The 57,671-nt window shown below is 40.5% G+C and carries 52 protein-coding genes (2 of these 52 cut by a window edge); 10 read left to right on the top strand and 42 right to left on the bottom strand.

Annotated elements, in window-relative coordinates; translation table 11 throughout:
* The 5 genes from N693_RS0116555 to N693_RS0116535 all read right to left on the bottom strand — a co-directional run.
* A protein-coding gene (locus N693_RS0116555; protein WP_025785946.1) for a lamin tail domain-containing protein crosses the window boundary here: on the bottom strand, window positions 1–230 show its 5' end (the start). It extends 3,361 nt beyond the left edge of the window; 230 of the gene's 3,591 nt are visible here — the first part of the coding sequence; it begins with the start codon at window positions 228–230; its stop codon lies beyond the left edge, outside the window.
* Between the two features lie 378 nt (window positions 231–608).
* Window positions 609–1,073 (bottom strand): NUDIX hydrolase, encoded by a 465-nt coding sequence (locus N693_RS0116550; protein WP_025785945.1) that lies wholly within the window; start codon window positions 1,071–1,073, stop codon window positions 609–611.
* Window positions 1,074–1,127: 54 nt separating this feature from the next.
* Window positions 1,128–1,667, bottom strand: coding sequence for a GNAT family N-acetyltransferase (locus tag N693_RS0116545; protein WP_025785944.1), 540 nt, complete (start codon window positions 1,665–1,667; stop codon window positions 1,128–1,130).
* A gap of 43 nt (window positions 1,668–1,710) precedes the next feature.
* Window positions 1,711–2,094 (bottom strand): hypothetical protein, encoded by a 384-nt coding sequence (locus tag N693_RS0116540; protein ID WP_051508765.1) that lies wholly within the window; start codon window positions 2,092–2,094, stop codon window positions 1,711–1,713.
* Between the two features lie 93 nt (window positions 2,095–2,187).
* The gene (locus N693_RS0116535) at window positions 2,188–3,099 is read right to left on the bottom strand and encodes an NERD domain-containing protein (RefSeq protein WP_025785942.1); all 912 of its coding nucleotides are present in this window, start codon (window positions 3,097–3,099) and stop codon (window positions 2,188–2,190) included.
* A 346-nt stretch (window positions 3,100–3,445) separates the two neighbouring features.
* On the opposite strand from N693_RS0116535, the gene N693_RS0116530 reads away from it, so the two are divergent.
* Window positions 3,446–4,816: a PepSY domain-containing protein gene (locus N693_RS0116530; RefSeq protein ID WP_025785941.1), complete on the top strand. Its 1,371-nt coding sequence runs from the start codon at window positions 3,446–3,448 to the stop codon at window positions 4,814–4,816.
* An 80-nt stretch (window positions 4,817–4,896) separates the two neighbouring features.
* Here N693_RS0116530 and N693_RS0116525 read toward each other — a convergent pair whose 3' ends face one another.
* The 12 genes from N693_RS0116525 to N693_RS0116470 all read right to left on the bottom strand — a co-directional run bounded on the left by N693_RS0116525 (window position 4,897) and on the right by N693_RS0116470 (window position 16,088).
* Window positions 4,897–5,598 carry a gamma-glutamyl-gamma-aminobutyrate hydrolase family protein gene (locus tag N693_RS0116525; protein WP_025785940.1) on the bottom strand — a complete coding sequence of 234 codons (702 nt, stop codon included), beginning with the start codon at window positions 5,596–5,598 and terminating at the stop codon, window positions 4,897–4,899.
* Between the two features lie 29 nt (window positions 5,599–5,627).
* Window positions 5,628–6,446: a M55 family metallopeptidase gene (locus tag N693_RS0116520; RefSeq protein WP_025785939.1), complete on the bottom strand. Its 819-nt coding sequence runs from the start codon at window positions 6,444–6,446 to the stop codon at window positions 5,628–5,630.
* 10 nt (window positions 6,447–6,456) lie between these two features.
* Window positions 6,457–7,434 (bottom strand): winged-helix domain-containing protein, encoded by a 978-nt coding sequence (locus tag N693_RS0116515; RefSeq protein ID WP_025785938.1) that lies wholly within the window; start codon window positions 7,432–7,434, stop codon window positions 6,457–6,459.
* Window position 7,435: 1 nt separating this feature from the next.
* Complete coding sequence (locus N693_RS0116510) at window positions 7,436–8,416, bottom strand: ABC transporter ATP-binding protein (protein ID WP_025785937.1); 981 nt, start codon at window positions 8,414–8,416, stop codon at window positions 7,436–7,438.
* Complete coding sequence (locus N693_RS0116505) at window positions 8,382–9,395, bottom strand: ABC transporter ATP-binding protein (protein WP_025785936.1); 1,014 nt, start codon at window positions 9,393–9,395, stop codon at window positions 8,382–8,384. The genes N693_RS0116510 and N693_RS0116505 overlap by 35 nt, the downstream gene beginning before the upstream one ends.
* A gap of 26 nt (window positions 9,396–9,421) precedes the next feature.
* Window positions 9,422–10,270 carry an ABC transporter permease subunit gene (locus N693_RS0116500; RefSeq protein ID WP_051508770.1) on the bottom strand — a complete coding sequence of 283 codons (849 nt, stop codon included), beginning with the start codon at window positions 10,268–10,270 and terminating at the stop codon, window positions 9,422–9,424.
* Between the two features lie 68 nt (window positions 10,271–10,338).
* Window positions 10,339–11,259, bottom strand: a complete 921-nt coding sequence (gsiC, locus tag N693_RS0116495) for a glutathione ABC transporter permease GsiC (protein WP_025785934.1) — start codon at window positions 11,257–11,259, stop codon at window positions 10,339–10,341.
* Between the two features lie 62 nt (window positions 11,260–11,321).
* Window positions 11,322–12,917, bottom strand: coding sequence for a glutathione ABC transporter substrate-binding protein (locus tag N693_RS0116490; RefSeq protein ID WP_025785933.1), 1,596 nt, complete (start codon window positions 12,915–12,917; stop codon window positions 11,322–11,324).
* A gap of 28 nt (window positions 12,918–12,945) precedes the next feature.
* A complete protein-coding gene (locus N693_RS0116485; RefSeq protein ID WP_156028953.1) occupies window positions 12,946–13,971 on the bottom strand; it encodes an asparaginase in 1,026 nt (341 codons plus the stop codon).
* Between the two features lie 228 nt (window positions 13,972–14,199).
* Entirely contained in the window at window positions 14,200–14,457 is a 258-nt protein-coding gene (locus tag N693_RS0116480) for a PepSY domain-containing protein (protein WP_216593582.1), read from the bottom strand.
* A 70-nt stretch (window positions 14,458–14,527) separates the two neighbouring features.
* On the bottom strand, window positions 14,528–14,761 hold the full coding sequence (locus N693_RS0116475; RefSeq protein ID WP_025785930.1) for a hypothetical protein: 234 nt from the start codon (window positions 14,759–14,761) through the stop codon (window positions 14,528–14,530).
* A gap of 28 nt (window positions 14,762–14,789) precedes the next feature.
* A complete protein-coding gene (locus N693_RS0116470; RefSeq protein ID WP_025785929.1) occupies window positions 14,790–16,088 on the bottom strand; it encodes a Zn-dependent hydrolase in 1,299 nt (432 codons plus the stop codon).
* 505 nt (window positions 16,089–16,593) lie between these two features.
* Between N693_RS0116470 and N693_RS0116465 the strand changes: the two genes are divergently transcribed.
* The 3 genes from N693_RS0116465 to N693_RS0116455 are packed head-to-tail and all read left to right on the top strand — an operon-like array spanning window position 16,594 to window position 20,862.
* A complete protein-coding gene (locus tag N693_RS0116465) occupies window positions 16,594–18,810 on the top strand; it encodes an EAL domain-containing protein (RefSeq protein ID WP_037593555.1) in 2,217 nt (738 codons plus the stop codon).
* 23 nt (window positions 18,811–18,833) lie between these two features.
* On the top strand, window positions 18,834–20,468 hold the full coding sequence (locus tag N693_RS0116460) for a thiamine pyrophosphate-binding protein (RefSeq protein ID WP_025785927.1): 1,635 nt from the start codon (window positions 18,834–18,836) through the stop codon (window positions 20,466–20,468).
* A 1-nt stretch (window position 20,469) separates the two neighbouring features.
* The gene (locus N693_RS0116455; RefSeq protein ID WP_025785926.1) at window positions 20,470–20,862 is read left to right on the top strand and encodes a carboxymuconolactone decarboxylase family protein; all 393 of its coding nucleotides are present in this window, start codon (window positions 20,470–20,472) and stop codon (window positions 20,860–20,862) included.
* A 240-nt stretch (window positions 20,863–21,102) separates the two neighbouring features.
* Here the strand turns inward: N693_RS0116455 and N693_RS0116450 are convergent, their stop codons facing one another.
* From N693_RS0116450 to N693_RS0116385, 14 genes are all read right to left on the bottom strand, one after another.
* Window positions 21,103–21,555, bottom strand: a complete 453-nt coding sequence (locus N693_RS0116450) for a hypothetical protein (RefSeq protein WP_025785925.1) — start codon at window positions 21,553–21,555, stop codon at window positions 21,103–21,105.
* A complete protein-coding gene (locus N693_RS0116445) occupies window positions 21,555–22,355 on the bottom strand; it encodes a DUF3100 domain-containing protein (RefSeq protein ID WP_025785924.1) in 801 nt (266 codons plus the stop codon). Before N693_RS0116445 ends, N693_RS0116450 begins: the two co-directional genes overlap by 1 nt.
* Before the next feature lie 40 nt (window positions 22,356–22,395).
* Window positions 22,396–23,277, bottom strand: coding sequence for an NAD(P)-dependent oxidoreductase (locus N693_RS0116440; RefSeq protein WP_025785923.1), 882 nt, complete (start codon window positions 23,275–23,277; stop codon window positions 22,396–22,398).
* A gap of 46 nt (window positions 23,278–23,323) precedes the next feature.
* Entirely contained in the window at window positions 23,324–24,772 is a 1,449-nt protein-coding gene (locus tag N693_RS0116435) for an aldehyde dehydrogenase family protein (protein ID WP_025785922.1), read from the bottom strand.
* Between the two features lie 85 nt (window positions 24,773–24,857).
* Window positions 24,858–26,483 carry a helix-turn-helix domain-containing protein gene (locus tag N693_RS0116430; RefSeq protein WP_025785921.1) on the bottom strand — a complete coding sequence of 542 codons (1,626 nt, stop codon included), beginning with the start codon at window positions 26,481–26,483 and terminating at the stop codon, window positions 24,858–24,860.
* Window positions 26,484–26,631: 148 nt separating this feature from the next.
* On the bottom strand, window positions 26,632–28,029 hold the full coding sequence (locus N693_RS0116425; RefSeq protein WP_025785920.1) for a YfcC family protein: 1,398 nt from the start codon (window positions 28,027–28,029) through the stop codon (window positions 26,632–26,634).
* A 262-nt stretch (window positions 28,030–28,291) separates the two neighbouring features.
* Complete coding sequence (locus tag N693_RS0116420; RefSeq protein WP_025785919.1) at window positions 28,292–30,097, bottom strand: S9 family peptidase; 1,806 nt, start codon at window positions 30,095–30,097, stop codon at window positions 28,292–28,294.
* Between the two features lie 400 nt (window positions 30,098–30,497).
* Window positions 30,498–31,562, bottom strand: a complete 1,065-nt coding sequence (locus N693_RS0116415; RefSeq protein WP_025785918.1) for a Xaa-Pro peptidase family protein — start codon at window positions 31,560–31,562, stop codon at window positions 30,498–30,500.
* Window positions 31,563–31,878: 316 nt separating this feature from the next.
* Window positions 31,879–32,955, bottom strand: coding sequence for a Xaa-Pro peptidase family protein (locus tag N693_RS0116410; RefSeq protein ID WP_025785917.1), 1,077 nt, complete (start codon window positions 32,953–32,955; stop codon window positions 31,879–31,881).
* A gap of 51 nt (window positions 32,956–33,006) precedes the next feature.
* Window positions 33,007–33,360: a DUF3899 domain-containing protein gene (locus N693_RS0116405; RefSeq protein ID WP_025785916.1), complete on the bottom strand. Its 354-nt coding sequence runs from the start codon at window positions 33,358–33,360 to the stop codon at window positions 33,007–33,009.
* Window positions 33,361–33,386: 26 nt separating this feature from the next.
* Window positions 33,387–35,366, bottom strand: coding sequence for an ABC transporter ATP-binding protein (locus tag N693_RS20760; RefSeq protein ID WP_025785915.1), 1,980 nt, complete (start codon window positions 35,364–35,366; stop codon window positions 33,387–33,389).
* Between the two features lie 12 nt (window positions 35,367–35,378).
* Complete coding sequence (gene opp3C / locus N693_RS0116395; protein ID WP_081760262.1) at window positions 35,379–36,440, bottom strand: oligopeptide ABC transporter permease; 1,062 nt, start codon at window positions 36,438–36,440, stop codon at window positions 35,379–35,381.
* Window positions 36,382–37,320 (bottom strand): oligopeptide ABC transporter permease, encoded by a 939-nt coding sequence (opp3b, locus tag N693_RS0116390; protein ID WP_025785913.1) that lies wholly within the window; start codon window positions 37,318–37,320, stop codon window positions 36,382–36,384. Before opp3b ends, opp3C begins: the two co-directional genes overlap by 59 nt.
* A 97-nt stretch (window positions 37,321–37,417) precedes the next feature.
* Window positions 37,418–39,082, bottom strand: a complete 1,665-nt coding sequence (locus N693_RS0116385; RefSeq protein ID WP_025785912.1) for a peptide ABC transporter substrate-binding protein — start codon at window positions 39,080–39,082, stop codon at window positions 37,418–37,420.
* Between the two features lie 640 nt (window positions 39,083–39,722).
* On the opposite strand from N693_RS0116385, the gene rpoN reads away from it, so the two are divergent.
* Window positions 39,723–41,036: an RNA polymerase factor sigma-54 gene (rpoN, locus tag N693_RS0116380; protein WP_025785911.1), complete on the top strand. Its 1,314-nt coding sequence runs from the start codon at window positions 39,723–39,725 to the stop codon at window positions 41,034–41,036.
* Between the two features lie 60 nt (window positions 41,037–41,096).
* Here the strand turns inward: rpoN and N693_RS0116375 are convergent, their stop codons facing one another.
* From N693_RS0116375 to N693_RS0116345, 7 genes are all read right to left on the bottom strand, one after another.
* Complete coding sequence (locus tag N693_RS0116375) at window positions 41,097–41,375, bottom strand: hypothetical protein (RefSeq protein WP_025785910.1); 279 nt, start codon at window positions 41,373–41,375, stop codon at window positions 41,097–41,099.
* Between the two features lie 152 nt (window positions 41,376–41,527).
* Window positions 41,528–43,018 (bottom strand): aldehyde dehydrogenase family protein, encoded by a 1,491-nt coding sequence (locus N693_RS0116370; RefSeq protein WP_025785909.1) that lies wholly within the window; start codon window positions 43,016–43,018, stop codon window positions 41,528–41,530.
* A 20-nt stretch (window positions 43,019–43,038) separates the two neighbouring features.
* Window positions 43,039–43,932: a 4-hydroxy-tetrahydrodipicolinate synthase gene (gene dapA / locus N693_RS0116365; RefSeq protein WP_025785908.1), complete on the bottom strand. Its 894-nt coding sequence runs from the start codon at window positions 43,930–43,932 to the stop codon at window positions 43,039–43,041.
* A gap of 29 nt (window positions 43,933–43,961) precedes the next feature.
* Window positions 43,962–45,416: a Na+/H+ antiporter NhaC gene (gene nhaC, locus N693_RS0116360; protein ID WP_025785907.1), complete on the bottom strand. Its 1,455-nt coding sequence runs from the start codon at window positions 45,414–45,416 to the stop codon at window positions 43,962–43,964.
* Between the two features lie 81 nt (window positions 45,417–45,497).
* The gene (locus N693_RS0116355) at window positions 45,498–46,418 is read right to left on the bottom strand and encodes a proline racemase family protein (RefSeq protein ID WP_025785906.1); all 921 of its coding nucleotides are present in this window, start codon (window positions 46,416–46,418) and stop codon (window positions 45,498–45,500) included.
* A complete protein-coding gene (locus N693_RS0116350) occupies window positions 46,419–47,459 on the bottom strand; it encodes a proline racemase family protein (protein WP_025785905.1) in 1,041 nt (346 codons plus the stop codon). It abuts the gene before it with no gap.
* Window positions 47,459–48,631, bottom strand: a complete 1,173-nt coding sequence (locus N693_RS0116345) for an FAD-binding oxidoreductase (RefSeq protein ID WP_025785904.1) — start codon at window positions 48,629–48,631, stop codon at window positions 47,459–47,461. Before N693_RS0116345 ends, N693_RS0116350 begins: the two co-directional genes overlap by 1 nt.
* A gap of 165 nt (window positions 48,632–48,796) precedes the next feature.
* Between N693_RS0116345 and N693_RS0116340 the strand changes: the two genes are divergently transcribed.
* The 4 genes from N693_RS0116340 (at window position 48,797) to N693_RS0116325 (ending at window position 52,433) form a co-directional block, all read left to right on the top strand.
* Window positions 48,797–50,533 carry a sigma-54 interaction domain-containing protein gene (locus N693_RS0116340; protein ID WP_371257572.1) on the top strand — a complete coding sequence of 579 codons (1,737 nt, stop codon included), beginning with the start codon at window positions 48,797–48,799 and terminating at the stop codon, window positions 50,531–50,533.
* A 91-nt stretch (window positions 50,534–50,624) separates the two neighbouring features.
* The gene (locus N693_RS0116335) at window positions 50,625–50,879 is read left to right on the top strand and encodes a (2Fe-2S)-binding protein (RefSeq protein ID WP_253271214.1); all 255 of its coding nucleotides are present in this window, start codon (window positions 50,625–50,627) and stop codon (window positions 50,877–50,879) included.
* On the top strand, window positions 50,876–51,214 hold the full coding sequence (locus tag N693_RS0116330; protein ID WP_025785901.1) for a (2Fe-2S)-binding protein: 339 nt from the start codon (window positions 50,876–50,878) through the stop codon (window positions 51,212–51,214). The genes N693_RS0116335 and N693_RS0116330 overlap by 4 nt, the downstream gene beginning before the upstream one ends.
* Window positions 51,207–52,433 (top strand): NAD(P)/FAD-dependent oxidoreductase, encoded by a 1,227-nt coding sequence (locus N693_RS0116325; protein WP_025785900.1) that lies wholly within the window; start codon window positions 51,207–51,209, stop codon window positions 52,431–52,433. The genes N693_RS0116330 and N693_RS0116325 overlap by 8 nt, the downstream gene beginning before the upstream one ends.
* Before the next feature lie 353 nt (window positions 52,434–52,786).
* On the opposite strand, the gene N693_RS0116320 is transcribed toward N693_RS0116325, so the two are convergent.
* The gene (locus N693_RS0116320) at window positions 52,787–53,782 is read right to left on the bottom strand and encodes an ornithine cyclodeaminase family protein (protein ID WP_025785899.1); all 996 of its coding nucleotides are present in this window, start codon (window positions 53,780–53,782) and stop codon (window positions 52,787–52,789) included.
* Between the two features lie 82 nt (window positions 53,783–53,864).
* Here N693_RS0116320 and N693_RS0116315 point away from each other — a divergent pair, with 82 nt between their 5' ends.
* Window positions 53,865–54,401, top strand: a complete 537-nt coding sequence (locus tag N693_RS0116315; RefSeq protein ID WP_025785898.1) for a helix-turn-helix domain-containing protein — start codon at window positions 53,865–53,867, stop codon at window positions 54,399–54,401.
* Window positions 54,402–54,438: 37 nt separating this feature from the next.
* Here N693_RS0116315 and N693_RS0116310 read toward each other — a convergent pair whose 3' ends face one another.
* The 3 genes from N693_RS0116310 to N693_RS0116300 form a co-directional block, all read right to left on the bottom strand.
* Window positions 54,439–55,647: a dicarboxylate/amino acid:cation symporter gene (locus tag N693_RS0116310; RefSeq protein ID WP_025785897.1), complete on the bottom strand. Its 1,209-nt coding sequence runs from the start codon at window positions 55,645–55,647 to the stop codon at window positions 54,439–54,441.
* Window positions 55,648–55,670: 23 nt separating this feature from the next.
* On the bottom strand, window positions 55,671–56,681 hold the full coding sequence (locus tag N693_RS0116305) for a proline racemase family protein (protein WP_025785896.1): 1,011 nt from the start codon (window positions 56,679–56,681) through the stop codon (window positions 55,671–55,673).
* Window positions 56,682–57,424: 743 nt separating this feature from the next.
* Window positions 57,425–57,671, bottom strand: the 3' portion of a protein-coding gene (locus tag N693_RS0116300) for a YfmQ family protein (RefSeq protein WP_025785895.1). The gene runs 179 nt beyond the window's last position; 247 of the gene's 426 nt are visible here — the last part of the coding sequence; its start codon lies off the right edge, out of view; the stop codon is at window positions 57,425–57,427.

Here is a 57,671-nt window from a genome sequence, read left to right as displayed (position 1 = left end):
TAGAGCTCAATAGAATAGCCGCTCAAGTCAAGTGCAGCACCTGTCCCGTTGAACAGTTCAATCGCCTTATTGAACCCAGACCCTTCCACATACTCAGAAATCAGTAAATCGGATGCTTTTACAGCCGGTGATTCTACTGCATACACTGGAACAGCTGGTGCGACCAATCCCGCCACAAGCGTTGTTGCCATCAATGAGTTCAACCATTTCTTCCCCGTTCGACCGTGCATTGCCTCACACTCCTCGTTGGAATGAATTCGTTCAATAGATAAACTATCTATTGTAAGAATCCTAGTTTCAATTCAAGAGTACCACTCCCATGGAATAGCGACTATGCGTCTTTATGGGAATATTCATGGTTTTCCAGTATGTCATACGCTCTATATTTCTGATTATTTAAAATGGGTATTCAGTCACAAAAAAACAGTCTCGTAGTAAGAGACTGTTTGGAATGAGTTATGAAACGATTTTCGGATACTTGATGGTTCCACCATCCTCAATAATCCACATCTGTTCACTTCATCAGTTCACGAGGAACATACTACTCCCATTTTATTAAATTGCCTTGAATTACAAAGTTAAAGGAAGTTTCATTCAACAACATATAGTCAGCGTATAACTGGTAACTGTGCCCCATTAGCCCAGTCTAAGATAAAAGATTGCTGTCTCAAGTTTAGATTATCAGGTAAGTTACTTGAAGCAAAGAAACGATGCTCCCTGCTTTCCTCTCCTTTTTGAAGCAATTCCCCGGAAATTGAATGTGCAGTGAAAATCACCTGGACACTATAGACATGATCTCCATTACTGTATTCGACATAGCAATCTTCACCCGAATATATACCAAACAACTCCAGCCGTTCGACAGATAATCCAGTTTCTTCAAGCGCTTCACGTTTCGCAGTTTCTTCAAACGTTTCTCCCAGCTCCATAACTCCCCCTGGAATACACCAGCTGTCTTCATCAGTTCGATGCTGCAATAAGAGCTGGTCATTCTGAACAATCATCACTCCGCATCCGACAGTAAAGAGTGTTTCATGACCAATCAACTTGCGCATATTTTGTATGTAATTCAATGATACTCCTCCTTAGAAGACTGCTATGACTTCTTGATAATCTTGCTGACGACATCATTGAATGTCTACAACATACTCCATCAGCCAGCAATCCCTATATTCCCCTTCGTGCCACTCGTGTTCAGGAAGCAATTTCACTTTTTGAAAACCACACTTTTCATAGCAACGAATCGCCCGTTCATTCCACGTTTGAGGATCCAACACAATACGACTTGCTTGTTTTTCTATAATTATCCTCTCAATCGTTAAGTTAACAAGATCAGTTCCGATTCCTTTGTCCCAGTACTCAGGCTCGCCAATAAACTGATCCATACCAAAAATGACATCCTGCGAATCACTATACTCATAGATTTTCCTTTCGTCCTCCCCAATCGGGTAATACTGAATGTAACCAATCGGGGTATCCTCGCGAATGACAATATATCTCGTTTCCTCCAGATTTCCATCAAAGAAGGACGCCTCCACTTTGAACAGAGTAAATGGGTTATCACGCCCTTCATAAAATTGAAGAACTTGTGGATCCGTCAGCCATTTCAATAGTCTATATTTGTCTTCTTCTATTAATTTGCGAAGCTCAATTGAATGTGTTTTCATCACGTTCCTTCTTTCCTATATAATGACGCTTTAAAACGTAAACCTAGCCCTCTGCTAGCAGCAAATACTTCCGCAATTCACCATCCACTTCGACGAGTATATACAATCCACCTTCATTCGTTGAATAAATCATAGAACCAATAGGCAACTTTGTAGCCGTTCCATTTTGAAAGTCTTTCGGGTTTTGGGCATTATTAACGATTTCACCAAGTAGTTCATTCTTAGTGAGCTCCAACTCTTGGACCCACTCCACGTCTGCCTGGTAGACAGAACCGTCCCATTGAAAGATGTCTGCGTCCGGTTCTTGTCTTAACACCTCGTCTGCGTCTGGAGGTTTGCTAGAGGATTCAGTGATCGTACCTGATCGCGAGGTACAGCTCGTCAAAACTAGCACACTAAGTACGATTCCAACTACAAGAAGTCTCATCGTCATCTCTCCCTTTGTGTAAGTAGACTCGGATAAACAATAAATGTTACAGATACTATGATTGAAAATCTAAAGCAGAAGAACTCTCCTCGATCATGCTTTAGTTTTCAACGTATAACGACACTTAGGATAAGCACTACAGCCCGTGAATTCTCCAAACTTCCCCTTGCGCTGAACGAGTTCACTCGCACAACGAGGACAGTTGCCAACCGATTCTATTGGTTTCGTCACATCCACTCGTTTTTTTAACTCTACCTGATTTAGTTCTTTGCTAGCGTTCTTCTGCTGTTTTGACTTTGTATTTACCGATTGTCTTGGCTTCTGTTCCTTCTGTTTGCTTTTTACAGAATGGAGATGTTCCTTCTTCACTTTCCGTTTTTCTTGTTTCTCTGTAATCAACAACTTTTCAAGCGACTGGTTCATGTGACTGAGTTCTATTTCCGTAAACACGGTTTCGTGATAGTTTTTAATGACACGATTCAGCTCATTGACATGAATAACATATGCAGTTTCAAATGGCTCCTTAAACTTGAAAGTTGCATCACTTGAAAACGAAATTATCGAATGCACGTCCAATTCTTCCTTATGTAAATAACCTTTGAGTGACTGGATATGTCCGTAGTTTTGCCAAATCGGATTGTACAAACGTTCCTTGCGCTTGTAAATCACTTGCGTCCAATTTTTCTGTCGTTCACTTCCGTATATCCAACCGCTGTAATGCTTCGTCTCAATGACAAACACTCCGTAAGGCGATAGCACGATATGATCGACTTGTGTGTATCCGCCCTCCCCATTCGGTACATATACGTCTGCAAAAATATGATATTCAGCACCAAGCTTCGTAAGTTTTCGATTCACCATCCACTCACCTATCGCCCCTCGGATAGCAGGACGTTTGATCCGATACACTCCACGCAAAAGCAGAAGACCAATTAACACATAAAATAGCGGTGACTTGGTATACATCCATACACCAGTTAAAATTCCTTCAAAAAACCCAGACATAATAAGCCCCTCTTTCTATTGCCTAAACGATTTTGTTCACGACTCTAGTTATTGTGATATTTTTCCATTAATTCAATCATAATGCTTTAAAAAATAAAGTCCACACAAAAATCGGACTATTGCTAAAGATTTTGTGAAGAGAAAAAATTAGCTAAAGTTTTGCATCTATTCTTTTTTAGTTCACAATTGAATGTTATAAACGTCTAGGTGTCTATCGTAGAAGCAATCACACGTTTTCTCTCGCTCTTTTTTGGACAACCTATTATTATGCTGAAAATAGTGATCCAAATTGTGAATGAATACGTTAGCTTCTAAATAATAACTAACTGAACAAGGAGGGAACGAGATGAAAAAGGGGATGTATAATCGATTTTGGCGATGGCATTTTTTTGGTGCGTTGTTCATGGCTCCACTACTGATTACGCTGACGCTGAGCGGTATCGGATACTTGTTTTATAACAATGTAGAAAACGTCGCATATAAAGATCTCTTTTTTGGCAACAGCGAAGAAACGTATCAACTAACAATCGACGAAGGAATTTCTCTTGTAAAGCATGAGAATGAAGGATTTGAAGTAGCCAAGATTATGATCATGGATGAACCTTATAATACGAGGATAACGTTGTCATCTGAATCTGGCGAAGAGAAGTATGTATTTTTAGATGAACATAATGAAATCGTGGGATCACAAAATCCAAAGTATACGTACGCTAACATTATGAGAAACATCCATAGTTCACTCTTTGTTGGTGGAACCGTCTTGAATTACTTAGTTGAATTGGCTGCATGCTGGGCAATCTTTTTATTATTTTCCGGACTTTATATGACATTTAAAAGTCGTGCGCTAAAAAAACCTAAGAAATCGACACCCCGCTTAAGACTTAAAAGGATCCATGCACTCATCGGGACAATCATTACGATTCCAATGATCTTCCTCATTTTTACAGGTCTTCCTTGGTCTGCGTTTATGGGGAACTTCATCTACACAGCATCACAGGAACACCCTTCCATCGGAACGCCGTTGCTTCAGCAGCAACCACCGACTTCCGATATGAGCGAAATTCCATGGGCAACTCGGAAAGAGGAAGCGCCTGAATCAGAAAAGCCTGATCCACACGCAAATCATGGAGGTCACGGTAAGATGCCTGGAATGGATATGGGGAATGATGGCATTCTAGTTGAAAAACTCTTGTGGAAAGCAAGAGACGCTGGAATCTCGAAACCGTATTCAATTGTTTATCCTTTTTCTGAAGATGGAGTATTCACTGTGTCTAAAGGAAGTAATACCGGCGTCACTGGATTAGACGTCAGCCCTGCAGAGGAAATGACTTCTTATTTTGACCAATACAGTGGAGATTTAATTTCCAAAGTCGGTTATGACGATTATGGGATTTTGGCAAAATGGTTTACATGGGGAATTCCATTACATGAAGGCCATTTGTTCGGATGGCCCAATAAAATCATTAACTTAGTTGTCTGTATTGCATTCTTGTTCTTGATTTTCTATGGTTTTAAAATGTGGCTGTCGAGGAAGAGAAAAGGGAATCTTTCGTCTCCTCCTAAAACAACGAGCGGCATTTCCATCGGGTTTATTGTGTTAATGGTAATTTTAGGAATCATCATGCCTCTATTTGGAATTTCGTTGATAGTTGTACTGGCAATTGAAGGGGTCTTGTACTTGGTCAATCATAAGAAAGATCCTTACAACATGAACTGATCACATTAGAATTTAAATTAAAAAGAGGAAGCCTCTTCACTTGGAGTCGGCTTCCTCTTTTTGCGTATTGACTTTCTAACCTAATTGCACGCTTTTACAAACGCCTCAAACAGCTTCTTCGACGGACCGTCTCCTGCACATGCTGTGTTTTCAGGATGCCATTGAACGCCTATAACAAACTTGTGCCTCTCACTCATGATTGCTTCAATAACACCGTCGCTTGACGTACCGCATACTATAAAGGAATCACCGACTTCTTTAACTGCTTGGTGATGAAAGGAATTCACAAGAATACTAGATGTTTCGAAGATATTTGAAAGCTTGGTATCATCCACTAATTTAACACGATGGGACAAGTGTTCCCTTCTCGCCTTCTGCACATGTTGAAGGACATCCCCCTCGATTTGTGCGTGAATATCTTGATACAAGGTGCCTCCTTGAGCGACATTCAAAACTTGATGACCACGGCATATCCCTAAGACGGGTTTATCAGCTTGAAGAAAGGCACGAACTAATTCCATTTCGTTGTCATCCCGCCCCGGTGAGATTTCTCCAAGGTCTTTGATTGGTTCCTCGCCATAGAATAATGGATTAATGTCGAATCCACCTGACAGTAAAAGACCATCTAAGCGCTCTACCAACTTCCCCACATTATTCTTCATCCCCGTTGCAAGCAACAGCGGAATACCTCCCGCTTCAGTAATGGATTGAACATAAGAATGATTGAGCATGTATTGATACTCCAAATCATGATGACATGTAATTCCAATCAAAGGGTTCATTTACAACCTCTCCTTCACCTTGGGCTTTGTCATTGAACTGAATTAGCGATCATTATTGCACCACGAATGAGACGATAGCAATGCAACCAATCCTGATTCGTAAAACGAACCGTCAACGGATTGCTGCGTTCATAGATTGGCACGATTTCAGCCGCATCGGCATATCCTGTATTCAAAAATTCGATTTCCACCGTAAAAGGTCCTTCCATCCTAAATGGTGTTTTACTGCGGACATCCTTCAATGACCGCTTTGTACCTTGCCGTATCAGCAACCGAGATTCCGCTGGGCTTAGATTTAAAGCTGCCGTTCGGGAAATCGATTCTTTTACGATTGCCGACTCAATTTCCGGAATGACTGCTCGGGCTTCATCCGCCAGTAAATTACAGCCAGAAACAAATACAGTGGGAACTTTATAATATCCTGCGACTAATGCATTTAGTCCAAATTCACCCATATCGATGGAATTGACTCTAATCGTTTTAATAACTCTGCCACTAAACGTATGATTGAGAATGCCATTAGATCCCGCCCTGGTATGATAGCCAACGAATAGAACCGCATCATATTCAGATGTGAGTCCCTCCACCATAGCAAGCTTTTTAGGAGATCCCATTAACAACCTTGCTCTACTATGTAACTGATCTGGTAAAATGTTGCGCATCGTTCCGTGTGAATCATTGACTACAATTTCATCTGCACCTGCTTCCAGCGCCCCTTCGATACACGCATTTACTTCTTCGGTCATGAGCTTACGTGCATAATCGTGCTCTTTCCCGTCGCGCAACGTATGCTCACCATGAACGACACCGGACACGCCTTCAATATCTGCGGAAATATAGATCCTCATGATCCACCTCTTATTCTTTCATGCCCATGAAATACTCAAGAAACGCTTCCCCTTTTTCAGAAATCCGTGTTCCTCCCCGCCCAATTCGAGCATGAATTAGTTGTTCATCCTGCATAATTTCAAGTCGTAACCGCAATTGTTGGTCAGATAATTTTATTCCTCTCTGAACCAATCGCTCCTTCACTTTTGTTCTACCTAATAGCTCATACGATTCTTTTCCTTCCTTATATATAGACAAAATAACAAGACTTTCATCTAGGAATCCATGAGTTTCTATTTTATCCTTAATCCCGTCAATCTCACTCAAGCTAAGTGTGAAGTGACTTTCTTTCCGATTTTCAACTGCTACTATATCTACTTGTGTAGTTCCTGTTTCGTTCTCCATAGTAGTCAATTTTCGTTTCAACTCAACCGAAACTTGTGATTTGAAAAAGCGGTTCATCAGGACGATTTCAGATATAGTTGTTTTAAGTTCTGCCTCAACCTGTACGATTGTTAAAAAGTCCAGAGTTCGTGGACCGATGTCTATTACATTTTTAAACGCCGCTGGGACCAATTCCATCTCTCCAGGTGTAACAATCCAGTCGATATCCGAAGGAACTGCATTCATCGGATCATAGGTTTTATAGTGGTGCTCATAATAAATCTTTTTTAAAGAAGTAGCCGTTTCAACTGCATGTTCTACCGTATCATTGATAATCAGGATACGCTGACCCAATGGTAGCTCTGATAGTTTTTCTGTTGCAGCAATGTTCACTTCCCGATTTGCTACAATGACGGGACATGAAGCAGGGATGAATGAAGCTGTTATTCCCCTCAGGATTTCCTTCGATAACAGCACCAAATCGCCCTCAGCTACCGTCTCCATTGTCAATTGCTGTAGTGTAATAGGGTATAACTCCACTTGATCACCAAAAATATCAAATAGTTGATAGGCGACGATGGTTAAATATTCTTTTTGAATCGAGATGATATGAAGTTTTTTCATGTTAATTAATCTCAAGCTCCTCAGCATAGTGGCATGCCACATAATGTCCGGATTCCAATTCCCGGAATTCCGGCACTTGAATTTTACACGTTTCTTGCGCAAATGGACAGCGCGTGTGGAATGTGCAGCCGGATGGCGGGTTCGCAGGACTTGGAATATCTCCTTTTAAAATGATTCGTTCTCGCTTGACCGTAGGGTCGGGTATCGGAACCGCACTCAATAAGGCTTTCGTATAGGGATGTAATGGTTTACCAAAAAGTTCATCACGCGTAGCCAGTTCAACTAGTCGGCCTAAATACATCACACCAACCCGATCGGAAATGTGCTCAACGACACTTAAATCGTGGGCGATGAAGACATATGTCAAACCGAATTCCTCTTGAAGGTCTTTCATCAGATTCAGTACTTGAGATTGAATCGACACATCTAACGCAGAAACAGGCTCGTCAGCAATAATGAGTTTCGGATTCACTGCTAAGGCTCGTGCAATCCCAATGCGTTGACGCTGTCCTCCACTGAATTCATGAGGATATCGATCTGCATGGTATTTGTTAAGCCCAACCACTTCTAGTAACTCCGTAACACGCTGATTACGGTTTCCCTTGTTAAAATTGTGCACAATGAGGGGTTCTTCAAGAATTTCTTTGATCGTTAGTCTAGGATTCAAGGATGCGTATGGGTCTTGAAAGACCATTTGGAATTCTTTACGTAAGGGACGAATCTGGTCATCAGTCATATCAGTGATATCTTGCCCTTCGAATATCACTTTCCCCTCCGTGATATCAAGTAATTTCATAATCATTCGACCCGTCGTAGACTTCCCACATCCGCTCTCACCGACGATACTCAGTGTCTCACCTTTATTCACGGTAAATGAAACACCGTCTACCGCTTTGACGAATTCTTTCTTTCGACTGAATAGTTTTGAAGGTATTGGAAAATATTTTTTAACGTTCTGAACTTCCAACAAGGTTTGGTTCATCTGTCGGCACCTCCTTGTGTAACCAGCAGCGTACAGAATGGTTATCCGTCAACTTATCAAATGACGGTTCTTTGTCCCAACAGACGTCCATTGCATGTGGACATCGCGGAGCAAATTTACATCCCATTGGCATATGTGCAGGAATTGGAACATTTCCTGGAATGGAAGAAAGGCGTTCGACACGGTCCCCGATTTTAGGGATGGATTCCAGCAGCCCTTGTGTGTAAGGATGTTTCGGATTGGTGAAAATAGATACGACATCGCTTTCTTCGACCGCTCTGCCACCATACATGACTACGACACGATCACACATTTCAGCAACCACACCCAAGTCATGGGTAATGAGTAATATTGCTGTATCCGTCGTTGTTGTCAAACTCTTCATCAACTCCAGTATTTGCGCTTGAATGGTTACATCCAAAGCAGTCGTTGGTTCATCCGCAATGAGTACTTTTGGATTGCACGCCATCGCCATGGCGATCATCACGCGCTGCCTCATCCCGCCTGAAAGCTGGTGTGGAAATTCAAATACGATCTTTTCTGGCCTTGAAATTCCTACTGCTTTCAACATTTGAATGGAACGCTCTCGTGCCGCTTTTTTCGATAGTTTCATATGCAGAATAATCGATTCTTCTAATTGACGCCCGATTTTATAAACAGGGTTCAATGAAGTCATCGGCTCTTGAAAGATCATTGCGATTTCATTGCCTCGGATTCTCCTCATTTCACGTTCGCTGATTTTAGTCAAATCCCGACCTTCATAAAGAATTTCACCGCCTGCAATTTTCCCCGGGGTGTCTTTCAACAGTCTCATGATAGAAAGTGATGTGACGCTCTTTCCGCTTCCTGATTCTCCTACAATCCCTAACGTCTCACCTTTGCCCACTTCAAACGATACACCATCGACAGCTTTAACAACCCCAGCATCGCTTGTGAAGTGTGTCTGCAGATTTCTCACCTGGAGAACCTTCTTTTCCATTCTATGCTCCTCCTTCCATACTATTATTACTCTTTAATCTTTGGATCAAGTGCGTCTCTAAGGCCATCACCTAGCAAGTTGAATGCAAGGACAGTTACGAAAATTGCAAGTCCTGGAAATATTGTTACGTGAGGTGCCATGTTCAGATAATCACGACCACCACTTAACATCGCCCCCCACTCTGGTGAAGGTGGCTGTGCGCCAAGTCCGAGGAAGCTTAAACTTGCAGCAGTCAAAATTGCTGAACCGATCCGCATTGTGAAGTAGACAATGATACTTGAAACGGTTCCTGGGAAAATGTGTTTCCAAATAATTCGTTTTGGTCTTGTACCGATGGATTTCGTAGCTTCAATATACAGCGTGGATTTCACAGCGAGCGTAGAACTTCGTACAATGCGTGCAAACATCGGTACACTGAAAATCGCAACGGCAATAATGACATTGCCAAGACCCGGACCGAGAATGGCGATAATACCAATCGCCAGCAAAATTCCAGGAAACGCTAGCAGAACATCGCAAATCCGCATGATAATCGAGTCAATTCGTTTGCCATAATATCCGGCAACAATCCCGAGAAAAGTTCCGCCGATTGCACCGAGCAATACCGATGTCAGTCCAACATAGAGGGAAATCTGAGTGCCAGCGAGCACCCGGCTAAAAATATCTCTACCATACGCATCTGTTCCTGCCCAATGCTCGGCAGAAGGGCCAGATAACACATTTTCATAATCCGGTTCCGTAATGTCATATGGAGTTATGAATGGCCCTATAAATGCGAGCAAAATGAGTGCGATAACAAAGAAAAATGCAACAAACGCTAGTTTTTGCTTCTTGAACTTTCTCCAGAACTCAGAAAATGGTGTTTTAGATGGAATATTTTCTAAGGTCTGTTGATAGTAGGCTTCTTTATTCGATAACTTGAGTTCTACCACAAAATCCCCTCCTATTCATAACGAATTTGCGGATTCAAAATTCCATAGAGCAAGTCAACAACTAAGTTAATGAGGATGAATTCCAGCGCAAAAATCAGCATTTCAGCTTGAATAACCGGATAATCCCGATACGCGACTGAATCGATTAATAGCTTGCCTAGTCCCGGCCAACTAAAAACAGATTCAATAACAACTGATCCACCAAGTAGGAATCCAAACTGTAGACCCGTCATTGTGACGACCGGAATCATTGCATTCCGTAATCCATGTCCCCATGTAATTCTTCGTTCATTCAATCCCTTAGAACGACCTGTTCGAATATAATCCTCTTTCAATACGTCCATTAGAGAGGATCTTGTGAAACGTGCAACAACTGCCGCTACTCCTGTCCCTAGTGTGAACGCAGGCAAAATATAGCTTTTCCATGAGTCCATACCACCGCTCGGCAACCAGCCCAATGTAACCGCAAACAATTGGATGAGCATGAGTCCTAGCCAGAAGGATGGTAAAGACAATCCTGATACCGCTCCAAACATCCCTAAATAATCTTGCCACTTATTTCGCTTTGTTGCAGATATCACCCCGATGATTAGTCCTGCAACTACCGCCCATGACATACTCCATACTGTCAGCCAGAACGTTGGCATGAAGCGTTCTCCTATTTCGTAGCTGACATCACGATTGGTCTTCAACGATTTACCGAAATCTCCTTGAAACAAGTTTTTCATGTACGTGATGTATTGTTCCGTTATCGGTTTATCGAGACCTAATTCTTTACGGACGAGTTCTACATCTTCAATGGTAGCATCCTCTCCGGCCACAAGCCTGGCAGGATCTCCAGGAATCATATGTACAAAAAGGAAGATAAAGATGGACACCAATATGAGAATGGGTATGATCTGCAGCAATCGTTTTCCGAGAAATCGTAACATTCGTAAGCCCCCTTTAGATAAAGAAGGAGCGCTTAAAAATCTAGCGCTCCTGTATCCATCTCTTACTCAATTTCAGCTTCAGAAACACTTAACGAGCCATCAGGCAACAGATAAACACCCTTTAGATAGTTTTTCTTTCCAGCCAACGTGTTATCAGCTGATAAGAATACCCACGGTGCATCTTCCCAAAGTAGCTTTTGGACGTCCGCATACGCTTCTGCACGCTTGTTTTCGTCCGCAGTCTGTAATCCTGCGCTGATCAATTTGTTAGCTTCTTCATTGTCATAATAAGATACGTTATAAGATTTTGGTGGGAATGCATCTGCTCCGCCTAACAATGGGCGAATCCCCCAGTCTGCATCTCCCGTGGATGGCGACCAACCGCCATAGTACAACTCAAGTTCAGCGTCATCTGCGTTTTGAACAGACCAGATTTTGTCCGACAATGTACCTGATTCCATTGGTACCACTTCAACTTCAATACCTACCGCTGCGAGTTGCTGTTGCAGGAATTCCATTGCTTTCACTGTGCTAGAGCTATTACCACCCCATAGTTTCGCTTTCAGTCCTTCTTTAACACCTGCTTCCTTCAAAAGTTCTTTTGCTTTTTCAAGGTTGAACTCATAAAGCTCTTGCTGTGAATAGAACTGTACGTCCGGTGCGATAACGGAGTCTAGTTTTTCTCCTTGACCGTTCATGACAACTTTGATGAATGCATCTTTGTTAATTGCGTAATTCAAAGCTTGGCGCACTTTCACATCGTCGTAAGGCTTTTTCATTGTATTCATTGCCATATAACGGACAACAATGGATGGTTTACTATCGACTTCAATACCGTTCTTGCCATTTACTCCTTCCACTTGTTCGGTCGGCACTGGGTAGATGAAGTCCGCTTCACCTGTTTGAAGCATCGCGATACGTGATCCGTTTTCTGAAACCGGTTTAAATGTAATGGAATCGACTTTCGGGAACTCTTCATTCCAATAATCATCATTCTTCACGATTTTCAATCCTTCACTCGGCTTCCACTCAACAAATTTGAATGGCCCTGTGCCGACAGGATTTTTACCGACCTCATCTCCAAACTCTTCAAGTGCTTTCGGACTGTGGATTAGAGCTGCTGGGTGCGCGAACGTATTGATCATTGCACCGAATGGTTCAGACAAAGTGAATTTCACTTCATAGTCACTCAGAACTTCTGTCGATTTGATCAAAGCAAAAAGGCTGTGACGCTTTAAGCCACTATTCGGATCAGCCAGTCGGTCAAAATTCACTTTAACTGCCTCTGCATTGAACGGAGTACCATCATGGAATTTCACATTTTCACGAAGCTTAAACGTGAACTCTGTTGCTTCATCATTCGCCTTATATTCTTCAGCAAGTAGTGGAACAACTGTCATTTTCTCATCAAACCCAAGAAGACCTTCCATCATTGTTTTTTCAGCAGAGTTTGAAAGCGTATCATTCGTGTCATGTGGATCAAGTGTTGTAAAGTTATCCGCAACCGCGATTACTAGGTCCTTGCCTTCTTTAGTTGCTTTTTTTCCATCGCCTTCTTTTTCTGTAGCCCCTTCTTTAGATCCGGAGTCGCTGCATCCCACTAACACAAGCAACAAGACTAATACAAATGCCGATAGCCAACCGTAGGTCTTCTTCATCTTCTTCTCCCCTTTTTGTTAGACTCGTTTATGATAAAATGCATGAAGCACTTTTCATCGTAAACACTGGTTTCAAGTGGCCGATTATTTCATTGCGTGCATTTTTTAATGCAGGCTCGTGGTAGGAAGCTAACTTTTTTAATTGTTCATCCGTCAGCAATTTCAATTGCTTAAGAACTTCTACAGCCGCTGGATAGACCGCTCTACCATTCCCGTCTTCGATCTTAATCGCTATCCCTAATCCCGTTTCAAGATCCCCGATACAATAGACGCCTTCTGCTCCGGCTTTCCCAAACATTCGCCCATCCATGACTTTCATAAAGTCAGTACAAAAGCGATCCGTACCACCAACCATTTCAGGCGCAGCCATCATGGAGGAAGTCACCCTTTCTATCGCTTGCTTCCGTTTTTCAGGGAAGTTTTCTGGGTTCGCCATTTTTGCAAAGCTAAGTGCCAATCGATCAAGTGGAATCCCGTGTACAGGAACCCCACATCCATCGATGCCAATTTCAATCTCTTCAACTGGGACTTCTGATAAGTCACTGATCACTTCAAGAATACGTTGCTGTACCGGATGTTCTAATTGGTAATAATCATCTGTCGTTTCATTCATATACTTAGCGGTTGTGAGCATCCCACTGTGTTTACCTGAGCAGTTATTGTAAACAGGTGTAATCGGAGTATTTGTTTTAATGACGTTTTCATAGGTTTCAGTCCATCTCGGTGGATGTATGCCACATTTCAGATCGTCTACTTCTAGTTCCAGACGATTCAGAATGTCTTTCACTCTGAGTGTATGTTGGTCTTCACCGTTATGAGAAGCACATGCAAGTGAAATATCAGCAGCTTGCATTCCATAGTGGTTTGCAGCTCCTGTTTCAATAATCGGTATAGCCTGAAGCGGTTTCATCGAGGACCGTGCAAATGTGTTGCGATTAGGATCGCCACAACTGTAGACTAGTTTCCCCTTAGAATCGACCACTGCAATGTGTCCTGTATGTCCGCTTTCTATATATCCCCCCCGCACTGCATCTACTAATCGTTCAGCTATCACACAACCACTCTCCCACTATTCAATATTTTCTAATACTTTACATCATGTTAAATCACAATACAACACTATTTACAAATTTCATCTGTTTTTTTAAAAAATGCGTTTCAATACGTTCTTTTGAGTTGTTTAATTTAGTGTTATTACGAGACTACGAGTGGAGCTTGTTGGAAACAAAAATAGCTGACTACAGGTTTACCTTCCTGTAGCCAGCTATTCCCATGCTTCAAATTAATCGAGCTTCACATTCAACACTTTACCTGAATTCGCATCCACTTTCACTTCATACTTCTGACCATCGCGTGTGCGGATTTCGATCTCATAGATTACAGATCCGTGATCGTATTCCAATTCTGCTTTCACTACCTGCCCGGGTACTTGTTGCAAGGCGATCATCATTGCCTCCTCGATAGAAATCACACGATATCGAGGATTTTGCCAATGGTTTTCCCAATGTGGGTTTGGTGGCATCCAATTCTGATTTGTCAATCCATCTCCTCCAGTTCCCGTTCTCTATGACAGTGTATTCATAGTTGGGCAATGTGTGAGGAAATTGAGATCACATATTCATTTTCGAATACACATAGACACCATAGAATGCTGGAATGAGTAGGGCGATTGCAAGGCAAACGACAGCCGCAATTTTCGATTGCTGTGCGAGCCGCTGATCCTCCATTTTGAGATGTTGGAAGAAAGACAGTGTGAAGTACAAACATCCGATCACGAACACAGCGGATACGATATTCAGCCAATTGGCAGCACCGAACATAGCGATATTTTCCAAACTAATCACTTCACCCTCTTATATTTTTCACCGATATTTAAGATCGTGACATCTGTTGCTCAATGAAATTTTTCAATACTTGCACTCCGATTACACAATCACTCAAGTCCGTCCATTCTTCCGGATTATGGCTGATTCCTTTTTTACTTTGTACAAACAACATGGCTGCTGGAATTTCTCTTCCCATCACCATAGCGTCATGACCGGCACCACTGATCAGCTCCATCGGTTCAATTCCATAATTAGTGATGGATTCTTTCATATCGGATAGTAACTCTTCGTTTATCAACAACGGCTGAACGGCTAATGTCTTTTGGCAATTAACGACAACATTGTGTGCTAATCCTGATTGTTCAGCTGCCTCTATAATAGCTCCTACTAAAGCGTCACGTTTGTCTTCGTGGATATCACGTATATCTACAGTCAGCTCGACTTTCTGAGGAATTACATTGATACCGTTCGGATAGACATTCAGTTTACCGATAGTTGCTACAGCTGTTTCACTGAATTGATGAGGTAGTGATGAAACACTATGAATGAAGTGACTCGCTGCTACCATTGAATCCCTTCGATCATCCATAGGCGTATTTCCTGCGTGTCCTGCTTCCCCTTCAAATGTCACGTTCATCCATACCGGTCCAGCAATACCTTTGACAGCTCCGACAGATAGATCATTTTTCTCTAAAAGCTTTCCTTGCTCTATATGTAATTCTACAAACAATTCAACTTCTCTCATTTCTCGCTTTGCTTGCCATACAGATGAAAGTGAACTACCATACTCTTCGATTACGGTTTCAAATGATTTGCCATCTTTGTCTATTTTCAATTTCGTCTCTTGTTCAGTCAATTGTCCTGTCATCGCATGACTTCCAGTTAGACCGGCACCAAATCTTGTACCTTCTTCATCCGAGAAAATAACAACTTCAAATGTTTTTCGAGGTAAATAGCCCGTTTCATTCCATGCTTCAACCACTTCCAACGCAGCAATTACTCCGAGAGGTCCATCAAAGTTACCGCCATTTGGTACACTATCCACATGCGAACCAGACATAATCACCTTTCCAATTTCAGTTCCTTCTAATCGACCAACGACATTTCCAGCCCCATCTTCAATCACTTGCAAACCCGCTTGTTTCATCCAAGACTTCGCAACCTGTTTTGCCTGCTTTTCTTCAGAAGAATATCCAGGTCGGGTTACTCCACCTTCTAACGATGCACCAATCATCGATAACGTACTCAATCGTTCTGCCACTCTTCTGCCATCAACGCCTCCACGTGATAGGGATTGATCATATCCAGCAGTCAATTTTGTAAATAAGGTTTCTGATTCAGTCATCGATTCCACTCCTCTTATTACTACTTTTCACTTCTTTTTGAATTTGTATAATAGGTTGACTATACCACAAAAAAGCGACACCTTAAGATGAAGTCTACAAGTTATCCCTCCGTTTAACAATGTTATTTCTGAATAAGACGATGATTCAATCTCATAGTGAAAATGAGATTAATAATTATCAACTTCTATTCTGCTTAACGAATTACTACCTCTAAAAAACCATAATCTTTTCAGTAAAACTTATGATAATCAGTTCTATTTGCCCATACATTGAAATAATAGACGTACGATACTAAGTATATTCATATTTCATGAATATATTTGTAATACTAACTGTTCTATAATCAGCAACTTTTCAAGTCCAAACACCTATGCTAATTTTAAACTATATGTTAAAGTATTCAATAATGAAGCATTTGTATTAATCCTTTAGGACTACAACCATTATTGAAATCACTATAATTATACAATTCATCTCAATGAAGGTTAGGAGGAAATTCAAAGGATGTCAGAACCCCATTACATTATAGCGGCCAATAAAATGTGTGAAGAGGCAAGGATGAATTCAAATGAAATGTCCGCCCCTAAACATTTTTTAAATACGTCAGAATTTGAGGAAAAGAGAAAAGCATATAGCGAAATCTTATCGGTCGTCAGTTTTTTTTCAAACAAATTACTGAACTCTTTAAAAGGGACACCCATTCTTGTAGTCGTTTCTGATGAGAATGGATATCTCCTTTCTTCTGAGGGTGATGAAACCATCAAGGCGATGAGCGACCAATTCGGCATTAAGCTTGGCGCACAATTCACACTGGAGGATACAGGTACAAATGTTGTGAGTCTTTCATTGCAACAAATGCATCCTATCAGCATCATTGGAAAGCAACATTATCATTCACCTCTCTATGGAATCGCGTGTTATGGGACAGCTTTTCATAATACAGAAGAAAATAATTTACTCGGAAGTATTTCGATCATGATGCCGATTGAATTTCAGAATCCCCTTTTCCTTTCGATGCTCGCTCAGGTCGTAGATTCTATTGAACGTGAACTACTCCTTCGGAAACAGAATCGTAAACTCAATATCATGAATCAAATCATGTTAGAGAGGACTAGGAACGGGATTGTCATTACTGATGAAAACGGCATTACCACCGAGTTCAATGAGTTTGCTGAAAAGATATCGAATAACAACAGGGAATCTGTTATCGGCAGGAATATTTGTGATTCACCACTCACTGGGGAATACTTCAAAAAGGTTTTGCATGAAGGGAAAATCTTTAATAATGAAGAAATTAAATTCGTTAATACCGAAGGCAAGCAAATAGTCTGCCTGTTCGATGCTCAACCTATTTTCGAGGATGATAAAATGGTAGGGGCATTCGGACAGTTCAGAGACATCTCGAATCGATATTTATTACAGGAAAAGTATAACTACCTGGCATATCATGATGATTTAACCCATCTTCCAAACAGAAGATACATTCAAAATGCTATGGAAACAATTATTCAGGACATCAATGATGGCCAAAGCCGCCATCTCGCACTGCTCTTTATTGACTTGGATCGCTTTAAAATTATCAATGACAACTTTGGCCATTCCTATGGGGATAAACTGCTCAACACAGTTAGTGAGCGCTTGTCCACTTGCCTTGGACCAAATGATACACTCGCACGGATGGGTGGAGATGAATTCATTTTCCTTCTAACTGACTTTGACAGTCCAAGTTATGTTATACAAAAAGCAGATGAAATTCTCCGGGTGTTCCATGATCCGTTTCTCGTAAACAACAAAGAGTTATATACAACAGCGAGCATCGGAGTTGCAATTTATCCTGACATTCCACTTTCCGTGGAAAAGTTTTTGGTTTATGCGGATAATGCCATGTACCAGGCAAAAGCCTTAGGAAAAAACCAATTCGTCGTTCATACAAGTGACTTATCGGATGAAATGATTGCGGAATCTGTCCTCGAGATCGAATTACGGAATGCGCTTGAGAACAATGAATTTGAGTTGCACTACCAACCACAAATTCATAACGTATCTGGAGAATTGATAGGTTTTGAAGCACTGATTCGCTGGAAGCATCCTCGTTTAGGATTACTTGCTCCTGGGCGATTTATTAAACTTGCTGAGGAAAATGGGTTAATCACCCAAATTGGGGAGTGGGTCATTAACGAAGCCTGTTTACAAAACAAAAAGTGGCAAGATTCAGGCATGATGCCTGTCAAGATTTCTGTAAACTTGTCTACCCAACAATTTTTAACTCGAAATCTTATTTCATTCGTAGAGGAAGTACTGGAACGAACATCGCTAAACCCAAAATATCTCGTCGTAGAGATCACGGAAAATATGGCGATGGAATACGAACATTCTATTTACGTTCTAGAAGAACTGAAAAAACTTGGCATCGGCATCAGTATGGATGATTTCGGAACCGGCTATAGCTCCCTTAACTATCTTAAAAACTTTCCAATAGATTATATTAAAATCGACAAATCGTTCGTCAGTGAACTGATGAATGACGAAAATGATGCAATCATTGTGATTGCTACAATCACTCTTGCTCATAACCTAAAAAAGGAAGTAATTGCAGAAGGTGTAGAAACACAAGAACAGCTTGATTTTCTAAAAAAACATAAATGCGATATTACACAAGGGCATCTCTTCAGCAAACCATTGTCTGCTTCTGATATCGAGAAATTTTACTTGTTACACTAATTATGATTGGGAGAGAATAGAGTATGAAGAAAGTTGCATCAGTATTAGTTGAAAACTTTAAACACTGGGGAATCCATCATGTTTTCGGTATTCCAGGGAAGGCCGTTTCGCCCATTCTTTTTGAACTCATTAATTATGAAATGGAATTTGTACTTAGTAAACATGAAGGTGCAGCAGGATATGAAGCAACCGGGTATTCGTTAATGAATGAAACGATTGGAGTTGCAGTAGGGACATCTGGCCCCGGCGGCACAAATTCACTTTCAGCTGCTGGACAAGCAAAAGCATCCAATATCCCACTTTTACTCATAACCGGTCACCCTTCTATGAAAGATACGGGAAAAGCGATGGGACAAGATTCAAGCATTTTTGGAACCGATTTGACAGATATGTTTCAATCAGTAACAAAATTTAGTGCCCGTGTGGAACGCGGGGATATGCTGATGCCTTTCTTGCAACATGCGTTAGAAAAAGCGGTCTCCGGTGTTAAAGGACCTGTGCATTTATCTATCCCTTTTGATATTTTACTGGAAGAGATCGAACCATTTCTACTCGATTTCCCGATGTCCCATGAGCTGATTTCACCTTATTTCGATAAAGTGAATGAACTATTGAATAACGCTAAACGTCCTCTTCTGTTCCTAGGAAAAGGCGTTCACTCGAGCAAAGCTTATGAAGAAGTGAAACATCTAGCAGAATATTGGAAGATTCCTGTCATCACAACGCCAGGTGGAAAAGGATCGTTTCCTTCCAATCACTCACTTTCTCTAGGCGCTTTCGGATTAGGTGGAACGCCTGAAGCGTCGGCTTATCTCAGCGAAGGCGTCGATTTGCTTATTGTTATCGGTTCACAACTCAGCGATATGTCAACTGCTGGCCTATCTGAAGCGATGTATCCTGAACATATACTTCACTTCGACTATAATCCAACGTTCATCGGCAAATCAATTCTAGTACCGACCACACCGATACTCGGGGATATCAGATTAAACTTAACGGCAATTTTAAAAGATGTTCCAAAAACAGATAGTGACGAATTTGCATTGAAACTTGAGAAAAAACCATTGGAAGATAACGTTCCTGGAAAGCGCATGTCGGCAATCCAAGTTCTGAAAGCAATGCGGAACGCGCTGCCCGAAGAAGCAATTATTTTTGGGGATGATGGCAGTCATTCGTTCTATGGCATCCAACACTTTGATATCTACAAGCCTGGTACGTTCTTCTTTGATGACATCTTTGGTGCCATGGGTAATGGTATCGGCTATGCTATCGGTGCAAAACTTGCAGCTCCTGAAAAAATGATCGTTTGTTTAGTTGGTGACGGGTGCATGTTCATGCACGGGACAGAATTGTCCACTGCATATAACTACGACTCCCCTGTCCTGTTCATCGTCGTCAATAATGGCCGATTGGATATGGTTGAAAAGGGAATGAGAAAAATGATTGGGACATCCATTGGAGGCATTTATGAAACCCCTCTTGAAGCCTCTAAATTTGCAGAATCAATGGGACTAGAGGCGATTACTTGCCATACGCCAGTAGAAGTTTGCAATTCGATTCAAAAGGCACTCACACGCATTCAAGAAACGAAAAAACCTTTCGTCATCGAAGCATTAGTCGATGAGCACGAAATACCACCAACGATGGGGAGACAATGATATGGAAAACAATGAGCGCTTTGAAAAAGGAATACAGGTAATGAACGAACTATTTTCTGAAGAAGTACAAACAGGTATGCGACACATCCAAAAGATCTCGCCTGATTTTTGGGATATGATTGTATCATCTGGTTTCGGGGACCTGTATGCACGAAATACACTCACAATGGAGCAACGCGAATACATCACACTTACAACTCTTATTACTCAAGGCGCATTCGACCAGCTTGGAGTTCACATCCAAGCTGCCTTAAACATTGGTGTGACTCAAGAAGAAATCATTGAAATCATCATCCATTGCACAGGCTATGTCGGATTCCCGAAAGCAATTCAAGCAATGGGAATCGCTGGGGAGATTTTTAAGGATTATAAGTCCATCAACTTACAACCATAAGTACTTCAAAGATAAAATAAAAATGTCACGTCCTCATGATGGAGAGCTCCTTTTGAGGACGCGACCTATTCGATTAACTATCTAAGTACCTTCATTATTACTACATCTGCAAACCCTTTACAACTCCACATTTATAGAACCAACACCCATAATTAGGATATAGTCCGGATCATCATTTCTCTCATTACTTAAATACTAAACGAGATCGTAAAGCTTATTTTCGAGATGTGCAGAGTGAATTTAAATAATTCCTTGGACTCGCAAAATAAGTTCTGCAATAACTGCGGAACCGAGAAAAGTTCCGAGCATCACGAGAGTCGCAACCACAATCGTTTTCCAGCCTAGTTTTACAAAATCCGTCCATGAACGACCAATTGCAATACCTGCATACGCTAAAATTGGTGTCGCAAGCGCCAGCAATTCTACTTTTGACGTCCACTCGACTACTTTTTCTGATCCTGGGAACCACGGCATAGAAACGATGACACCGATAATTGAAATGTACGCGATACTCGGGAAGTTCACTGGGATTACCTCTTTTAAGATGAACCCTGCCAAACAGATGACAATGAGCGTAATCATACCCGGAATAGCTGCGAGTGGCAGAATATCATATCCTGCCCAGTTCCCTATTAGAGCGGTAATGCCAAATATTCCAAGCAATAGTACCCACTCTTGTATGTTTTTCAGCATCAGTATCCCTCCCTATTCCGAGTCATACGTGCATAGATTTTTTCAGTTAATGGAAGTCCAATGAAGATACTCACCCAGAGGCCCGTTGAGAGCGATAATAAGTTACTCGCCCCTGAAAAAGCAACGATTTGAGATTCAAGTTCCGGGAATGCAGCAATTAGCGATCCACTTGCGGCTGCCATCATACTTCCACTTCCAACACCTGATGCCATCGCAAACGACAGCGGACTTAACGGCGTTAACGTCGCAAGTAATCCAGAGATGAGTCCGAGGAAAACTGCTCCAAACACTGTACCAAAGATATACATTGCCATAACTCCTCGTCCTTCAGGGGAGTTGATGCCGAATTTATCCATAATGAGTCCAACGTTTGGTTCTCGGCCAATCGAGTGCGTCATTCCGACCGCTTCACGCTTCAATCCTAACCATATCGCAACGGGTAACGCAATTAAGATCGTCCCTAAGTTTCCGAGTTCCTGCAATAGCAACGCTGGTCCTGCAGCGATAACTTCAGGTAAAGATGGTCCAATGATGACCCCAATCTTCGCTAATAATAACGACACTCCCAGAACAATTATTGGTTCTGCGTTTTTAGATTGTTTCTCTTTTACGACCGGTGTGAAATAAAATCCAAGTCCAATCACGAGTGCATATAACATTGGAAGCAAAAGAATAACACCTGGCCCTACTGGAATCTTAAAGGTGCCAATTAATTCTGTGACAACGACAATCCCGAGTACAATCGCATGCAACCGCCAGTCTTTCCAAATTCCTGAAAGCGAATTCTCATTTCCCTCCATCCAAATCCCCCCTTTTTTTACTTCCTCTCATTACAATGGATCAGGTACGAACTTCGTGAGCAAGCAACTCCACTACTGCCGTTGAATCTCGTCTGTCTGCACCTTCTGAACTCGCACGTGTAAACAATTGGTACGCCGCATCACTAATTGCAGTAGGAACCCCTTCCACGTTGGCTAAGTTCCTATATAATGATAAATCTTTCACCATATTGGCTAGTGAAAACGTCACATCATCAAATGTTTCGTGAATCATAGTCGGTCCAAACACGTCCATCACTTTAGTTTGTCCAGACCCTTTTTGAAAGAGCTCTGCTAACTTTTCTTTAGATAATCCTGCTCGCTCTCCTGTCAACAAAGCTTCCCCTAACAAGGAAATGATGCCGCCTACAACCATGTTGTTACACAATTTCACAATTTGTCCGGATCCACTCGGCCCCATATATTCAACGCATCCTCCCATTGCTTGGAGAACAGAGGAAACTTGTGAGAACTTCTCTTCAGAACCACCAACCATGATGGTAAGTGCCCCTGAACTAGCACCTTCCGGACCCCCACTCACCGGACAGTCGAAATACTCAACACCAACAACATTGGCAGCTTCCGAAAATAATCTCGTCCTTGCGACGTCATTCGTACTCATATCAATAATCGCACTACCTGGCTCTAAGTATTGTAAAGCTCCATCGCTACCGTCTATCAATACTTTTTCCACTAAATCCGTCGATGGAAGAGACAAAATTAGAAGATTACTTGACTTCGCCAGCTCTGATACTGAAGAAGCGCCATTTGCCCCTTCACTCACTACTCGTTTAACTGCTTCCAAATTCGTATCAAATACTGTAACCTCATAACCTTTACTGACTAGATTTGTCGCGATCCCATAACCCATAAGACCACATCCAACAACACCAATCTTATGCACATGATTCCCTCCAATCATTCCACCTATTTGTTGAATCTTTCCGTTATCACGGTCGAATATAAACCGTCTTATAATCCGTCCAGAAATCCAACGTAGTTGAACCTTGCTCTCGCGGACCGATGCTAGACGCCTTTTTCCCACCAAACGGATACTGATTCTCAAAATAATTGGACGGGATGTTCACATGGGTCACACCCGATTCAATATTACGGATGAAATGAAACGCCTTGTTCAAATCATTCGTATAGATCGTCGAAGACAACCCGAATTCGCTATCATTTGCAACCTCTAATGCTTCTTCATACGTATCGACAACTGTCATCGCCATTACAGGGCCAAAAATCTCTTCTTTAAAAATTGTCATTTCTTGTGTCACGCCACTGAATAATGTTGGAGCCACAAAGTAACCTTTTTCTAAACCATCTTCCGTTAACTGCTTTCCACCACATTCAAGTATTGCGCCTTCTGCAATCGCAGATTTCACATAATGTAAATACGTGTTCAACTGCCCATCATCGACAACGGGTCCATTGTCTACATTTTCTGTAAAGCCGTCTGCAATTTTCAACTTCTTAGCACGAGCCACAAGTTTCTTCGTCAATTCATCCGCAATGGAACGAAGGACAATTAAGCGGCTCGTACCTGTGCACCGCTGACCATTATCCAAAAATCCACTAATAACTAAGTTTTCTACGGTTTCATCGAGATTGGCATCTTCCAACACAATCGACGGGTTCTTACCGCCCATTTCAGCCTGCATCTTCGCTCCTCGCTCGCTCACTGCTTTACCAAGTGCAAGCCCGACTTGTGTAGATCCTGTAAACGATACCGCTTTAATCTTTTCATGGCTGCCGATTGCGTTTCCGATCACACCACCCGGTCCTGTTACCATATTAATAACTCCTGCCGGAACACCTGCTTGTTCAAACAACTCCATAATTTTAATACTGATCAAAGACGTATTACTCGCTGGCTTAAAAATCACTGTATTACCAGCAATAATGGCCGGGGCAATCTTCCAAATCCCAATACCAAGAGGGAAATTGTACGGAGCAATCACTCCCACTACGCCAAGAGGTTCTCGAATTGTATATCCAAAAATTCCTGGTTCGTGCGACGGAACCGTTTCTCCGGTCATCCGGGTGGCTTCTCCACTGAATTGTTTCATCGCTTCAATTGTTTTTCGAACTTCACCATTCGCTTCACGAAACGATTTTCCAACTTCTTTCGTAATAATTGTCGCCAATTCTTCTTGTTGAGCTTCCAGCAACTGAATGAGTGTGAACAAAACATCTCCACGTTTAGGCGCAGCAGTATTCGCCCAACTTGGAAACGCATCTTCTGCTGCTTGAATCGCTTGCCCTACATCGACTTCGTTCGACTTTTGAAAATATCCTAGTACATCTTGGTTCGCTGGATTCAAGCTAGCATATGTTTCATTCGTTTTCGACGAAACCCATTCCCCATTAATATAATTATGATAAGTAGAACTCACATAGCCATCCCCTTTCGATATATCTATCAATTATGATAAATCAAAATATTGAATAGTTAAATGTGGGTTACCACAAAGTTTGCGATCATTTTTCGTTGAGCTCCACATATATTCTGAATGCAACAACAAAGTCTATCCAATCTTTTTCATTCGCAAAGTCGATTTCCAGTAATTCCTCAACCTTTTTTAAACGGTAGTAAAGCGTATTAGGATGAATATGTAACTCCTTGGCCGTCTGTTTCTGGTTTTTATTGAATTGGATGAACAGCTTAAGCGTGTGGATTAGCGTCGAATCCGCTGTTTGAAGAAGGCGTAACTTGTCATTCATAAACCTTTCCAACAACTCTTGGTCCACCTCATACAGCAACCGTTCGAGCCCAAGCATTGAATACTCAACAACGGGAATATGATATCTTTTCGCATAACCGACTGATCGAGAAGCTTCTTTATAAGACAACGACAATTCCTGAATCGTCGTTTCTCTTCCAATTCCAAAAACGATGTCGGAATTTCTTAGCCACAGCTGACGAATTTTAGAAAGTAGTTCTTGCGCAGTATAATCCGGACTTGTTGGGAGTATTAAAATTAGTTGATACGCACGCGCAAAAATTAAAGGATCGAGCCGCTCAGACCGTAACGTTTGTTCAACAGACTTCACTAGCTTCTCTTTTTCAATCAGTTGTTCCACGTTCCATAATGGCTTCTGATTTCCCTCAATGATCAGACACTGAATACGTGTATCAGTCCGCCAATTCACATAATGGAGCGCTGCATCTAATTCCCTCCCCGAAATCCCTTCCAACAAATGATTAAAAACTTGTTCCCTAAAATGGATTTCTTTTTCGTACAATGCATTTTCTTTAATGAGTTCGAGTGCAATAGACAAACTCGCTTGCTCGATTGTAATCTTCTCCATTTCACTGAAATCCTTAAAAGGCTGTCCTAGTGAAAGAAAACCTAACGTATCCAATCCTCTTCGAATCGGAAATGGATACTCTTCTTCCGTCTCATCGAGGTAATCATGATAGCTCACAGAAGATCCAATCATTCTTTCAAGCAATGAAAGCACGGTTTCAATGCCTCGCCCTTCAATAATGAGTTGGTAAAACGTGTTATGAATGGAAATCGATTTCTCGAGCAGCAAGTTCTTTTGTTGCAAATGCTCGTACACTTTTGCATTATCAATCGCAATCGCACTCTGTCCTGCAACAACCTCAATTACATTCATATCTTCTGCAGTGAAAATACTGTCCTGCTTATAATTATTAACTACCACAACACCCAAACAACGATCTTTATTCAAGATAGGTACACAGAACGTACTTTTCACACTACGTTGCTGAACTCCTTCATAGTAAAAATGGGCATTCTCCTCGGTCATATTCTCCATATGTTGTTCGATTTCTACACGAGATGTAAACAACTTTGACTGCTGATGAACAAACACTTTCCCCGTGATCGATTCCCCTTCAGCAAATGCCACACGTGCCAACGCTTCTTCATTAACTCCTTCACCCTTCGCAAAACGGAGCGATTTCGTCTCTTCATCATATAAATAGATAATGATGACATCCGCCACTTCCACCAATTCACAAGCCGCCTGAATAACATTGTGCAAGATTTCGTTCAGTTGTAAAGACTGCGTCAGCATCTTATTGATTTCCAACAGCTTATTCGCTTTGTATAAATCCATTTCGATTTTCGCTACCATTGTCGCACCCCTTTTCAACATAATCGCTCACTCAATTATCAGTTAACTTCAAGGTTATCACAAGAGCCTTACTCAAATTATAGAAAAGAGTCTCCCAACTGATCACTCAGTCAGGAGACTCTTTTTCCTTTATATTTATAATCTTTTATCAGCTAACACCAATTGCCACAGCCACAACAAGACCGATTGCTGCAATCCCTATCCAGATCAATATAAGTTTCCAAATGAACTTCAACCAACGGTCATATGGAATGCCAGCGACAGCTAGGTATCCCATAAGCGCCGCCGAAGTTGGAATTGCAGAGTTACTAATTGCATCTCCATATTGGAATGCAAGAACTGCGATTTGACGCTCCATACCAAGCAAATCTGCAAGAGGTACCATCAAAGGCATTGTAGTTGCTGCTTGGCCACTCCCTGATGGAATAAAGAAATTCAAAACCACTTGGAATAAAAACATTCCAAGAACGGTTAATGTCGCTGGTAGTTCAGAGATAACACCGACCAGAGAGTGGATAACGGTGTCAATGATCACTCCGCTTTCCATAACGACTAAAATCGTCCGAGCAAACCCGACAATCAAAGCACCAAATGCGACAAGCTTCATCCCATCGACATAAGAAGAAAACGTCTTATTAATGCCAAGACCACCAATGATCCCGCTAATCAAACCAATCATGATGAACGATGCAGCCAATTCATTCAAGAACCAGTCCCAGTTCAATACGCCGTACATATTGATAGCAATTCCTGTACCTAATGTAAGCAGGACTAATATATGTCTTTTGGTGAATGCACCGCTATCTTGAATTGTGTTCGGATCCTCAACAGGCGATTCCAACTCCAAGTCATACATGACAGAATTCGCTCTATCTTGCTTCACTTTACTCGCATAACGCATCACGTAAAACATCGCCGCAGTAAGAATGAATACATAAACAACGGAACGGAATAAAAACCCAGAAAAAATTGGAATTTCCGCGATACCTTGTGCAACTCCTACTGTAAACGGATTCATCATCCCACCAATGAAACCACTTGCAGCTCCAAGTGAAATCATCGCTGTACCAACGATGGCGTCATATCCTAGCGCACGTGCAATCGCGATACCAATCGGCACAAAGATAATCGATTCTTCCGCCATTCCGGTTGTAAACCCGAGAATGGAGAATACGAACATCACAACGGGAATTAATAGTTTCTCATTGTTTCCTAACTTCCTAACTAACTTATTAATCCCGGCGTCAATTGCTCCAGTTGCTTGAATCGCGCCAAATGCCCCCCCCACTAAGAAAATATAAAAGATAATGGTTGCACCTTTCTCCATTCCAAGTGGAACAGATTTAAAGATTTCAAAAATCGAAACTGGATTTTGTTCTACAGAATGGAAACTACCATCGACTACTACTTGTCGACCGTTCACTTCTTCCCGATCATATTCACCTGCCGGGATTAAATAGGTTGCAGCAGCCATTATTAGAATAATAGAAAAAATAATAGCGTACGTATGGGGAATAACAAACTTTCGCTTCTTGCTACTTGGCATTTTCCGTTCTCCTTTAACTATGTATTCGTTAAACGTCCAATTGTCGCTTAATAGACGTTAATATTATTAAATTACAGCAATCGCTTCAACGAGTCAACGTGAGAAAGTTATCTCTTATGAATTTTCGGGTATCCGTGTACCATACAACTTGAAAATAACTCTTAATAATGTGCAAATTATACCGTAAACAATTTAAGATAAGAAAAGTCCCCAGCAATATCTGCTAAGGACCTTCTTATTTGTTCAGTTGTCTATTTAGCCTTTAGTTTCTAAGCTGATACTCACCAGTTTTCATCGTCTCTTCAAAAAACTCCACAATACGACTATTCATGGAAATATGATTTTCTATTTTCTCCGTCTGGTGTCCCTCATTTTCAAAAACAACTAGCTCTACATCTTTTCCCATTTCTAACATTTGCTTAGTTAGTTGCTCGGCTTCGCTAACTGGGACTCTTGTATCATTCTTGCCATGAAAGACAAGTAAAGGTGCTTGGATCTTATCCAAATGATTAAGTGGGGCAATTTCTTCAAAAAAGTCATCATCTTCACCCAGTGTTCCATACTCATATTCCCTGATTTTTCTTCTCCAAGATCCCGTATTTTTTAAGAATGTTTTAAAGTGAGAAATTCCTACAATATCTACCCCAGCTGCCCAGATATCAGGATAGTGCGTTAACGCAGCAAGCACCATGAAACCACCATAGCTTCGTCCCATAATTCCAATTCGATTCTGGTCGATGGATTTTGTTAGAATCAGATCGTCTACAAGACTCGCGAGATCCGCAACTGCATCCATTCGTTTACGCCCATCATCTAATTGAATATAATTTCTACCATATCCTGAACTTCCTCTTACATTAGGCGCAACGACCGCAAACCCCTTGGAAACTAAGTATTGGATGACCGGATTAAAATCAGCTCGAATCTGACTTTCCGGCCCACCATGAACGTAAATTACCGTGGCTTTCGGATTTTGTTCCTTTGCATAGTAAAAGTAAGGCACCTCTAGACCGTCAAAGGAGAGGAACGTATATAACTCAGGTTCCGTTAGAAGATGCTCAATTTCTTTACACTGTCCAAAATAGGTTAAACGATCAGTTTTCTGCTCTAGCAGATCATAACTCCAAATATCACCTGGCATCAATGAACTCTTAACAGCGAATAATAAGCGCTGATCATTCATCCATGAAATCGAATTGATGACACCTTCGGGCACATTTCCCAAAATCGCAACTTCGTCAGTTAATACATCATATTTTTTTAGAACCGATGTCCCGCCTGCGTTTACGTTTATAATCAGGCTCTCATCTGTAGGAGACAGCGAAATTTCTTCTAGATCCCACTGTGGATCCATAAACAGTCGCTCTAATTCACTAGGATTACTCACTTGAAAACGGTATAGTCCCAACTTATTTCCATTCACATCAGAGAGCACATAACCTGTTTTGCCATCACCCGAAAAGACCAGCGATTGATATCTTGCCTGACTTTCACTTAAACCAATTTTGGTCATCCTTTTAGTTTTCAGATCGACAATCATTAATGATTTAAAAATATTCGTTTCTTGAATGGAAATGACGATTTTATTTTCATCATCTTTCAGCCAGCACACAGGTGTGCACATTCCATCAAATTTAAAGACGAGATCTTCTTTCTTTGTCGATAAATCCAGTACATAAATATCAAAGTAACCAATATTCCGTCTATTGCTAGCGTACATAATTTTACGCTCATCGGATTTCCAACCACCAAAATTATGAAAATGCTCCGGAGAAAAAACGAGTGCTTCGTAGCTCCCATCGTCCTTCTTTAAATACAACTGCTGTTTCTCATTCCCTTTATCGTCCATTCCCACAATCGTTTTTTTCCCAGAAGGAGAATGATAGACGGACATGACTCGTTCCTTAAACTGACCGAGTAATTGTACGTCATCATCAGCACCTTTCCATAAATACGCTTGAGGAATCCCCGTTTTTTTGCTGATAAAAGTAAATTTGTTCGTATCAGGAATTACTGCGGGACTATAACCACTTACAACATTTAAAAAGAACGATAGATTGTCTTTCATTTTTACACCTCTTTTTCGATTTGTCTGTCATTTAATAATACCTAATTGTATGGGGGCGTGCATGTGTAACAAACTGACCAACAAAATACGAAATGTTAAAGTGACAGTATTTACGTGCACTTAAAATTTTGCACGCTGAATAGCTGTACCTCTCAAAAAAGTACAGAGACACTTAAGTATCCAACTAGAAATAGCTGATTGATGTATAAAAAATGGACATCAGAAGGGTTAGTGTATAAAAGATAAAAAAACAGATTTCCCGAAAAAGGAAATCCGTCACATTGAACTCTTTATCTATATGGAAAGGTGATACATGCACTAGTAAATAAAAGATGTAGACACAATTTAAAGTGCCATACCAATGAATTACTAATTTCTTTAGTCCAGTTAGGATGACATGTTACAAAATAATTAATTCTTTAGGGGAATGAGTGATAATTTCAATACCATCTTTCATTATGATGACATCATCTTCAATCCGTACACCGCCAAGTTCCGGAATATATATACCTGGCTCTACAGTCATCACCATATTTTCTTCTAATATATCCTCACAGACTGTTGACATGAAAATATTTTCATGTAAATCCAAACCAATTCCATGTCCAGATCCATGTCCATAGTTGGCCCCATATCCTCTTTCTTTAATAAAGTCTCGCGTATAGCCATCTACTTCTTTTCCTGTAATGCCAGCTTTCATATTGTCTAATGCTCTTTGAAGGGATTCATGAACAATTTGATAGACTTTCTTTAACTTTTCAGGAGGCTCACCTACTGCGACTGTTCTTGTCATATCCGATAGATACCCCTTATAATAGGCGCCAAAATCGAGTGTGATCATATCCCCCGATTCAATAACTTTTTCAGACGCTACACCATGCGGTAAGGCAGAACGTTGTCCGGAGGCGATAATTATATCGAAAGCTGCTCCTGAAGCTCCATTTTTTCGCATATGGAAATCCAATTCATTCGCAACCTCAATTTCTGTTACACCAGGTTTAATGAAATTTAAAATATGTGCAAATGCATTATCTGAAATCACAGCCGCTTTTTTAATAAGTTCAATCTCTTTCGCCGTCTTAACCATGCGCAAATCCTCTACAACATTGGCTAATGGCTTTAATTTTGCAGATATATTGCTGGTCATTTGTTGATACACAAAATATGTAACATGATGTTGCTCAAAACCTACTGCCTGGATGGACTCCTCATCAAGTATCTGTTGGATGTTTTCATATAAATACTTTCGTTCAATTTCCCGAACATCAAAGTCTTCACTTTGATCCATCGCTTGTTGAGTATATCGAAAATCCACAAACAAAAAAGCTTTCGTTTGTGTTACGACTACTGTACCCGCACTACCTGTAAAGCCAGTTAAGTAACGACGATTTTGATCGTTCGTTACGATGATTGCATCCACTTGTTTTGCACGTAAGGTGGTACGTAAATGATCCAATTTTGACATAGTTATATTCCTCCCCTTCTTAAAATATATTGCAATATTTATGCCAATAATTCAAATTTAATTGTTTTTCATTTCAAAACTGAGGAAGAAATCTAAATCATGAATTAGTTATATCTAACTCTAACGTTTGCATTTTTGAAAACTAGCTGTAAATATTGGAATTTTCGATGAGCGAATTGTCCTTTACGAAATTAGATTCTTTTTCCATTTAGTTATTGGAAAAGAAATCCCCCAGAAAAGGGCAAGTTGATAACTCGACTTTTCTGGGGAATTTTGTATGATTTAGTGAATAACCTTGATTCCATTTATAATTTTTTTACAAAATAACTAGTTCTTTCGTAGACGGTGACAATACTTCACAGCCTTTTTCTGTAATCAGCAGCATATCTTCAATACGGGCTCCACCTACTTCAGGTAGGTAGATACCCGGTTCAATAGTAACAACCATGCCTGGCAGCAGAATTTTTTCAGAATCCACGGAGAATAGTGGTTTCTCGTGTACTTCAAGTCCGATACCATGGCCCGTACCTGTCCCCGATAAATGATTATAGCCAGTTTCAATTAAGACGTCCCGCATATATTTGTCGACTTCCCGATCTGTCAACCCTGGTTTTATATTCATTGCACAGTTAGTAAATGACCGAAGAACAACTTGCTGTACTTCTAGCATTTTTTCACTCGGCTGACCCACAGATACAACACGGGAAATATCGGACCAGTAGCCATTATAGTTTGTCCCGAAATCAATTGTAATCATATCGCCTTTTTCAATGACTTTTTCACTTGCCCGTCCATGCGGAAGCGATGCTCGTTTTCCGGATGCAACAATCGGACTAAAAGTTGAAGTAATTCCACCTTTCTTTTTAATAAAGCTTTCTAGTTCTCCGGCGACTTCCAACTCCGTGATACCTGGACGGATGAAGTCTAACACTTCTACGAAGGCTTCATCCGTAATTTTGCTAGAAGTTCGGATGTTTTCGATTTCTTCTTGCGACTTAACCATCCTCAGGTTTTCTACTACGTCATAAGTTGGAATCATTTCACATTTAGCTAGTGCGTCCAATTTGGAATAGTTCCCGAAATTTAGATGCTGTTGTTCAAACCCAAGACGTTTTATATCCATTCTATTTATTTGCTTTGCTACTTCATCGTAAATTTTATGCTTATGGCCTGTGTGCTCTGAATGTAAAACCACATGTAAACCCGTTTGATTTTTTGCTTGTTCAAAATAGCGATAATCAGTTACGAGAATAACTTCGTCTTTCGTGATAAGTACAACCCCGTTACTCCCCGTAAAACCAGTTACATATCTACGGTTCCAGTCTCCATTAATCATTAACCCATCAATCTTTAATTCCTCAAGTTGGTTTTGAAGTTCAGCAATTCTACTCATTCTTTCCCCTCCATTGTCAGATTAAATACTGTTATATTTCATTTTCACTTATTACAAGAGATAAACTGGAAAAACTGCCGTGACAATAATAATTGAGATTCCTACATACAGGACACTTCGTGAAATTGTAGCATTTTCGGCTGTAGATGTTGCAAACTCATTTTGATCATTCACTTCTGATACGTACTTCTCCACTTTCGAAGAGGTCTTCAAGAACTTCTTAAAGCTATAAAAGAAGAAGTCGAATATTCCTTTTTCCAGCAATAAAAGAACTCCACCCACCATGAATATCACTAAACCAAGTAGAAAAAAGCCATCCCAAAATACAATACTTACATCTAGCATTAAAAATGACAGCGCTATCAAACAAATAATACCAATAGTAATTACCGATTTTTTTCCCATCACATACAGTCCTTTATGAAAAATTATTAAACCAAAAGAGCTGTAGCTTCTGATTTTGTTCTATACGAATCGACCTCGTCTTCAGTGCACGCCACCCAGTGTCCATCTGTTATTTGCCTAAGTTTACAATCTTCAGAGTCGATGGCCCATTTACCTTTAGGTATTCTAATTCTTTTCTTCTCAACCTCCGGGTCCGGAACAGGTATAGCTGACAACAATGATTTAGTGTAAGGGTGTAGCGGATTGTCATACAACTCATTACTATCAGCCACTTCAACAAGTTTTCCTTGATACATAACACCAACCCGATCACTAATATACTTCACCATTGATAAATCATGGGCGATAAATAAATACGTCAAGTTTTTCTCTTTCTGAAGTTTCTTTAGTAAGTTTGTAATTTGAGCTTGGATTGAAACATCCAGAGCCGAGATTGGCTCATCTGCAATGATGAATTTCGGTTCTACAGCAAGCGCTCGAGCGATACCTATTCGCTGTCTTTGACCCCCACTAAACTCATGTGGGTATCGATTTGCATGTTCTTCAGCAAGACCGACTGTCTTCAACAATTCATACACCTTTTCCATTCGGTTGGCCTTTGAAGTATATAATCCGTGGATATCCATTCCCTCAGCTATTATGTCCGCTACGGTCCATCTCGGATTCAATGAGGAATAGGGATCTTGAAAAATCATTTGGATATCTTTGTTTAAATTCAATGTGTTTTTTTTATGAATATCAACACCTTTGAAATAGACCTCACCAGATGTCGCATCATATAAACGAACTAAAGTCCTTCCCGTTGTTGACTTTCCACATCCTGACTCTCCTACAAGACCAAAAGTCTCTCCTTCGTATATATCAAAAGATACGCCATCGACAGCTTTAATAACAGAATTTTTACCACCCTTAAAATGTTGCTTCAGCTCTTTAACTTCGAGTAACTTTTCTTTTCCGATTTCTTTCTTTGGCATCTGATCGCTGATAGCTTTTTTCACTTGTTGCTTACCTTCTATTTCTTTTGTAACGTTGGATGCTTTTTCATGCAATAGCCAAGTCGCGGCAGAATGCGTTTCAGTTACCTTAAACATCGGTGGATCATGTAAAAAATCTATTTTAAGTGCATGTTCGTTTCGTATAGAGAACGCATCACCTGGTGGTGGATATAACAAATTGGGTGGAGAACCTGGGATGGTTTTCAATTCTTCTTGATCAATCGTTAAGTCAGGCATCGCAGCTAATAATCCTTTTGTATATGGATGTTGTGGATTATAGAAAACCTCTTCCGTTTTTCCGATTTCTACCACTTTCCCTGCATACATAACCGCTACTCGATCAGCAATATTTGCAACAACACCTAAATCATGCGTAATAAAAATTATAGATGTATCCATTTTCTTTTGGATATCTCTTAACAATTCAAGAACTTGAGCCTGAACTGTAACATCAAGAGCAGTTGTAGGTTCGTCCGCTATTAATATTGCAGGGTTGCAGGCTAATGCCATGGCAATAACTACGCGTTGTTGCATTCCACCAGAAAATTGATGGGGATACTGCTTCACCCGGTCCACAGCATTCGTAATCCCTACTAATTCCAGCAAAGAAATTACTTTTTTCTCGGCTTCTTTTTTTGATATTTTTTGGTGGGCGAGAATTCCTTCCATAATTTGATTGTTAATCGTCATTGTCGGATTCAGTGAGGTCATGGGATCTTGAAATATTATAGAAACTTCAGATCCTCTGAGTTCTCTTAATTCTTTATTCGAAATTTTAGTGATATCACGATTTTGGTATTTAATTGTCCCTTTGACAACCCGTCCTGAAGGTTTGGGTATTAACCCCATGATACTTTTTGACATAACCGACTTTCCTGACCCTGATTCACCAACAATGGCTAACGTTTCACCTTTGTATAAATCAAATGTAACTCCTCTGACAGCACGCACTTCCCCATCGTACGTGTCAAAAGAGATATGTAAATCATCTACAGATAAGATTTTTCCCATCTTTATTCACCTCTATTTCTTCATTTTCGGATCGAACGAATCCCGAAGACCATCACCAAGCAAGTTAAAACTGATCATTATTAAACTGATAATGACAGAAGAAAACATGAGCATATGAGGATATATTTTCAACATTTTAAAACCATCATTTACAATCATTCCAAGTGACGCGATTGGCGGTTGAAGTCCTAATCCTATAAAACTAAGAAATGCTTCTGTAAAGATCGCAGTCGGAATAGTAAACATCGTTGTAATAATTATTGGCCCCAATGAGTTAGGTATAAGATGGCCCCAAATGAGGTTTTTATCTTTGGCACCCAATGTACGAGAAGCTAAAACGAATTCCTGGCCCTTCAATTTCAAGACCTGACCTCGTACGATTCTCGCCATACTTACCCACCCTGTAATTACCATTGCCAATGTGATCGAAAGAATTCCCGGCTTCAATATTAAGATCAAAAGGATAACGACAATTAAGTTTGGAATTCCCATCAGCACTTCGATAATCCTCTGCATTATATTGTCAATACGACCTCCATAATATGCAGAAATACTACCGTAAGCTACACCAATCACCAAATCTAATGTAGCTGCTAAAAATGCGATGTATAGTGAAATTCTTGTACCTTGCCATATCCGGGTCCACAAATCTCTACCTAGGTCATCTGTTCCGAACCAATAGTACTCAGTCACTTCTTTTGCAGCGTATTGATCGGTTCCACGGATATCAACACCATTTAATCCTATGAAAGGTAAATTCTCCAACACTGGTACCTTCGGCGGTAAATTTGCTCTCGTTAAATCTTGTTCATCAAAGCCATGTGAATTCATGTACGGTCCGAAAGCCGCAAGAAACATAATCAAAATAATGAGGATCAATCCCGTAAATGCGCCTTTGTTCTTTCTTAAACGAATCCAAGAATCTTTCAAGAAAGTGGATGATGGGCGATTCATAATTTTCTTTTCTTCAAACTCTTTCCCTGATTCTTCAAATAGGTCATCTGTTAATTCAAATTCATTTACCTTCACGACGCCCACCTCCTGAAAGACGAATTCTCGGATCAACCACACCATACAAAATATCCACGATTAATATGACGATGATAAATAACAAGCTATAAAATAATGTCACGCCCATAATAACCGGATAGTCATTTGTCAAAATCGATTTGACGAACTGTTCCCCTAGTCCAGGTACACTAAATATCTTTTCAACTACTAATGTTCCAGTCATTAACGACACAGTTAATGGCCCTAAAATCGTAATTATCGGGATCATTGCATTACGTAAACCATGTTTCATAATTACCGTATATTCCTTAATACCTTTGGCTCTTGCAGTCGTAATATATTCATTGCCCAGCACATCCAGCATTTCTGTTCTCATAAATCGAGCCATTGTAGCAACTACAAATGCTGCAAGCGCAATCGTTGGAAGGATCGAGTATTCAAAGCCCTCCCAGAACGCAACTGGTAACCATCCGAGTCTTACACCTACCCAGTATTGGAGAAGACCTGCCAATACAAAGTTCGGTATCGATAGTCCAAGGACAGCGACAACCATGGCTCCGTAATCAATGAATGTGTTGTGCCTCAAAGCAGCTATAATTCCTAAGAAAAGACCTATAATCATCCCTGCTACTAAGGATTGTGCACCTAATATTGCTGAGACACCTATTCGTTCACCAATAATACTGCTGACGGATCTACCATCAAATTGAAAAGAAACTCCAAAATCACCTTTCGTGATATTCCCGAGGTATTTAAAATATTGAACAGATAATGGTTCATTTAATCCGTATCGTTCATTTAAAACCTCTTTTTGAGTTGATGATAAACGCTCGTCATTAAATGGAGATCCTGGTAGCGTTTGCATTAAGAAAAATGTAAACGTCGCAATAATTAGAAAGGTGAACAACATATATCCAACTCTGCTAGCAATATATTTTTTCATACAAGTCACCACCTATAGTTTTGTGAATTAACCTGCCGTATCTCTTCAATTCAACCTTCTTATTGAAGAGATACGATGTGCAGATTACTTAGAACAATTAGTTGCCTATTGTTACCCATTGGTAAGAATACGTAGAATTCGCATGTGCAGTGAATCCTTTTACGTGAGGCTTAATGAGTCGTGCAGATCCTGCTTGATACATAGGAGAGATAGCAGCTTCTTCTCCAATTAGAATTTCTTCTGCTTCCTGCAGTTCAGCAAAACGTTTGTCAATATCCGTAAAGTCGACCATAGCCTTCTTCACGTTTTTGTCAAATTGATCATTTTTAAATTCTTGCCAATTATACGCACCGTCTGAAAGGAACACCGAAAGGAACTCTACCGGATCCGCAATATCATTTCTCCAACCTGAATAAGACAAGTCATAATTCAAATCATCTTCCAATGCTAACTTCTGTTTGTTCGGTTGCTGATTGATTGTAATGTTTAAGCCTGGCAGATTTTTCTCCAATTGGTTTTTCATATACTCTGCTACAGACTTTCTTTGACCGTCATCATAGCTTAGTAAATCCAGGTTAATTTCTTTCACACCAAGTTCTTCGAGACCTTTATTCCAAAGTTCTTTCGCTTCTTCAGGAGTTCCTTTGTTCAACTCACCAAAGCGATCCCTGAACTCTTCACCACCCGGTGATTGTACAAATCCTGGGAATACTAACCAGTAAGCAGCTTTTGATCCATTCTTCAAGATAGATTCTGCAGCTTGCTCTTTATCCCACCCCATATCGATGGCCTTCCGGATATTCGTATTACTCAAGAATTCGTTTTTCTGATTCATCCGTAAGAAGTAAACTTCAGATTTTAGCGAAGTCGTATATTCCTCGTGATCTTTGTATACATCTACAAATTCCGATGAAAGATTCGCAACATCGATTGTGTCCGTTTCATATAAATTAACTTCCGTCGAAGTGTCTTTTGCCACTTTGAAATTGATTTCATCAACGTTCACATTTTCAACATCCCAGTAGTCTGAGTTCTTTTTTAACGTCCACTTTTGGTCATGATCCCATGAATCTAATGTAAATGGACCATTGAATACGAGATTTTCTGGTTCGAGCGCGTATTTGTCTTGTTGCTCCTCTGCAAACTTTTCGTTTTGTGGATAGAAAACTGGATTTGTAAGAAGTTCAGTGAAGTAAGGTACATCATTTTCCAGTTCAACTTCTAATGTAAAATCGTCCGGAGCCTTCACACCAAGTTCATCAACTTTTCCGTACATCTCATGGTCAGGATTTTGAATGTTCGCAGCGCCTTTTACTGATTCCATCAAGTAAGCGTGAGGAGAGATTGAATCTGGGTGTAGTGCTTTTTTCCAAGCATAGATAAAGTCTGTTGCTTTTGTTGGGTCACCATTACTCCATAATGCGTTTTCTTTTAAGTGAAACGTATATGTCAAACCGTCCTCACTTACGTCATAAGTATCTACGAGGCCCTCAGTAACTTTGTCATCCGCATCTATTCTAAATAGGCCTTCAAATACGTTCTGTATCATCGTTTGAGATAGTCCATCCATTGCGCCATTCGTTTTCAGTGTTGGAATTTCTCCCGCAACCGCCAAATGAAGTACACTCTTCTCTGTTTTTCCATCAGTACTAGAGTCGCCATCCTTCTCGGTGTCTTGAACATTACCTCCACCATAACAACCAGCCAATAAAACTAGACTTGTGATAATCATCATGAAGAACCATAGAGATTTCTTTCTCATCTTTTTCGCCTCCTAATAATGGTGTCTATAATTTCATACATGTTAAAATTACTTTACAGACAACTAAATATTGATTTATCCACCGTCAAATTATTTTGACTATTTAACATCTAAAAACTTTAAAACAAATATTATTTACACTTTTTTTCTTTGTAGACTACTTTGTCGACTAAATGAATGGGTTATATTTCTAATTATTCCGTCTTTTGATCCTGGTATTCCACTTTAAAAACTAGATTACTAATGATATTGAGTTAAAAATGAAATATGGTAATCTCTTTTTTATTATGAGCAGTTAACCGTTCACATCCCCTCTTTTCATAAAATTAGTTATCACTTCACCGAGTACATTAGTAGTATTGCAATTTCTATGCCAACTCACTATCATCCAATCTAAATATTCGAATTTCTTGTCGAAGTTTAAGTACACCCGTGTTATAATAAACTCTATATTCAAAAGAGTTCATACAAGTTTTACAAATTTAATAAAGCGCTTACATGATGGCCACAAAAATATATATGTACATTCTTTCATAACATTGAGTTAAAGCTATAACTAATAATTTCTACATATAATTAACATAGAATTTTGTAAGCAGAGCAAGCACTCTAAAAAACAATTATACGAGGGGGAATAGTCATGGAGCTGGGACTTCAGCAACGGCAGGAACTTAATCTATTAATGACTGTCCAGTTAAGGCAAGCTATAGAACTACTACAATACTCCACCTATGAACTCGAACAATATATCCGGGAGCAAGAATTGGAAAACCCGCTGATTCAATTGAAAGAAAGAGAAGAGAAACCTGTCTATGAGGAACGTTTGCATCGCCGATCTGCCTCATTTGGGAGTTCTGAAATGCCTATGGATGCGGTGAAATGCGCGGATGAAAACAAGCGGGAGGAATTACTGAAACAGGCAAAGTTAATGTATTCTGATGTCCCAATGCAAGACTTGTTAACCTATCTTATTTACAACCTGGACGATAGTGGATTTTTACAACTGAACGAACGTACTTCGATCGCCGATATAGCGGTCACTGAAGATTGTATAGTGCAAGGAATCCACCTCCTTCAAGAACTAGGGCCAATCGGAATTGGTGCCAGAGACTTAAAAGAGTGTTTACTCCTGCAAATCATGTACAATTATCCTGAAAACAAATTAGCTTACTATTTAGTTGAGCATCATTTGCACCTAATTGCCGACCGGAAATGGAACGAAATCTCTTCAAAAATGAACATAAGCATGAACGAAGTGAAAAATCTTTTTGATTTCATCCAGACCCTTAATCCAAGACCTTGCTCCATGACGTCTGACGATACAACAAAGTACTTAACGCCTGACATTATCGTCGAGGAGAGCATAGAGGGATTCACATTTCACTTGAATGACGGTTATTTACCAGGTATTCAGATGAATAACAATTATTCACAGTATCTGCACACCAAAAATGATGTATCTAAATATATCCAAACACAATATAAGAATTATCAGTGGCTACTTAGTAGCATTGAACAACGTCGAAATACAATCATTAAAATCGTGCATGTTCTCTTGGAGAAGCAGGAGGATTTCTTTAAAAACGGATTCCAGTCCTTGAAACCTCTTACACTTAAAGAAGTGGCCGATGTCATTGAGATGCATGAGTCTACAGTTAGTAGGGCAACTACGAACAAGGTAATCCAAACACCTTTTGGCTCCTTTGATCTTCGGTTACTTTTCACTTCAAAACTGGAAACATCAGATGGAAATTCCGTCTCCCAAACCAAGGTAAAAAAACTGTTGGAGAGTTTCATCGCTCAAGAGAATAAGTTCAAACCATATTCGGATCAAAAAATAGCGGAGTATTTCAGTACCGAAAAAGGAATTACGATATCTAGGAGAACTATTAGCAAGTATCGGGAAGAGCTACGAATCCCATCTTCCAACAGGCGTAAGGAAATTCAAGTATAATAACCATAAAAAATAGGAGGAAGGGGACTGTAGATATCCCCTCCCTCCTATTTTGTTAACCTACTTTATTTTTTCTACTGAAAAGTGACCAAACCAGTATCTGTTAAAACCGATAATTGCCCCACTTATTAAGATCATATACAATCCAGAGGGCTTTTCCAGTGTATAGAACAGCGTCGAAAGAATGACAGTCGCAAAAACAAGAGAACTTACGCTTTTGACAATTGGTGATATTTCTTGTCGAAAAGTTATCGAAATTACCTTTTCACCAACCCACATGAGTAGTGATGTAACCATGATAGCGCTCACCATCAGTACCAAAAAATAAGTTAGCCCCATAGTTTAGCTCCTTTTTTGGAAAGACATTCATTTTTCTTATTATATACTAAATACCTTAATAAATTCCACTTATTCAGAAAAAACACGCTAATTCACCATATGAATAAATGGTCTCGGATAAAAAATCCAAGACCATTTTGTTGAGCATGAAATTATTGCTTAATGTTTACAAATACACTTTTCACTTCTGTGTAGTTTGCCAATCCATACTCTCCGCCCATTTCGCGTCCGATTCCGGATTGTTTGTACCCACCGAATGGCATCGTTTCGATTTCGATACCGAAGTCGTTGATCCAGACGGTTCCTGCTTTCAATTTTTTTGCTACGTAATGTCCTGTTTTGATGTTTTCTGTCCAAACACTTGCAGCAAGTCCGTAAATACTATCATTTGCGCGTTGAATCACTTCTTCTACCGTGTCAAAAACAAACACGGATAGGACGGGTCCGAAGATTTCCTCACGCGCAATCGTCATGTTATCTTCCACATCTACAAATATTGTCGGTTGCACGTAGTAACCTCGTTCGAATGCTTTACTACCACCTGCTACAAGACGAGCACCTTCACTTTTCCCTTTTTCGATGAAGTCTAGAACCGTTTGCTGCTGCTTCGCTGAAACGAGTGGTCCCATTTCAGTTTCGGGATCCATGCCTGGCCCTAATTTCAATGCATTTGCACGTTCTACTAATCCACTTACTACTTCTTCATGAAGGGTACGATGGACGTAGACTCGCGTACAAGCGCTACAGTTTTGTCCATGATTATACATCGTTCCGTTGAATGCACCTTCAATTGCTTCCTCAAGGTTAGCATCTTCCAAAATGATACTTGGTGATTTCCCACCAAGTTCAAGTGTGACACCCTTTAGCTGATCGGCAGCTTTTTGCATAATCCCTTTTCCAACAGCTGTAGAACCAGTAAACGCAACTTTATCTACATCTTTATGAGTGACAATGGCATCTCCTGCTACTCTTCCTGCTCCAGGTACAACATTGACGACTCCGTCTGGGAATCCAGCATCTTTAAATAGTTTTGCTACATAAAGAAGAGAGAGTGGTGTTTCACTCGCAGGCTTGATGACAACTGTACAGCCTACCGCAAGTGCAGAGCCTAACTTCCACGCAGCCATTGCTAGCGGGAAGTTCCAAGGAATAATTTGGCCAACTACGCCGACAGCTTCGTGGACTGTATAATTCAAATAATCATTGGAAACTGGGATTGTTTGCCCTACCATTTTTGTCGCCCAGCCCGAGTAATATCTGAAATGTTGAACTGTACCATCTACATCGTCTGCCAGTGCAACCTCATAAGGCTTACCGTTATCTAATGCCTCGAGTTGTGCAAGTTCTTCACGGTTTTCCTCCAGGAGATCCGCAAATTTATAGATGAGGTGAGACCGCTCAGCAGTTTCCATTTTCGTCCATTCGCCTTCATCAAACGCTTTTCTAGCAGCAGCTACTGCAATATCGATATCTTCGGGTTGCGCTTCACTTACTTGCGCAATTACTTCTTCCGTCGCCGGATTAATGACATCGAATGTCTTTCCGCTAATAGAGGGTTGGTAGTCACCGTCAATATAAAGTCCTTTAACCCCTAGTAAGAATTCTTCAACTTTCGGCTTCAATTTATAGTCTGTTACTTTCATTCCTAGATCGCCTCCCTCTCTCAGTTAGTAACGATTTCCAAGCTTTGTAGAAGTTCTTTTAACGTTGCTTCTTCCTCGTCATTAAGTGGAAGTCTTGGTCTACGGCATGGTCCACCTGCTAAGCCTTGGAGATCCATTGCTCTTTTTACGATTTGAACGTATTTCCCTGATCCTTCAAGAAATGCACAAAGCGGTAGAAGTCTGTCGTAAAGTGCCCAAGCTTCATCCATTTCATTGTTTTGGACATGATTGTACATATCTGTCACAAGGCGTGGAGCAATGTTTCCTGATACGCAAATCCATCCCGTTGCCCCTACTAGAAATGATTCGATTGCAAGGTCCTCAGAACCACAGAATACTTCAATGAAACCTTCGCCTTGTCTCGCAATATCACGGGCTTTGCCGATCCCGCCACTAGACTCTTTAACGTGTGTAATGTTCTTCACATCACGACCAACTTTCAGGATTGTTTCCGTGCTAATGTCGACCCCCGATGTGAATGGGTTATTGTAGATCATTACTGGGAATTCAACAGATTCTGCCACTGCTTTAAAGTGTTCATAAATCTCATTTTCTTTAGGGTGTGCGTAATACGAGTTGATAAGCAAAGATGCATCTGCACCAGCCTTTTCAGCCTGTTGCGTAAATTCAATCGCATCTGCCGTTGTTTCAGCTGCCGTCCCCACTATGAGTGGAATCCGTCCGTTGACTTGTGCAACTGCTACTTCAACCGCTTTATAGCGTTCTTCTCTCGTCAAACTGACAAATTCACCTGTACTTCCATTAATCGCCAGACCTGCTACACCTGAATCGATGAAGTGTTCAATGTTATTTTTAAAACCTTCCCAATCGATTTCCTGTTCATTAAGCATTGGTGTAATAAGTACTGGGAATACCCCTTCAAGTTTTACCATATAAATTCCTCCTAAGTTTTGTTTTTAGATTAACTTCCAACAGGTGTTGCTGGTTCCTTCGTTCTGTTTGACTCGTCTAGTTCAACAATTTCCTCTGATATAGTTATATTTGAATCCGTATACCAAATGAATTTGTTCGTAAATCCGTAAATCACCGATATAAGTAGCACTAATAAGTTGAACCATAGAAATGGTAGATAACTAATTGTCGAGACTCCGAGTGCAGTAGCCATGAATACTCCACCATCGGACCATGGTACCATCGGCGTCGTGACGGTTCCGCCTGCCTCCGTATTTCGTGACAGTACCCTCCGGTCGATATGTTGGCGATCATAGTTATCTCCTGTGATTTTACTAGCAGTGATAATCGAGACATACGCACCGCCGAATAGATTTCCTAGGAACCCTGCTAGAAGCGTAGAAACTGTTGTTCTTCCGGGATTGTTTGCCCATTTAGACAAGTAGTTTCCAATCGCACGAAGCACGCCGATTCTCTCCATCAGTCCACCCACACCAAGCGCAAAGATAATTAAAGCGATGACATCCAGCATGAATACAATTCCACCGCGGTTCAACAAATTATCTATGAATGCAACGCCTGACTCAATTGAATTTCCAGCGTACATTATGTTGAATGCTTGTAAAAACGTTGCTCCCTGGAATAAGTAAGCCCAGATTGTCCCTAAAAACGCTCCGAATAAAATAACAGGGATGGATGGCATTTTAAAAGCTAGTAAACCAATAACAACAATTGCTGGAATCAACATATACCAGCTAATACTGAAGTACTCATTTAAAGATGCCATCGTTGACGTTGCAGCACTTAAATCGCCGTTTCCATTGAAGAAGAAACCCGTTACCAAAAATAACACTGCCGCAATCACCCACGCCGGGAGACTGACCGTTAGCATTGATTTGATGTGATCAATCAAGTCCACTTTCGATAGCGAGGCTGTCATAACTGTTGTATCTGATAATGGTGATAGCTTATCTCCTACGTAACACCCTGAAATAACAGCCCCCGCAACAAGAGGCAATGGAAAACCAAAGCTTGCTCCAATCGCCATCATCGCGATACCAGCTGTTCCTGCTGAGCCAAATGAAGTTCCAGTAGCAATAGAAGTTACCGTACAGATGATGAATGCCGCCATTAAGAAGATATTCGGATCGATAATCGCAAGACCATAGTAAATAATGGACGGTACAACTCCCCCTGAGATCCAAGTTCCAATTAAAGCGCCAACTGATAGTAAAACGAGAACAGCTTCTAGTCCGTCACTAATTCCGTTCAAAAGACCTTTTTGCATTTCCCTATAGTTATAGCCGATTTTCAAACCTACCATAATGATCAAGAACCACGTTGTCAGCAGCGCCAAGTGAATTGAGATATCAAACTTGATAATGAACAAAATCATGATCAAACCAAAACCGATTAATACAAACAGTGTCTCACCTAAACTGGGTAATCTTTTTTCAGTTTGCATACCGTTCCCCCTCACTAATTTCCCGTGACCATTCCCCATCATTCCTATGCAACTATTCTAGTTCAAGCTACGCCTCCCTTTCTACGCCAATAAAAACCCCTCCTTTAACGGATCATCTTGGTCAAAGATGAACTCATGACTGCCGGTGATAAATGCTTCTGTTTCAAGTGAGAATCGATGTTCATCACCCGCTATTCTTTTCGCAGTAAGTGAACTACCGAAGATACTATGATTTTCAATTTCAGATTCGCTATTTTCTTTTTGTCCTAGTGCTGTCAGAATGGCAAACGTGCTATCGACTCCAGAAGAACGTAAGATATAGCCATCTCTTTCAAATGTTACAGAGCGAATCTTCCCCGGTGATGAAGACACTGATTCAACAACGACTATCCCCACATAATCGATGTTTTCGTTCATCAATTCCGTCGTACGTTCCAATCCCCATCGATTCAATTTCGCCAAGTGTTCCAATTCAATGCTCGGAATTGAATCCGGTAGTGTGTAAAGTAAGTAGTTACGGTCATCATCAACGCGTACTAACGTGTAGTCCAGATTAGCTTCGATTTCGGAACACGATTCACTTTCAATCGAAACAGAAGTTACTTCTTGGTTTTCTACAAGCGCTTTCAAAGTATAGATGCCCTTAACTGTCTCTACTTTATAAAGATCATTTGCAGCTCGATTCAAATTCCCAGTCTCAACTAAAGCCGTTACCGTCGCAAGTAACCCTTCATATTTGAAGTTACTCACATCTTGGTGATTGAAGAATAATAACGAGAAATCGGCAACTCGTGACGGAGTAACTACACATCCATGCATGCCTCGATGTCCGCGTGGCTCGTTCAGCAAAAGATTCTTTTCATTTGAAAAGTTGTTTTTCAACTCATCTTGTTTAGCTTGTATGTCATCTCCACCCAGCCTGATTGGTGATTGAATCACGATTCTAAATGCTTCGCCTGCCACATGAGTATCAATCGTACTGTACATCTTTTCGTAATTCATTTAGACACCTTCTTTCACGGACTCATGTTCCATAGGCGGTATGAGCAAATAGCCTTCACGCAGTGGATCTCTTTCATTGTAGAAAAAGCGATGATTTCCCATCACCCAAGCGGAACCTGTCACTTCTGTAATGACTGCATCTAGCTCTTTCACTTTAGTTTCTTCTAGTACTTTTGCTTTGAATAACGTGCCAACGATGCTTTCGTGAACGAATAATTCATCCATACCAATTTCATTGTTCATATACAACGTCGCCAGTTTTGCAGACGTCCCTGTTCCACATGGAGATCGGTCAATCCCGCCTGGCGGAACGATTACTGTATTTTTAACATCAGCCTCTGGATGAACCGGATCTGTGTAAAATTCAATATGCGTCAACCCTGATATGAATGGAAACTCGGGATGGATTACTTCCTCAGTAGCATTGATAGCATTACGAATGTCGATAGCCTGATTGATAATCGTTGTTGCGTTGTTCTCGACCAGTGGCATATTCAGTTTACGAGCATCGATTATTCCATAAAAGTTCCCACCATAAGCAATATCACATTCCACATGGCCGATACCTTCAACGTCAATTTCAATCGATTTCAATAAAAATGCAGGCACATTGTTAAATGTCACTTCTTCAGCTTTCCCGTTGCAGACTTTGATTTTAACGGCGATCAGTCCTGCGGGTGTATCGATCTTGAGTTCCGTGTAGGGCTCATGGACTTCGATCAGCCCAGCTTCAACCAGTGCTGTACAGAAACCAATTGTATCGTGACCACACATCGGCAAATAACCGCCCGTTTCAATGTAAATAACACCAACGTCGGCATCTGGATGGCAAGGTTCTGTCCATAAAGCACCAGACATTACATCATGTCCACGTGGTTCATTCATCAGAAATTTTCTTATCCAATCATAGTTTTCTTCCATATACAACATCTTTTCAGACATCGTTTCGCCAACTAAGGGTGGAAGCCCGCTAATCAATGTTCTAGTCGGATTCCCCCCTGTATGTGTATCGATTGTTGTGAACAGTCGCTGGTAATTCATCAGGTTGTCACCCTTTCTTTAAATCGGCTAAGCTGTAGTGGCTCAATTGGAATGCACGTTTCTTTGTCATTCAACATTTCTTCAATCAGTTTACCTGTAACAGCTGCAAGACTAATTCCATCCCCTTCATGGCCAGCTGCTATGAAATAACCTGGAATGTGCTCCACTCGTGAAATAATCGGCAAATGATCTTCTGTCCATGGACGCAATCCTGCATACGTGCGGATGACAGTCATATCTGCAATTTTCGGATAAAACCTGATGGCACGCTTTGCAATGAGTTTCGACACTTCGTGATTCACTCTCGTATCAAAACCACCGAACTCTCGGCTACTTCCAATTAGGAAGTTTTGGCTTTCTGTAGGCTCGAACACGAGCGCAACACCGTATTTTTCCATGTCGGCGTCAACGATTCTCTCGCCCCCAAATTTCGAAATCAGATATCCAAACTCCATCACTTTTCTCAAGCCCACAGGTTGTTGGCGTGAAGCGACTATCAATTGACCTTTTCTTGGAAGTATTGGTATGTCGAGCCCCATCATTGCTCCAAGTCTAGGAGCCCATACCCCACCGGCGTTGACGACTTTTTTTGCAGTATAGGTCCCATTATTAGTTTCAATTACAAACTGACCTGTTTCATTTTTCGATACGTTTTTCACTTCTGTATTCGTATGTATTTTTGCGCCGTGTTTTTCGGCACTATGAAACATGGAATACGTCATCATATATGGATTAACTGTAGAATCTGTCTTACACTCCAATCCTCCAAACAAATCATCTGCAAAGTACTTGGATTCGTTGCGTAAGTCTTCACGATCCAACATTTTGAACTCCAGTCCCACTTCTTGCTGTTTGGTAACCCACTGATTCGCTGCTTCCATTTCAGCATCATTTTCACACACTAAAATACTTCCTGGGTTGCGATATTCAAAAGAAACTTCAAGTTCTTTATCTAACTCATGAACGAGCATCTGACTTTTCAAAGACATTTGACTATCGAAACCAGGATCTTTATCAATCGCAAGGATATTTCCATCACATCTAGAAGAGGTACCGCTTGCTAACTCTTTCTTTTCAAGGACGGTAATATCAAGTCCAGCCTTTGAACCATAATAAGCAATGGAAGCCCCCATGATCCCACCGCCAATGACGACGACATCTCGATGTATCATTTTCACCACAATATTCCCCCTCTCGCTCGCTTGTTTATATCTATTGCAAGTAGCGTGCCAAAATTAAAACTCTATCAAATCATCTAATTCTATTGAAGAATCTAATAACTAGTGTAAAATTATTTATACGTTTAAAATATTTTGACAGTAGAGGTGTTTAATCCAATGATGTTTTCACAAAAACTACTCAGCAAAATAGTAAATACAGAGTTCACAATTGTTGAATCAGTGAACAACAACAGTTCATTAGCGCATCTAATCGCCAAAGAGATGCCAAAGAAAGTATTCCAAATAACCGCTGAAGGTCCTCAATGTGTAGAAATCATTGAACCTTCAAACGAAGTTCTCTTTCTCCCGTCCAGAACTCTATCGGTAAACAGCACAATTGAAGAAGCTTTTAAGGAGCTTAGGACTGCCGACATAGCACTCATTACAAATGATTCCAATGAGTATGTAGGATTTCTGACGTATGAAGTGTTTTCAAAACACTTATTTCTTGAATACCAACGAGCACAAGCCTATTTGAAAACTATATTGGAAACCATCGATGAATCCTGCACAGTCATAGACCAAGATGCGAATGTCCTTTATTGGACTAAAGGTGCTGAAAAAATATTTTCTGTAAAAGAAAAGGATATTATCGGACAACCCATCACCAATTTTTTCAGCCCGGAAAGGTTGGAAATCTTAAAATCCTTAAATGACGGGACTTCCCTTTACCACAGTCAACACCACGCTCGGAAGGATCTTGTCGTTATGATCAATTCCAAACCCGTGTATTTAAATGAAGAAATCATCGGGGCAGTCGTTTCAGAAACAGATATAACGAGTCAGATTCTATTGAACAATGAACTCTACAATACATCTGAAAAATTATTCACTCTTGAGGAAGAAGTTAGAAAGACATCGCCATCCGTTACTCCCTTTTCCTATATAAAGGGAAACAGTCCGGCAATTAAACAAACACTCGAGATTGCTAGAAAGGCTGCCACCTCAGATGCGGCTGTTCTAATTTATGGAGAAAGCGGGGTTGGGAAAGAACTGTTTGCAAAAGCAATTCATAACTTGCGAGAGCCTGAAAGTTCCCCATTTGTTGCCATTAATTGCGGAGCCATTCCTAGTGGATTGTTCGAAAGTGAAATCTTTGGTTACGAAAAAGGAGCATTCTCTGGTGCCAACCAAAAAGGGAAAAAAGGGAAAGTAGAACTTGCGAAAAACGGAACGTTGTTTTTGGATGAAATAGGTGAAATGCCTATGGAGATGCAAGTGAAGATCCTAAGGCTTTTGCAAGAAAAAAAGTTCTACACAGTAGGCGGTACTAAGGAAATTGAAGTCGATTTCCGTGTTGTTGCCGCAACGAATCGCGATTTAAAAGAATTAATTAATGAAGGGAAATTCAGAGAAGATCTCTATTACCGGTTGAATGTCGTGAACTTCAAAGTTCCTCCGCTACGTGAACGACCTGAAGATATTATTGAGTTAACACATTACTTTCTGTACGAATTATCCGTGAAGTATAACCGGCCAATCCATGGTATTTCACAAGCTGTCATGCAGGCATTGTTGCAACATGCATGGCCAGGAAATATCCGTGAACTGAAGAACGCTATTGAACGACTCGTTGCGTTTTCGGAGAATGGGGAAATTAGAATCGAGGATCTTCCTAACGAAATGGAACGAATTCCACAGTCCACCTCAGATGATCAGGTTGTCCTCCCTCCCTATCAACCAAGTATCACTGAAAAACTTTCTTTACAGGAGCAATTACAAATTTACGAGAAAGATATTATCCTGAAAGAACTGAGTAAAGTAGATGGAAACAAACTTCTTTGCGCTAAGAACTTAGAAATCACAAGAGCCACTCTGTATAATCGGATGAACAAATTAGGAATCCAATTATAGAATTTGAGACTTGGCTACATTCTTGCATATAAGTTAAGTATGCTCATACACAAAGTTTAAGGATGAGGTGATGGACTTGTCGGATAATGAAATGATCATTTGTAGATGCGAAGAAGTAACTTATGGTGAGTTGAAGAATACAGCTGAAACGTATAATTGTTCCGCACGAGAACTAAAATTGCGAACTCGTGCGGGCATGGGGTATTGCGGAGGAAGAACGTGTCGTTCCATGGTGGACAGCATTGCACACTCTTCTACTGAAAGAGATGTTACACAAGTCACTTTAAAATATCAGCCACCCATTAGACCAGTAAGTTTCGGTAGTTTGGGGGAGATTACAAAATGACAAGTAGAATAATTAACCATCCCGTATTGGATAAAGTGGACGACACAGATATAGTTACTTTCACATACAACAACGCAGAAATTCACGGGTTGAGAAACGAGTCACTTGCTGCCGCACTACTAGCGAATAATATCAGAACGTTGCGAGTTCACGAAGAAAGCGGCACTCCTCGTGGAATCTATTGTAATATTGGACATTGCTTTGAATGCCGTGTCACCGTTAACGGTCTACAAGGGGTTAGAGCATGCCTAACTCCTGTTCAAGAAGGCATGACAGTCTCAAGCGGCGAAAAGTTTCTGACACCTGTGAAAGATTGGAGGTCGAACAATGAATAGAGTCATTGTTATCGGGGCTGGCCCCGCAGGATTATCTGCTGCCATCACTATCGCAGAAAGCGGATATGAAGTTCTAATTCTCGATGAATATATGTTAGCTGGTGGACGTTTGTTAGGTCAGCTTTATGAAGAAGAGAATGGTAAATGGTGGAACGGCATCAAAGAATCCAAGAATTTACATGATAAAGCCATTGCACTTGGCATTGAGATTCGTTTAGGTACCCCTGTTTCCAACATTGAAAAAACGGATGGTTCCTGGGTAATTTATACAGATGAAGAAACGTACTATACTCACCATCTCTTGCTTGCAACGGGTGCAGCTGAAGTACCACTACCGATACCTGGCTGGACGCTACCAGGTGTGATGTCGGTTGGTGCCGCTCAAGTCATGACGAATGTACATAGAGTCAAACCCGGAAATCGTGGAGTAATTATCGGTGTAAATGTGTTGTCATCCGCCATTGCCATGGAATTGAAACTTGCCGATATCGATGTTGCCTGCATCACGCTACCAAAGAAGAATCAGGTGAACAAAGAATCGGGCAATCCAATGGATGTTATGAATTCACTATTACACGTTTCCCATATGGCTCCTTCTGCGTTCGTTAAATTCGGAAGTAAATTGATGAAAAATGAATTCATGAAAAAGATGGGAATTACATTCTTTCCGAAGAGTGGCGTCAAAATGTGGGATATTCCAATCATGCTCCGCAAAGCCGTCATCAATATTTACGGTGAGAATACTGTAGAAGGTGTAACGATTGCTACGATTAATGCATCGGGAGAAGTGATTGAAGGAACTGAAGAAAACATTAGTGCAGATTTCGTTTGTATCGCTGGTGGATTGTATCCTTTGGCAGAGTTAGCGGCAGTTGCTGGCTGTCCGTTCTATTACATCGAGGAATTGGGTGGATATGTACCTCTTCATAATGAACGAATGGAGACAGTATTGGATGGGCTCTATGTTGCTGGAAACATAACAGGTGTTGAAGGTGCTAAAGTCGCAATAAGCCAAGGGGTTACTGCAGGGCTTGCGATTGCGAATAATCTCAGTGGTGGCAAACAGGAAGTTGAAATCAAAGAAGCGATTAAAAGGATTGAACATACTCGAGATAATGCGTTTATTCAATTCCATCCTGCTGTAAAAGAGGGCAAGCAGAAACTCCAACAGTATTGGGAAGAGTATGGTCAACAAGCTAAGGTGGAAGTTACTATTTAAAGTATTATTAAAAACAGAAGGGGCTGTCCCGAAGAGTCATGTAAATGCCTTCTCGGGATAGCCCCTTCCTTGAATAGTAATTTTAAATGTGTTGATTTACGTTTCAGATGAACGCTTTCCGAGGGGCTTGCCCTCAGCCTCCTCGCTCGCTGCGCTTGCTGCGGGGTCTTCGGACTTCGCTGATCCCTCCGGAGTCTTCATCTTCCACTTCAATCAACGTGACTACTAGGAGATAGTATCATATTAAATAATGGGATAGCTGCTTCCGAATTCCTTTGGATAATTTCAAGCACACATTAATGGGGCACAAGCTCCTACGTAACCTCTCTAAAAAAGAACCATCATCGTATCGTTCAGATGGTTACATACTGACCTAATTTTTGTTCTCTTGCGGTTTCATAAACTCCGATAGCGACAGCTAAGTCAAAGTAGGCGGCACCGACGCATTTGAAGAATGTGATTTCGTGTTCGTTTTCGCGAGCTGTTAAATTACCGACATAAGCATCTTTTAATTCCCCATGAATTTCGTCAAATGACCAGTCATTTTGAGCATTTGCATGAATTAACTCTCCTGCTTCTTCAGTGGCACCGTGGAAATCATCCACTATAACTTTGTCTGCACGGCATATGAATGCATGATCCACTTCTCTCATATGAGGCAAGTATGAGCCTACTCCGTTCACATGGGTGCCTGGTTGTATGTCACCGCCATTGAATACAGGCGTTTCGGACCTAGTGCAGCAATTAATGATTTGTGATTGCTTAACGACTTCAGATTTTTGTTCTTCTGGTATTACTTCGATGTTTATCGAAGTAGGGATGCCGAATTCTATTAATTTTTCTTTAAATTTTTCAGCATTCGATTTTGTTCGATTCACCAGATTAATCGTCTTTATATCTCGTACTTCCAATACACCGAGTGCTTGTTCAAAAGCCATTCCGCCAGTACCAATACAGGTTAAAACTTCTGCGTTTTCCAACGCATATAGATCAGTTGCAATCGCACTTAATGCCCCTGTCCTTAAACGTGTTAAATAGGATGCGTTAACGAGTGAGACATGTTCGCCTGTTTTTGCATCAGACACGAGTGTAACACCTTGAGTAGTTTTTCCTCCAGTTTCCCTGTTCTGAGGGAAAATCGTGACTGCTTTCATCGCCATCAATTCCTTATCCAAGTCTGCACTCGGCATATACAAAACACTTGCCTCATGTTTTTTAAACTCAATAACTGTCCTAAGCGGATTTTCCACTTGCTCCTCTACTTTCGCTTTTAAGAGGTGTTTTAAATCTTCAACTGCTTTATCCATTTTATACATGCTTTGAATTGTTTTTTCGTCGAGTACGATCAAAACGTTCAACCCTTTCTTTTATCGTATTTGATAATGTGATATACCTTATATAGGTAAAGAATTTCAGAGGAGCGTGTTTGTGATGGATCAACCCATTGGTGAAAGAATTCGTGACATACGTAAAGAAAACAAAATGACTTTAAAAGAAGTAGCAGAGAGAACAGGCTTTTCAATCAGCTTTCTTTCGCAATTGGAAAGAGGTAAGAGTAATGCCACGTTGGAGTCTTTAAAAAAGCTCTCTTTAGCTTTAAATGTAAGTCCCGCCATATTCTTTGATGAAGGAAACAATACGAGTAGTTACGACACATCATCAGAAACAGAAAAATTGAACCATCATAATATCATGTATAAAAGTTTGCATCATTCATTGAAAGACTATGCTTTCCAACCCCTACTTGTTAACTTGAAGCCCGGTCAAAATGAAGGGAATGCCTTTACACACAACGGCCAAGAATTCCTCTTTGTATTAAAAGGTGTACTTACCGTCTTACTTAATAATGAAAAAATCGAACTAAATGAACATGAATCGATCATGTTCGATTCTAACCAAACACATTACTGGTATAACTACACTGACGAAGAAGTTGTCTTCCTGTGCGTTTCTCATGATTTTCAATAATAGCCGAAGAGACCAAGTGATCTCATCGGCTATTTCTTTATAATTCTTCTACTTTATCTCCAAACCTAGAATGCACAATAGCAGTCCCTGTTAAATCACCTGCAATATTATTCGTCGTGTTCCCTGCGTCCACTAACGGTGAGACCGCTGCATATATTGCTACAATTTCCATAGGTAACCCTAAGGATGTCATCAATATGGCCATCATCACGATGTCTGCCCCTCTAGCTCCAGCTGTCCCCATTGAAAGAGCCAGCCCGAGAAAAACAAACTGAACTAACAAGCCAAAAGTTATAGGGATGTCATACAAATTCGCTGCAAAAATTGCAGTGACGCCAAATGTTACCGCCAAACCATCCATATTAATGGTCGCACCTAAGGGTAACGTGAAGCCATAAATCTTATCTGACACACCCAGCTTCTTTGAAACATTCATGGAAGCTGGTAAAGTGGCATTACTAGAAGACGTTGCCGCAGCTAGCATCAATGCCGGGCTAATTGCACGTAAAAATTCCAATGGCTTAAACTTCGTGAACAACGCGATGAATGTCGGATAGACAATTAACAATAATATTGCCAGCCCAATAAGAGCACTGAGCACATAGTACAATGCAGAAGAGATGATGGACATGTCTGTCGTTCCGACTAATTTCGCTATAAGCGCCAGTACACCAAGAGGTGCAAGGAACATAATCATATCCGTGACCTTCAGCATTAAGGTTGCCCCTTCATGAAAGAACAGCCTTACTGTTTTAGCCTTATCTCCCAGACTTAGAAGAGCAACCCCGATAATGATAGCGCCGATGATGATCTGCAACATATTCATTTCAACAAAACTGCCAAATAGATTATTAGGCGTCCAGGATACCAGGTTGTCTACGAAGTTGAATTCTTCGGGTGATACCGTTTCCCCGTCTGTCAGCATCCCTACAGAATTTTTACCTGGATTCATAACTAAGGCAACCCCTATGCCGATCGATGAAGCAATAACAGTAGTAGCCATATAATAGAATATAGTAACGCCGCCTATCGATCGTAACGACTTAACACTAGGTAGATTCGTTATTCCATCTATTAATACCAAAAAGGTTAAAGGTGCGATGAGCCATTGAAGCAATCTAATAAACATATCTCCTATAGGAGCTATATAGCTCACATTCTCTTTCAGAACGAGTCCTAGCACAATTCCTACAACCGCCCCAATTGCAACTTGAACAAACAGATGCTGTTTTTTCCACCATCCCATTTAGTAACCCCTTCCCGTCAAACTCACTTGTCTTCCAATAAGAAGCCCGTCGGCAATTCATCGTTAGGGTCCGTTACGAACTGATGGAAACCAGTAATATAAGCAGTTCCTTCAACTTGTGGGACAACCCCAGGTATGCCAGCAATCGTCTCTTCTCCGATAATTTCCCCTTTAAATTGACCATCTGTAATACACTCATGAATAAAGGAATCCCCATTCTTCATGTTTCCATGAGTATATAAAGTTGCAAGTCTAGCGGATGTGCCTGTACCGCAAGGAGAACGATCAATTTGTTCATCTGCAAAAATGGTTACGTTCCGTAAATCTGAGTCTTCTTTTACAGGTGAATCAGAATAAATTACTCCATAGATCCCTTTTAGTCCTGGCTCATCAGGATGTACCACGTTATAATTCGCCTCGACATAATGCTTGATTTTCGTGCCCCACTTTTGTAATTGTGGAAGATCCTTCTTGGATACTTTGAAGTCTAATTGATTCGAATCCATAACTACATAGAATGCACCACCGAAAGCGATATCTGCGACTAAGTCCTTGCCTTCTATTGTCATTTCAATCGACTTTTCTAAAACGAATGAAGGAACGTTTTCAAACGAAACTGATTTCACTCGATTCCCTTCCACATTGGCATATGCGATTACTTCGCCAGCTGGACTATCAATTACAAATCTAGGTCGCTCTTCAGTAACCTCAAACCGTCCTGTTTCGATTCCCATCGTGACAACTGCGATAATTCCATGACCGCACATTGTGCTCCAACCCTCGTTATGCATAAACAGAACACCAAAGTCCGAATCTTCTTTTGCGGGCGGTGTAATAATACAGCCGTACATGCCATGATGGCCTCTTGGTTCATACATGAGCACTTTTCTAAACTCATCTAAATGTTCCATGCAATACTCTCTACGTTCTAATTGCGTGTTTCCTTTAATTTCTGGAAAACCATCTGTAATAATTCGTAAAGGTTCACCTGATACATGCATATCCACTGTTGAAATCATCTTGTTAATAATCATTTTTCCATCTCCCTCTTTAATTTCACCCCAATATTGAAGTGGCACTTAAATTCAGTATAATTGAAATATATTAGAATAGTCAATTGATTCTTTAGAATAGGAGATATCAAATGTCTTATTGCTCTCTTGCAAAGCCTTTATTGTTTAAAACATTTGAGTTGGCATTGTTAAATACCCCGGATTGAAACCGCAGGACATTGCAAGCACACTTCCTAATTTCCGGGGCATTGATCGTTTTTGGACAAGCAGTTGGTGGCTTGTGGACAAAGGATTAATTGTTCGATTTTGGTTTTCTTTCTCTCTTCTTGGACTGCAACATTCTTGGAAACCCTTTTTACACAGAACGATTCCTGCAAACCGTTTTGAGCGTTACGTGTTTATTCTAATCACCATCCTTGTTTCCATTTGCTAATTCCCCCTTGATAACTGGTTACTATTTATGAGGGTTGATCCCTATTAGGTTTCGTCTAGTCGCTCGTTCATCATATAATTGGAAAATAAAAGAGTACCACTGCCTGATGATTCATTATCAGACAGTGGTACTCTTTTATACATTTAAAGTAACCAGCGTAGCGTTAAAGTAAGTAATTTCCGAAAACCAAAATTCTATAACTATCAGTTTACACAAAAAATCCTTTATTATGGGCTCGCGGTATTAACCTATCCAACTCCAAAACAAAGGATCCTGCAATAGATATCATGCTTTTTCTTTTATTGAATTTATGCTAATTGAATCCCTTAGTTTACATAGTGAATTTTTGTAGATAGTCAGAACTAAGACTATAAGAAGAAACTTTCTCCTTGTATTGTTTGACTACATCAACTTGATTGTCGGAACTATAAACAAAGAAATTAATCTCTTTTTTTCTATTTTTTACGTTGATGACAAATGGAGTAACATTAGTCACTGGATGGAGAAATAACTTTTCATTGCCTGGAAATATATCGTGTTTTTTCAAGAAGTTAGATTTATTGAAATAGTCCGTAAAC

Origin of the sequence: Sporosarcina sp. D27, assembly GCF_000586555.1 — a bacterium.
GTDB lineage: Bacteria > Bacillota > Bacilli > Bacillales_A > Planococcaceae > Sporosarcina.
The sequence above is the reverse complement of the archived record's forward strand: the minus strand, read 5'-3'. Positions and strand labels throughout refer to the sequence as shown.

Excerpts from the sequence above, each read along its gene's own strand:
- N693_RS0116545 (WP_025785944.1), bottom strand. The coding sequence starts at position 1,667 with ATGAAAACACATTCAATTGAGCTTCGCAAATTAATAGAAGAAGACAAA.
- N693_RS0116540 (WP_051508765.1), bottom strand. The coding sequence starts at position 2,094 with ATGAGACTTCTTGTAGTTGGAATCGTACTTAGTGTGCTAGTTTTGACG.
- N693_RS0116535 (WP_025785942.1), bottom strand. The coding sequence starts at position 3,099 with ATGTCTGGGTTTTTTGAAGGAATTTTAACTGGTGTATGGATGTATACC.
- N693_RS0116530 (WP_025785941.1), top strand. The coding sequence starts at position 3,446 with ATGAAAAAGGGGATGTATAATCGATTTTGGCGATGGCATTTTTTTGGT.
- N693_RS0116525 (WP_025785940.1), bottom strand. The coding sequence starts at position 5,598 with ATGAACCCTTTGATTGGAATTACATGTCATCATGATTTGGAGTATCAA.
- N693_RS0116520 (WP_025785939.1), bottom strand. The coding sequence starts at position 6,446 with ATGAGGATCTATATTTCCGCAGATATTGAAGGCGTGTCCGGTGTCGTT.
- N693_RS0116515 (WP_025785938.1), bottom strand. The coding sequence starts at position 7,434 with ATGAAAAAACTTCATATCATCTCGATTCAAAAAGAATATTTAACCATC.
- N693_RS0116510 (WP_025785937.1), bottom strand. The coding sequence starts at position 8,416 with ATGAACCAAACCTTGTTGGAAGTTCAGAACGTTAAAAAATATTTTCCA.
- N693_RS0116505 (WP_025785936.1), bottom strand. The coding sequence starts at position 9,395 with ATGGAAAAGAAGGTTCTCCAGGTGAGAAATCTGCAGACACACTTCACA.
- gsiC (WP_025785934.1), bottom strand. The coding sequence starts at position 11,259 with ATGTTACGATTTCTCGGAAAACGATTGCTGCAGATCATACCCATTCTC.
- N693_RS0116490 (WP_025785933.1), bottom strand. The coding sequence starts at position 12,917 with ATGAAGAAGACCTACGGTTGGCTATCGGCATTTGTATTAGTCTTGTTG.
- N693_RS0116470 (WP_025785929.1), bottom strand. The coding sequence starts at position 16,088 with ATGACTGAATCAGAAACCTTATTTACAAAATTGACTGCTGGATATGAT.
- N693_RS0116465 (WP_037593555.1), top strand. The coding sequence starts at position 16,594 with ATGTCAGAACCCCATTACATTATAGCGGCCAATAAAATGTGTGAAGAG.
- N693_RS0116460 (WP_025785927.1), top strand. The coding sequence starts at position 18,834 with ATGAAGAAAGTTGCATCAGTATTAGTTGAAAACTTTAAACACTGGGGA.
- N693_RS0116455 (WP_025785926.1), top strand. The coding sequence starts at position 20,470 with ATGGAAAACAATGAGCGCTTTGAAAAAGGAATACAGGTAATGAACGAA.
- N693_RS0116450 (WP_025785925.1), bottom strand. The coding sequence starts at position 21,555 with ATGCTGAAAAACATACAAGAGTGGGTACTATTGCTTGGAATATTTGGC.
- N693_RS0116445 (WP_025785924.1), bottom strand. The coding sequence starts at position 22,355 with ATGGAGGGAAATGAGAATTCGCTTTCAGGAATTTGGAAAGACTGGCGG.
- N693_RS0116430 (WP_025785921.1), bottom strand. The coding sequence starts at position 26,483 with ATGGTAGCGAAAATCGAAATGGATTTATACAAAGCGAATAAGCTGTTG.
- N693_RS0116425 (WP_025785920.1), bottom strand. The coding sequence starts at position 28,029 with ATGCCAAGTAGCAAGAAGCGAAAGTTTGTTATTCCCCATACGTACGCT.
- N693_RS0116420 (WP_025785919.1), bottom strand. The coding sequence starts at position 30,097 with ATGAAAGACAATCTATCGTTCTTTTTAAATGTTGTAAGTGGTTATAGT.
- N693_RS0116415 (WP_025785918.1), bottom strand. The coding sequence starts at position 31,562 with ATGTCAAAATTGGATCATTTACGTACCACCTTACGTGCAAAACAAGTG.
- N693_RS0116410 (WP_025785917.1), bottom strand. The coding sequence starts at position 32,955 with ATGAGTAGAATTGCTGAACTTCAAAACCAACTTGAGGAATTAAAGATT.
- N693_RS0116405 (WP_025785916.1), bottom strand. The coding sequence starts at position 33,360 with ATGGGAAAAAAATCGGTAATTACTATTGGTATTATTTGTTTGATAGCG.
- N693_RS20760 (WP_025785915.1), bottom strand. The coding sequence starts at position 35,366 with ATGGGAAAAATCTTATCTGTAGATGATTTACATATCTCTTTTGACACG.
- opp3C (WP_081760262.1), bottom strand. The coding sequence starts at position 36,440 with ATGGTGTGGTTGATCCGAGAATTCGTCTTTCAGGAGGTGGGCGTCGTG.
- opp3b (WP_025785913.1), bottom strand. The coding sequence starts at position 37,320 with ATGAAAAAATATATTGCTAGCAGAGTTGGATATATGTTGTTCACCTTT.
- N693_RS0116385 (WP_025785912.1), bottom strand. The coding sequence starts at position 39,082 with ATGAGAAAGAAATCTCTATGGTTCTTCATGATGATTATCACAAGTCTA.
- rpoN (WP_025785911.1), top strand. The coding sequence starts at position 39,723 with ATGGAGCTGGGACTTCAGCAACGGCAGGAACTTAATCTATTAATGACT.
- N693_RS0116375 (WP_025785910.1), bottom strand. The coding sequence starts at position 41,375 with ATGGGGCTAACTTATTTTTTGGTACTGATGGTGAGCGCTATCATGGTT.
- N693_RS0116370 (WP_025785909.1), bottom strand. The coding sequence starts at position 43,018 with ATGAAAGTAACAGACTATAAATTGAAGCCGAAAGTTGAAGAATTCTTA.
- dapA (WP_025785908.1), bottom strand. The coding sequence starts at position 43,932 with ATGGTAAAACTTGAAGGGGTATTCCCAGTACTTATTACACCAATGCTT.
- nhaC (WP_025785907.1), bottom strand. The coding sequence starts at position 45,416 with ATGCAAACTGAAAAAAGATTACCCAGTTTAGGTGAGACACTGTTTGTA.
- N693_RS0116355 (WP_025785906.1), bottom strand. The coding sequence starts at position 46,418 with ATGAATTACGAAAAGATGTACAGTACGATTGATACTCATGTGGCAGGC.
- N693_RS0116350 (WP_025785905.1), bottom strand. The coding sequence starts at position 47,459 with ATGAATTACCAGCGACTGTTCACAACAATCGATACACATACAGGGGGG.
- N693_RS0116345 (WP_025785904.1), bottom strand. The coding sequence starts at position 48,631 with ATGATACATCGAGATGTCGTCGTCATTGGCGGTGGGATCATGGGGGCT.
- N693_RS0116340 (WP_371257572.1), top strand. The coding sequence starts at position 48,797 with ATGATGTTTTCACAAAAACTACTCAGCAAAATAGTAAATACAGAGTTC.
- N693_RS0116335 (WP_253271214.1), top strand. The coding sequence starts at position 50,625 with ATGATCATTTGTAGATGCGAAGAAGTAACTTATGGTGAGTTGAAGAAT.
- N693_RS0116330 (WP_025785901.1), top strand. The coding sequence starts at position 50,876 with ATGACAAGTAGAATAATTAACCATCCCGTATTGGATAAAGTGGACGAC.
- N693_RS0116325 (WP_025785900.1), top strand. The coding sequence starts at position 51,207 with ATGAATAGAGTCATTGTTATCGGGGCTGGCCCCGCAGGATTATCTGCT.
- N693_RS0116315 (WP_025785898.1), top strand. The coding sequence starts at position 53,865 with ATGGATCAACCCATTGGTGAAAGAATTCGTGACATACGTAAAGAAAAC.
- N693_RS0116310 (WP_025785897.1), bottom strand. The coding sequence starts at position 55,647 with ATGGGATGGTGGAAAAAACAGCATCTGTTTGTTCAAGTTGCAATTGGG.
- N693_RS0116305 (WP_025785896.1), bottom strand. The coding sequence starts at position 56,681 with ATGATTATTAACAAGATGATTTCAACAGTGGATATGCATGTATCAGGT.